The sequence below is a fragment of the Chlorogloeopsis fritschii PCC 6912 genome, assembly GCF_000317285.1.
Classification (GTDB): domain Bacteria; phylum Cyanobacteriota; class Cyanobacteriia; order Cyanobacteriales; family Nostocaceae; genus Chlorogloeopsis; species Chlorogloeopsis fritschii.
In genome coordinates this window covers 1-57,671 of record NZ_AJLN01000017.1, presented here as the reverse complement: position 1 = coordinate 57,671, position 57,671 = coordinate 1, and the positions used below count along the sequence as shown (strand labels likewise).

Annotated in this window: 57 protein-coding genes and 2 pseudogenes (1 of these 59 running past the window's edge); 33 read left to right on the top strand and 26 right to left on the bottom strand. The window is 42.9% G+C overall.

What is annotated here, in order from left to right; genetic code table 11:
* The 6 genes from UYC_RS0101320 to UYC_RS0101295 form a co-directional block, all read left to right on the top strand.
* Positions 1-1,848, top strand: partial view of an efflux RND transporter permease subunit gene (locus UYC_RS0101320; RefSeq protein ID WP_016877592.1) — the 3' portion only. Its footprint begins 1,272 nt before the window's first position; the window shows 1,848 of its 3,120 coding nt (coding positions 1,273-3,120); its start codon lies off the left edge, out of view; it ends in the stop codon at positions 1,846-1,848.
* Positions 1,849-1,883: 35 nt separating this feature from the next.
* The gene (locus UYC_RS0101315) at positions 1,884-2,426 is read left to right on the top strand and encodes a hypothetical protein (RefSeq protein ID WP_016877591.1); all 543 of its coding nucleotides are present in this window, start codon (positions 1,884-1,886) and stop codon (positions 2,424-2,426) included.
* 33 nt (positions 2,427-2,459) lie between these two features.
* Positions 2,460-2,819 carry a DUF190 domain-containing protein gene (locus UYC_RS0101310; RefSeq protein WP_016877590.1) on the top strand — a complete coding sequence of 120 codons (360 nt, stop codon included), beginning with the start codon at positions 2,460-2,462 and terminating at the stop codon, positions 2,817-2,819.
* Between the two features lie 11 nt (positions 2,820-2,830).
* Positions 2,831-3,742: a cation diffusion facilitator family transporter gene (locus UYC_RS0101305; RefSeq protein ID WP_016877589.1), complete on the top strand. Its 912-nt coding sequence runs from the start codon at positions 2,831-2,833 to the stop codon at positions 3,740-3,742.
* A 465-nt stretch (positions 3,743-4,207) separates the two neighbouring features.
* A complete protein-coding gene (locus tag UYC_RS35195) occupies positions 4,208-4,996 on the top strand; it encodes a hypothetical protein (RefSeq protein ID WP_016877588.1) in 789 nt (262 codons plus the stop codon).
* A gap of 133 nt (positions 4,997-5,129) precedes the next feature.
* Positions 5,130-5,624: a DUF2808 domain-containing protein gene (locus UYC_RS0101295; RefSeq protein WP_016879209.1), complete on the top strand. Its 495-nt coding sequence runs from the start codon at positions 5,130-5,132 to the stop codon at positions 5,622-5,624.
* A gap of 136 nt (positions 5,625-5,760) precedes the next feature.
* On the opposite strand, the gene UYC_RS0101290 is transcribed toward UYC_RS0101295, so the two are convergent.
* Positions 5,761-8,178: a heavy metal translocating P-type ATPase gene (locus tag UYC_RS0101290; RefSeq protein ID WP_016879208.1), complete on the bottom strand. Its 2,418-nt coding sequence runs from the start codon at positions 8,176-8,178 to the stop codon at positions 5,761-5,763.
* A 96-nt stretch (positions 8,179-8,274) separates the two neighbouring features.
* Between UYC_RS0101290 and UYC_RS0101285 the strand changes: the two genes are divergently transcribed.
* From UYC_RS0101285 to UYC_RS0101255, 7 genes are all read left to right on the top strand, one after another.
* A complete protein-coding gene (locus UYC_RS0101285; protein WP_016877584.1) occupies positions 8,275-8,676 on the top strand; it encodes an ArsR/SmtB family transcription factor in 402 nt (133 codons plus the stop codon).
* 623 nt (positions 8,677-9,299) lie between these two features.
* On the top strand, positions 9,300-10,286 hold the full coding sequence (locus tag UYC_RS0101280) for an RpoD/SigA family RNA polymerase sigma factor (protein ID WP_016879207.1): 987 nt from the start codon (positions 9,300-9,302) through the stop codon (positions 10,284-10,286).
* A 295-nt stretch (positions 10,287-10,581) separates the two neighbouring features.
* Entirely contained in the window at positions 10,582-11,067 is a 486-nt protein-coding gene (locus tag UYC_RS0101275; protein WP_016877583.1) for a DUF2808 domain-containing protein, read from the top strand.
* A 31-nt stretch (positions 11,068-11,098) separates the two neighbouring features.
* Entirely contained in the window at positions 11,099-11,812 is a 714-nt protein-coding gene (rppA, locus tag UYC_RS0101270) for a two-component system response regulator RppA (protein ID WP_026087664.1), read from the top strand.
* Entirely contained in the window at positions 11,790-13,148 is a 1,359-nt protein-coding gene (rppB, locus tag UYC_RS0101265; protein ID WP_016877581.1) for a two-component system sensor histidine kinase RppB, read from the top strand. Before rppA ends, rppB begins: the two co-directional genes overlap by 23 nt.
* A 136-nt stretch (positions 13,149-13,284) precedes the next feature.
* Positions 13,285-14,676, top strand: coding sequence for an MFS transporter (locus UYC_RS0101260; protein WP_016877580.1), 1,392 nt, complete (start codon positions 13,285-13,287; stop codon positions 14,674-14,676).
* Positions 14,677-14,678: 2 nt separating this feature from the next.
* Positions 14,679-15,305 (top strand): class I SAM-dependent methyltransferase, encoded by a 627-nt coding sequence (locus UYC_RS0101255; protein WP_016877579.1) that lies wholly within the window; start codon positions 14,679-14,681, stop codon positions 15,303-15,305.
* 3 nt (positions 15,306-15,308) lie between these two features.
* Here the strand turns inward: UYC_RS0101255 and UYC_RS0101250 are convergent, their stop codons facing one another.
* Positions 15,309-16,331, bottom strand: a complete 1,023-nt coding sequence (locus tag UYC_RS0101250) for a F510_1955 family glycosylhydrolase (RefSeq protein WP_016877578.1) — start codon at positions 16,329-16,331, stop codon at positions 15,309-15,311.
* A gap of 276 nt (positions 16,332-16,607) precedes the next feature.
* On the opposite strand from UYC_RS0101250, the gene UYC_RS0101245 reads away from it, so the two are divergent.
* Complete coding sequence (locus UYC_RS0101245) at positions 16,608-17,072, top strand: heavy metal-responsive transcriptional regulator (protein ID WP_235083053.1); 465 nt, start codon at positions 16,608-16,610, stop codon at positions 17,070-17,072.
* Positions 17,073-17,132: 60 nt separating this feature from the next.
* Here UYC_RS0101245 and UYC_RS0101240 read toward each other — a convergent pair whose 3' ends face one another.
* Positions 17,133-17,450: a hypothetical protein gene (locus tag UYC_RS0101240; RefSeq protein ID WP_016877576.1), complete on the bottom strand. Its 318-nt coding sequence runs from the start codon at positions 17,448-17,450 to the stop codon at positions 17,133-17,135.
* 202 nt (positions 17,451-17,652) lie between these two features.
* Between UYC_RS0101240 and UYC_RS0101235 the strand changes: the two genes are divergently transcribed.
* On the top strand, positions 17,653-17,898 hold the full coding sequence (locus tag UYC_RS0101235) for a thioredoxin family protein (RefSeq protein ID WP_016879206.1): 246 nt from the start codon (positions 17,653-17,655) through the stop codon (positions 17,896-17,898).
* A gap of 176 nt (positions 17,899-18,074) precedes the next feature.
* Positions 18,075-18,449, top strand: a complete 375-nt coding sequence (locus UYC_RS0101230) for a hypothetical protein (protein WP_016877574.1) — start codon at positions 18,075-18,077, stop codon at positions 18,447-18,449.
* A 291-nt stretch (positions 18,450-18,740) separates the two neighbouring features.
* Here UYC_RS0101230 and UYC_RS0101225 read toward each other — a convergent pair whose 3' ends face one another.
* Both UYC_RS0101225 and UYC_RS36220 read right to left on the bottom strand, forming a co-directional pair.
* Entirely contained in the window at positions 18,741-19,883 is a 1,143-nt protein-coding gene (locus tag UYC_RS0101225; RefSeq protein ID WP_016877573.1) for a hypothetical protein, read from the bottom strand.
* A gap of 84 nt (positions 19,884-19,967) precedes the next feature.
* The gene (locus tag UYC_RS36220) at positions 19,968-20,153 is read right to left on the bottom strand and encodes a CbtB-domain containing protein (RefSeq protein WP_071588477.1); all 186 of its coding nucleotides are present in this window, start codon (positions 20,151-20,153) and stop codon (positions 19,968-19,970) included.
* Between the two features lie 334 nt (positions 20,154-20,487).
* Here UYC_RS36220 and UYC_RS0101220 point away from each other — a divergent pair, with 334 nt between their 5' ends.
* The 10 genes and pseudogenes from UYC_RS0101220 to UYC_RS36215 all read left to right on the top strand — a co-directional run.
* Positions 20,488-20,982, top strand: a complete 495-nt coding sequence (locus UYC_RS0101220; RefSeq protein WP_016877572.1) for a hypothetical protein — start codon at positions 20,488-20,490, stop codon at positions 20,980-20,982.
* 1,210 nt (positions 20,983-22,192) lie between these two features.
* Positions 22,193-22,897 carry a DUF305 domain-containing protein gene (locus UYC_RS0101215; RefSeq protein WP_016877571.1) on the top strand — a complete coding sequence of 235 codons (705 nt, stop codon included), beginning with the start codon at positions 22,193-22,195 and terminating at the stop codon, positions 22,895-22,897.
* Positions 22,898-23,085: 188 nt separating this feature from the next.
* Positions 23,086-23,442, top strand: a complete 357-nt coding sequence (locus tag UYC_RS0101205) for a DsrE family protein (RefSeq protein WP_016877569.1) — start codon at positions 23,086-23,088, stop codon at positions 23,440-23,442.
* A gap of 54 nt (positions 23,443-23,496) precedes the next feature.
* Positions 23,497-23,973: a LysR family transcriptional regulator gene (locus UYC_RS35190; RefSeq protein WP_268744636.1), complete on the top strand. Its 477-nt coding sequence runs from the start codon at positions 23,497-23,499 to the stop codon at positions 23,971-23,973.
* On the top strand, positions 23,961-24,419 hold the full coding sequence (locus tag UYC_RS0101195; RefSeq protein WP_016877568.1) for a M48 family metalloprotease: 459 nt from the start codon (positions 23,961-23,963) through the stop codon (positions 24,417-24,419). Before UYC_RS35190 ends, UYC_RS0101195 begins: the two co-directional genes overlap by 13 nt.
* 18 nt (positions 24,420-24,437) lie before the next feature.
* The gene (locus UYC_RS0101190) at positions 24,438-24,920 is read left to right on the top strand and encodes a hypothetical protein (protein WP_016877567.1); all 483 of its coding nucleotides are present in this window, start codon (positions 24,438-24,440) and stop codon (positions 24,918-24,920) included.
* A 95-nt stretch (positions 24,921-25,015) separates the two neighbouring features.
* Positions 25,016-25,678, top strand: coding sequence for a DUF1326 domain-containing protein (locus UYC_RS0101185; RefSeq protein WP_016877566.1), 663 nt, complete (start codon positions 25,016-25,018; stop codon positions 25,676-25,678).
* Positions 25,679-25,832: 154 nt separating this feature from the next.
* On the top strand, positions 25,833-27,029 hold the full coding sequence (locus UYC_RS0101180) for an ABC exporter membrane fusion protein (RefSeq protein ID WP_016877565.1): 1,197 nt from the start codon (positions 25,833-25,835) through the stop codon (positions 27,027-27,029).
* Positions 27,026-28,180: an ABC transporter permease DevC gene (gene devC, locus UYC_RS0101175; protein WP_016879204.1), complete on the top strand. Its 1,155-nt coding sequence runs from the start codon at positions 27,026-27,028 to the stop codon at positions 28,178-28,180. The genes UYC_RS0101180 and devC overlap by 4 nt, the downstream gene beginning before the upstream one ends.
* 63 nt (positions 28,181-28,243) lie before the next feature.
* Positions 28,244-28,390 (top strand): annotated as a pseudogene (locus tag UYC_RS36215) (ABC transporter ATP-binding protein); the annotation flags it as partial.
* Between the two features lie 52 nt (positions 28,391-28,442).
* Here UYC_RS36215 and UYC_RS0101165 read toward each other — a convergent pair.
* Together UYC_RS0101165 and UYC_RS39295 are read right to left on the bottom strand one after the other, a co-directional pair.
* On the bottom strand, positions 28,443-28,937 hold the full coding sequence (locus UYC_RS0101165; protein ID WP_016877563.1) for a hypothetical protein: 495 nt from the start codon (positions 28,935-28,937) through the stop codon (positions 28,443-28,445).
* 133 nt (positions 28,938-29,070) lie between these two features.
* The gene (locus tag UYC_RS39295; protein WP_235083052.1) at positions 29,071-29,142 is read right to left on the bottom strand and encodes a hypothetical protein; all 72 of its coding nucleotides are present in this window, start codon (positions 29,140-29,142) and stop codon (positions 29,071-29,073) included.
* A gap of 411 nt (positions 29,143-29,553) precedes the next feature.
* On the opposite strand from UYC_RS39295, the pseudogene UYC_RS40505 reads away from it, so the two are divergent.
* The 3 genes and pseudogenes from UYC_RS40505 to UYC_RS0101150 form a co-directional block, all read left to right on the top strand.
* Positions 29,554-30,879, top strand: a pseudogene (locus UYC_RS40505) (Tn3 family transposase); the annotation flags it as partial.
* A gap of 51 nt (positions 30,880-30,930) precedes the next feature.
* Entirely contained in the window at positions 30,931-31,527 is a 597-nt protein-coding gene (locus tag UYC_RS0101155) for an ATP-binding cassette domain-containing protein (protein ID WP_016877561.1), read from the top strand.
* A gap of 33 nt (positions 31,528-31,560) precedes the next feature.
* Positions 31,561-32,088 carry a general stress protein gene (locus UYC_RS0101150; protein WP_016877560.1) on the top strand — a complete coding sequence of 176 codons (528 nt, stop codon included), beginning with the start codon at positions 31,561-31,563 and terminating at the stop codon, positions 32,086-32,088.
* Between the two features lie 11 nt (positions 32,089-32,099).
* Here UYC_RS0101150 and UYC_RS0101145 read toward each other — a convergent pair whose 3' ends face one another.
* Positions 32,100-32,369: an efflux RND transporter permease subunit gene (locus UYC_RS0101145; RefSeq protein WP_235083051.1), complete on the bottom strand. Its 270-nt coding sequence runs from the start codon at positions 32,367-32,369 to the stop codon at positions 32,100-32,102.
* Between the two features lie 127 nt (positions 32,370-32,496).
* On the opposite strand from UYC_RS0101145, the gene UYC_RS0101140 reads away from it, so the two are divergent.
* Positions 32,497-32,946 (top strand): hypothetical protein, encoded by a 450-nt coding sequence (locus UYC_RS0101140; RefSeq protein WP_016877558.1) that lies wholly within the window; start codon positions 32,497-32,499, stop codon positions 32,944-32,946.
* A gap of 101 nt (positions 32,947-33,047) precedes the next feature.
* Here UYC_RS0101140 and UYC_RS0101135 read toward each other — a convergent pair whose 3' ends face one another.
* Complete coding sequence (locus tag UYC_RS0101135; RefSeq protein WP_016879202.1) at positions 33,048-35,141, bottom strand: heavy metal translocating P-type ATPase; 2,094 nt, start codon at positions 35,139-35,141, stop codon at positions 33,048-33,050.
* 438 nt (positions 35,142-35,579) lie between these two features.
* Here UYC_RS0101135 and UYC_RS0101130 point away from each other — a divergent pair, with 438 nt between their 5' ends.
* The gene (locus tag UYC_RS0101130; protein ID WP_026087767.1) at positions 35,580-36,275 is read left to right on the top strand and encodes a TVP38/TMEM64 family protein; all 696 of its coding nucleotides are present in this window, start codon (positions 35,580-35,582) and stop codon (positions 36,273-36,275) included.
* A 45-nt stretch (positions 36,276-36,320) separates the two neighbouring features.
* Here the strand turns inward: UYC_RS0101130 and UYC_RS0101125 are convergent, their stop codons facing one another.
* The 17 genes from UYC_RS0101125 to UYC_RS0101045 form a co-directional block, all read right to left on the bottom strand.
* Positions 36,321-37,121 carry a transporter gene (locus tag UYC_RS0101125; RefSeq protein WP_016877557.1) on the bottom strand — a complete coding sequence of 267 codons (801 nt, stop codon included), beginning with the start codon at positions 37,119-37,121 and terminating at the stop codon, positions 36,321-36,323.
* Between the two features lie 47 nt (positions 37,122-37,168).
* A complete protein-coding gene (locus tag UYC_RS0101120; protein ID WP_016877556.1) occupies positions 37,169-38,401 on the bottom strand; it encodes a hypothetical protein in 1,233 nt (410 codons plus the stop codon).
* 97 nt (positions 38,402-38,498) lie between these two features.
* The gene (locus tag UYC_RS0101115; RefSeq protein ID WP_016877555.1) at positions 38,499-38,921 is read right to left on the bottom strand and encodes a heavy metal-responsive transcriptional regulator; all 423 of its coding nucleotides are present in this window, start codon (positions 38,919-38,921) and stop codon (positions 38,499-38,501) included.
* Positions 38,922-39,316: 395 nt separating this feature from the next.
* A complete protein-coding gene (locus tag UYC_RS0101110; RefSeq protein WP_016877554.1) occupies positions 39,317-42,457 on the bottom strand; it encodes an efflux RND transporter permease subunit in 3,141 nt (1,046 codons plus the stop codon).
* A gap of 28 nt (positions 42,458-42,485) precedes the next feature.
* On the bottom strand, positions 42,486-43,889 hold the full coding sequence (locus UYC_RS0101105) for an efflux RND transporter periplasmic adaptor subunit (protein ID WP_016879200.1): 1,404 nt from the start codon (positions 43,887-43,889) through the stop codon (positions 42,486-42,488).
* 92 nt (positions 43,890-43,981) lie between these two features.
* Positions 43,982-44,533: a flavodoxin FldA gene (gene fldA / locus UYC_RS0101100; protein WP_016877552.1), complete on the bottom strand. Its 552-nt coding sequence runs from the start codon at positions 44,531-44,533 to the stop codon at positions 43,982-43,984.
* A gap of 108 nt (positions 44,534-44,641) precedes the next feature.
* On the bottom strand, positions 44,642-44,839 hold the full coding sequence (locus UYC_RS0101095; protein ID WP_016877551.1) for a heavy-metal-associated domain-containing protein: 198 nt from the start codon (positions 44,837-44,839) through the stop codon (positions 44,642-44,644).
* Between the two features lie 580 nt (positions 44,840-45,419).
* Positions 45,420-45,833: a heavy metal-responsive transcriptional regulator gene (locus tag UYC_RS0101090; RefSeq protein ID WP_016877550.1), complete on the bottom strand. Its 414-nt coding sequence runs from the start codon at positions 45,831-45,833 to the stop codon at positions 45,420-45,422.
* A gap of 163 nt (positions 45,834-45,996) precedes the next feature.
* Positions 45,997-46,947 carry a cupredoxin domain-containing protein gene (locus UYC_RS0101085; protein WP_016877549.1) on the bottom strand — a complete coding sequence of 317 codons (951 nt, stop codon included), beginning with the start codon at positions 46,945-46,947 and terminating at the stop codon, positions 45,997-45,999.
* Between the two features lie 145 nt (positions 46,948-47,092).
* Positions 47,093-49,351, bottom strand: coding sequence for a heavy metal translocating P-type ATPase (locus tag UYC_RS0101080; protein ID WP_016879199.1), 2,259 nt, complete (start codon positions 49,349-49,351; stop codon positions 47,093-47,095).
* 174 nt (positions 49,352-49,525) lie between these two features.
* Positions 49,526-50,188, bottom strand: a complete 663-nt coding sequence (locus tag UYC_RS0101075) for a hypothetical protein (RefSeq protein ID WP_235083048.1) — start codon at positions 50,186-50,188, stop codon at positions 49,526-49,528.
* A gap of 454 nt (positions 50,189-50,642) precedes the next feature.
* The gene (locus UYC_RS0101070; protein ID WP_016877546.1) at positions 50,643-51,002 is read right to left on the bottom strand and encodes a helix-turn-helix domain-containing protein; all 360 of its coding nucleotides are present in this window, start codon (positions 51,000-51,002) and stop codon (positions 50,643-50,645) included.
* A gap of 98 nt (positions 51,003-51,100) precedes the next feature.
* Complete coding sequence (locus UYC_RS0101065; RefSeq protein ID WP_016879198.1) at positions 51,101-52,279, bottom strand: FAD binding domain-containing protein; 1,179 nt, start codon at positions 52,277-52,279, stop codon at positions 51,101-51,103.
* A gap of 58 nt (positions 52,280-52,337) precedes the next feature.
* Positions 52,338-53,621 (bottom strand): FAD-dependent oxidoreductase, encoded by a 1,284-nt coding sequence (locus UYC_RS0101060; protein WP_235083046.1) that lies wholly within the window; start codon positions 53,619-53,621, stop codon positions 52,338-52,340.
* Between the two features lie 5 nt (positions 53,622-53,626).
* On the bottom strand, positions 53,627-54,271 hold the full coding sequence (locus tag UYC_RS0101055) for a DsbA family oxidoreductase (protein WP_016877542.1): 645 nt from the start codon (positions 54,269-54,271) through the stop codon (positions 53,627-53,629).
* Positions 54,268-54,393 carry a hypothetical protein gene (locus UYC_RS39815; RefSeq protein WP_268744017.1) on the bottom strand — a complete coding sequence of 42 codons (126 nt, stop codon included), beginning with the start codon at positions 54,391-54,393 and terminating at the stop codon, positions 54,268-54,270. The genes UYC_RS0101055 and UYC_RS39815 overlap by 4 nt, the downstream gene beginning before the upstream one ends.
* Before the next feature lie 214 nt (positions 54,394-54,607).
* Positions 54,608-55,192: a TetR/AcrR family transcriptional regulator gene (locus UYC_RS0101045; RefSeq protein WP_016877540.1), complete on the bottom strand. Its 585-nt coding sequence runs from the start codon at positions 55,190-55,192 to the stop codon at positions 54,608-54,610.
* Positions 55,193-55,819: 627 nt separating this feature from the next.
* On the opposite strand from UYC_RS0101045, the gene UYC_RS0101040 reads away from it, so the two are divergent.
* Positions 55,820-56,416: a glutathione S-transferase family protein gene (locus UYC_RS0101040; protein ID WP_016877539.1), complete on the top strand. Its 597-nt coding sequence runs from the start codon at positions 55,820-55,822 to the stop codon at positions 56,414-56,416.
* 305 nt (positions 56,417-56,721) lie between these two features.
* Positions 56,722-57,510, top strand: coding sequence for a class I SAM-dependent methyltransferase (locus UYC_RS0101035; protein WP_016877538.1), 789 nt, complete (start codon positions 56,722-56,724; stop codon positions 57,508-57,510).
* Positions 57,511-57,671 lie beyond the last annotated feature (161 nt).

Below are 57,671 nucleotides of genomic sequence, written 5' to 3'. Positions count from 1 at the left end.
GTACCACCACTGCAAGTTGTTTTCAATAGTTCAGTGGAAGTACGGGTGAGCGTCTTGTTTTCCACAATTATTATTGCAGTCGTTTTTGCACCAATCTTTGCCCTTTCTGGGGTAGAAGGTCGGATTTTTACACCAATGGGTATAGCTTATTTGCTGTCAATTGTGGCTTCAACCTCGGTAGCACTGACATTGACTCCGGCATTATGCGCTCTGTTGTTGGTAAATCGGCGTTTACCAAGTACAGAAACTTGGGTTGAACGACTTTCCCATCGCCTGTATCGTCCGCTTTTGAAATTTTCTCTACGTCGCCCCAAAATTATTTTGACAGGTGCGATCGCTAGTTTTGTGGCTTCAACAATGATTCTGCTCTCGTTAGGGCAAGTTTTTTTACCAGAATTTCAAGACCGCGCCTTGGTGATTACCACGATTCTGATGCCTGGTCAATCTCTGGATGCTACCAATCAGGTAGGCTTGGCATTGGAAAATACTCTTAAAAAAGACCCCCGGATTCAAGCAGTTCAGTTCCGTTCTGGACGCGCGCAAGGTGATACGGAAGTAGCTGGTGTTAATGTTGGAGAACTAGATGTTCAACTGAGTGAAGAGGGAGGAAAAGACCGAGATAAGGCAATTGAAATGATTCGGGAGCAATTTGAGAAAATTCCCGGTGTAGTTCCCAATATCGGTGGTTTTATTTCACACCGCATGGATGAAGTACTCTCAGGCGTGCGGAGTGCTATAGCTGTAAAAATTTTCGGCCCCGATTTAGAACAACTCCGCCAGCTTGGTCAACAAGTACAATCAGCTATGGGTGAGGTTTCCGGTTTAGCAGACTTGCAATTAGAACCGCAAGTACCAATGAAACAGGTGCAAATTCAGTTTGACCGTAACGCAGCAGCTCGCTATGGTTTGACTATTGGCGAATTATCAGAGACGGTAGAAACTGCACTCAATGGGCGAGCTGTTTCTCAGATCTTAGAACAGCAACAAACCTTTGACTTGATTGTTTGGTTGCAAGAAAAATACCGCAACAATATCGAAGTCATCCGCGATTTGCTGGTTGATACACCCAACGGACAGAAAATTCCCTTAGCTCAAGTTGCAAAAATTGACTACGGTACAGGCCCTAACACCATTAACCGTGAGAATGTCTCTCGTTATATTGTAGTCTCCAGTAATGTGGCTGGACGCGATTTAGGTTCTGTGATTAAAGATATCCGGGATCAAGTTAAGCAAGAAGTACAATTACCTCCTGGATATTACATTGAATATGGTGGTCAATTTGAAGCGCAAGAGGGAGCCACAAAAACTTTACTTTGGGCTGGTGGATTAGCTTTTGTCGCTATTGCAGTTCTGATTTACTTTGCTGTCAAGTCGATTCCTGCAACCATCATGATTTTGATAAATTTGCCCTTGGCATTAGTGGGTGGAGTCATTTCCATTGCCTTGGCTGGCGGTATTCTATCTGTAGCTTCAATGGTAGGATTTATTACCTTATTCGGCGTTGCTACACGTAATGGACTATTACTGGTTGAGAACTACAATTCTAGGATGGCAGAAGGACAGCCTCTGCGGCAGGCTTTGATGGAAGGGTCGGTAGAAAGGCTGGCTGCTATCTTAATGACAGCGTTAACATCAGCTCTGGGTATGGGACCCTTGGTAATTGGTAGCGGAGCCGGAAAAGAAATCCTCCAGCCACTAGCCGTTGTGGTGTTAGGTGGATTGTTTACCTCTACTGCTTTAACTCTTTTAGTTCTGCCAGCTTTGTATGTCCAGTTTGGTAAGTTTTTAATGCCAAGAAAAACTGAACCAATGATGCAGTCAGAAGTTGCAGGAGAGGTAAGTTTTTAGTTGTTAGTTTACTAAATATTGAGGAGTGTAAATCAATGAAATTGTTGAAGACCAATTTCGTAGTTTTAGGCAGTGTAGGTTTGCTTTTCTTAGGTGCTTGTAGTGGCAGTAATCAAGTTGCAAATTCAGAGAGTGGAACAGCATCAACAACAGAAACGGCTGCCAAGTCTGAAATCACAGCAAAAGATAACCACTCAGAAAGTGATGGTCATTTTCATAATCAAAATAATGCTCAAGGTCATTCCGAAGATGGTAAAGGTGAACATTCACACGGCGGTCAAGTTATTGAGTCTGGGCAGTATCATTTAGAGTTTGTTGCCGAACCAAAAGATGATGGAAATCACTTAGATTTCTATTTAAAGAAAGGAGAAAAGCACGATGTAGTTCCAGATGCAAAGGTAACGGCTCAAGTTCAACTACCTGATGGTAGTCAAAAATCGCTTCCTCTCACTTATGAAGCTAAAGAACAACACTACCATGCTGTACTTTCTGAAAAAGCAGCAGGCGAGTATAAAGTTGCTATTCTTTCTGATATCAATGGCGAAAAAGTGAACGGTCGCTTTACCTTTAAACGATAATTAATAGCAAGTGGTAGCAATGAGATAACAGTTATGGTTCACCAACACGACCACGAACCAACTAAATGGAAGCAACTAACAATCTATATTAGTGAGTCTGATAGTTGGCAACACCAACCCTTTCACCAAGCTCTACTAGGAATAGCTCGCAAACAGGGAATAACAGGGATGTCGGTGATGCGGGCAATTTCCGGATATGGCAAGCACGGTATTTTTCGGACTATGAACGAGTTAGATCCATCTATTGAGTCATCTGTGCTACCACTTGTTATTACGGTTATTGATAGTGAGAGTGCAATAACCGAATTTTTTTCCTTGGTCAAAGATATGCTTAAAGATAAGTTTGTTACTTGTCAAAGCATAGAAGTTGTCTCACCTTTGGTAACACTTTAAGGGCAGCATTCATGTCTCATAGTAACGATCGCAGCCACGGGCCGACTAATTACAACCGTGCCTTCATTATCAGCGTTACCCTCAACACTGGGTTTGTTGTTGTTGAAGTAATTTATGGGTTAGTTGCCAATTCCCTTGCTCTACTAGCCGATGCTGGTCACAATTTGAGTGATGTTCTAGGTTTGTTACTTGCCTGGGGAGCAAGCTTCCTCGGTCGTCGCCAACCAACACCACGTCGCACTTACGGATTACGTCGCTCCTCTATTTTGGCTGCTTTGTTGAACGCTATCCTCGTACTCGTAGCTTCTGGTGCAGTTGCATGGGAAGCTATCCAGCGTTTCCTTAAACCCAGCCCAGTTTCAGGCAGTACAATTATCGGCGTGGCTGCGGTAGGTATTGCCATCAATATGGGAAGTGCCTTAATGTTCTTATCTGGTCGTGAAAGAGACTTGAACATTAGAGGAGCTTTCCTTCACTTAGTCGCTGATGCGGCGGTGTCTTTGGGTGCAGTCCTAGCTGGCATAGCTATTGTTACCACTGGTTGGCTATGGTTTGACCCTGTTGTGAGTTTGATGATTGTTGTCGTGATTGTTATGAGTACTTGGCAATTGTTCCAAGAATCTCTCAACTTGGTGACAGATGCCGTACCAGCAGATATTGAACCACTTGCCGTCCGCACATACTTGGCTGAACTTCCTGGTGTAGCTAGTATCCATGATTTGCACATCTGGGCGATGAGTACCACCGAGACAGCACTCACAGCTCACTTGATAATGCCCACAGGACATCCCGGCGATGCTTTTTTAGAACAGGTAAATCGAGAGCTTCACGACAATTTTAGTATTGAACACACCACTATTCAGATAGAGTTTGGCGACCCAAATTATCCATGTCCTCTTACTCAAGACAATACTGTTGTTTAAACCAATAGCCTTGCTGCTGATGAGACGCAACTAGTCGTTGATTTAAACGATTATCGCGTCTATGTTTACCGCTGACTTAAGAATTTATCAGGAGAAAAGAATCAACCCCAGTGTCATGCAAAATTTGGTTTTTTAATGACACAGAACTTTTAATCAATAGCAAGCAAATTTATTCGTGGCAAAATTAAGAGGCTTTATTAAACAATAAAGATATTTACTCTGTTTATAAGATATTAATAGGCTTAAGATTACAGAATTATAATGGATGGTTTCTAGATGTTTTTTTTACAGTCTTACTTTTCATCCTGATTTCATTTTAATGCCATAAAGTAGAGAGTAGAGACTGAAAATTTGACTTTTATAGCTCTCTAAAAATTTCTAGTTGTGCCACTGAGTACTTGGTAGAACTAGACTTTTGGATATTGATAAAAAATTCAAATGAAATCAAGGTCGTCATCTAAAAAGATGAGTTTTATTCCCCGAACTATCCTGCAAACTATAAGAAAATTTCAGCAGACGTTAAATCCAAATGCCGAGACAAAGGTTATTGAAGAGTTTCGCGCCACTCGCCGTCAAACTATTTCCTCTATCCATTTTTTGTTAATTCTGATTTTAGTTCCACTACTTATAAATCAACTTTCTAGAAATTTTGTAATCACTCCTTTAGTTGAAAAGTTATGGAATTTAAGAGAGTCAGACGTTTTCCTAAACTCTTCTCAAGAAGAAAAAGCCTTAGCTGAATTAAAAAGATTTGAGCAAAATCTTTACTTTGAAGCTCGAATTGGAAAAATTCCAAAGCTTTCTATCGAAGCTGTCCAACAGAAACTAAAGGAAAAGGCTAGCACTATAGCAGAAGAAAGTAAAATTGATAGTATTAATGCAGTGACAAACATCTTTGCAGATATACTAACAGCAGCTACATTTATTGTTTTAATTTTAACAGGGAAGCAACAGCTATCTATTATTAGGTCTTTTGCTGGTGATATAACTTACAGTTTAAGCGACTCCGCTAAAGCTTTTTTAATTATTCTATCTACAGATATATTTGTCGGTTTTCACTCTCCTTATGGTTGGGAAATAATTCTAGGAAGTACTTTAAACCATTACGGGTTACCGGAAAACAAGAGTCTTATTTCTCTGTTTATTGCTACTGTGCCAGTAATAATGGATACCATTTTCAAATATTGGATATTCCGTTACCTCAATCGCAGTTCTCCTTCAGCCGTAGCTACCTATCGAAACATGAATGAATAATTTCTCATGAACTGCAAAAATTTCATCGTAATTTCATAGCAAGCTGTCATCCTTGTTAAAGAAAGAAAGATTCATATACCAAATATGAATCTGTAATAAGTTGACACATTTTCCTACCTGACCAGCCAAAATGATGAATAGAATGCTGATTTATGCTGCTACATTTGCTTTGGCGATGTCTGCGACAAGCTTCGCTAACGCATCTATAATTTCTGTAGGCTATGCAACTGCCAATACAGATGATAAAGTTCCCAATCTTGATAACAGTTTGCAACTTCCTCCTATTCAATGGAGGCTTGTTAAACATTCTTTTCGATTACATATTCCCCGGAATAATAAAGCTCTTTCCCAGCTAATTATTGATGCTCCACCAACTGTTGCTGTAAGTAATGATATTGAAGTATTAGATGAAAATGGTCGAGAGATTAACATTAATATTTCTGTAAATGGTAGAAAAATTATAATACATTTTCCCGAAACAGTTATTAATAATACTCAGCTTAATATTAACCTCAATAAAGTAAAACAACCAATTCAAGGATCAGCTTCTATCTATAAACTTTTAGTTAAAGTTGTTGGTAGTGATATAGAAATTCCTGTAGGTGTAGCTCAGTTCACCACATTTTAGTTTTAAAATAGCTTGAGCATATTTATTATTTTTAGCTCGGATTCAAACCTATTGCTAATGTAAACTTCATTTGGTGTTGTGGAAGCAATTTCATATAGTATAGTGTAGATGCAGAATGCATGTTTTAGAAAAACTCTTACTTAAGCACCCGTGTTGCATTGAGAATTGCTAAAAGTGCAACACCGACATCGGCAAACACGGCTTCCCAAAGCGTTGCAACACCGAATATACCGAGGATGATAAATAATCCTTTAACTACCATTGCTAGCACAATATTCTGCACAACGATCTTGCGGGTTTTTCTAGCAACCTGAATGGCTTGGGCTACTTTGGATGGTGCATCAGTCATAATCACCACGTCAGCCGTTTCAATGGCAGCATCGGAACCTAACCCACCCATTGCCATTCCGATATCAACTCTAGCAATGACAGGAGCATCATTGATGCCATCACCCACAAATACTACCTTACCTTTACCCGACAAGCTCAATAACTTCTCAATTGCCTCGACTTTGCCTTCTGGCAACAATTCAGCTACATATGAATCTAAGCCTAATAGGTTGGCTACACCTTGAGCAACCACCTTGTTATCACCCGTAAGCATCACCGTTTGCTCAACTCCAACACGTTTGAGATCTCGAATGGCTTGAGCCGCATCTTCTTTGATTTCATCGGCAATTAGAATGTAGCCTGCATAGCGTTGATCTACAGCGAGATGAACAACGGTACCTTCTACATTGCAGGTATCATGGTCAATATTTTCTCGATGCAGGAGGCGATCGTTTCCTGCCAGCACCGTTTGATTATTCACTTTAGCCCGGATGCCATGACCCGCAATTTCTTCGTAATCGGTCACATCTGCATCATCGATCAGTTGACTATATGCCTCTCGGATAGATTGTGCGACGGGATGACTAGAATGAGCTTCGACTTTTGCCGCCAAGGTCAGCAATTCTGACTCTGAAAAACCATTTTTAGTTACAATCTGCGTGACTTTGAACACGCCCTTGGTCAGTGTTCCGGTTTTATCAAAAACAACGGTTCTAACGGCGGTAAGGGCATCGAGAAATACTGAACCTTTGACTAGAATGCCTCGTTTAGCAGCTCCACCAACACCTCCAAAGTAACCCAGTGGAATACTGATTACTAACCCACAAGGACAGGAAATGACTAGCAGGATTAAGGCACGGTAAACCCATTCTTCGTGAGTTGCACCGGGAATCAATAAGGGTGGTAAGAGGGCAACCGCCAGCGACAAAATAACGACAACAGGCGTATAGTAGCGGGCAAAACGAGTGATAAACTTTTCCGTTTCCGCTTTCTTGCTAGTAGCATTCTCGACTAGATCAAGAATTTTGGCGATCGACGATTCTCCAAACAGTTTCGTGACTCCAACGGTCAGCACCCCTGTCTGGTTAATCATGCCTGCTAAAACGGTTTCTCCAACCTTTACCGTGCGTGGAACAGATTCTCCTGTCAAGGCTGAGGTATCAACCTGAGAATTGCCTTCCAGAACCTCACCATCTAGAGGAATTTTTTCTCCCGGTTTGACCAGAATGATATCTCCCACCCTAACCGCTTCTGGTGAAACGGCTTTGACTGAACCATTAACTTTTAGATTGGCAGTATCAGGGCGAACTTCTAGTAAGGCTTTGATAGAACGGCGCGATCGCCCGACAGAATATTCCTGAAATAGTTCTCCAACCCGATAGAACAGCATGACGGCAACGGCTTCAGGAAGCTGGTGAATGGCGATCGCCCCTACAGTCGCAATGGTCATCAGAAAGTTTTCGTCAAACACCTGCCCTCTAAGAACATTACGTCCAGCTGCTTTCAATACAGTCCAGCCACTTAGCAGGTAGGCAGGAATGAAAACTGCATATTCACCTAGACTATAAGGCGTGTTATGCAGGGGTTCCTCAAAAATCATTCCTACTGCAAAAAGAGCCACAACTAAAAGCACTGGAAGGAGTTCTGCCCTCAGATTAAACTCGCCTGTACCATGACTATGCCCGCGATTGTGGTCGTGGTCTTCGTCGTCTGTCACCTTTGGAGTGGGAGTGATGACGGTATAGCCTAAAGTGGTGATGTGATCGCGAAGGGTTGCTTCATTCACCTGCTGCGGATCATAGGACACTCGCAACTTGCCAGTACTAAAATTTACGGATGCTTCTGTTACACCTGACAATTTTTTGAGGGATGTCAAAATTTTGTCTACGCAGGAAGGACAATCCATGCCTCCCACCATGACATCCATCGTTAGGTTTGATGCGGCTCGCTCAACTACTACGGTATATCCCAAACTCACCACTCGATTTTTGATTTCTGCCTCAGTTACTTGTTGCGGGTCATAGGAAACCGTCAAGCGTTCAGTTACTGCACTTACAGATACCTCAACCACGCCTGCTAATCTTCCCAGGGCTGCTTCAATCTTTAACGCGCAGCTTGCACAGTCCATGCCACCGACCTGCATCTGCTGAGTTTTGATAGATGGAGTTTGAGTCATAGCCGTTTCAGTAAGTCGCTGAAGAATAACTCCTTTGAAGTTTAACATAGTTATCTCAATATCTGAATATATATTCAGATGTTAGAATGATTATTATTCTGTCTATTTTGAATTCATCCTCTACTCCCAACACTATCTCTACTTATGAAAAAACCAACATTGCCCAAAGCGGAGTCTCTTCAGTCTGAAGACACGCCCAGTTGTGATGCTCATTTGGTTCATCTTGATCGGGTGCGCCAGGTGCAACCAGAAATTATTTCTGTTGAAAAAGCGCAACAGATGGCAGAGTTTTTTAATGCGTTAGCCGATCCAAGTCGTTTGCGATTGATGTCTGCTTTAGTTAATCGAGAATTGTGTGTTTGTGATTTAGCCGCAGCCGTAAAAATGGGTGAGTCTGCGGTATCGCACCAACTGCGAATTTTGCGATCGCAACGGTTGGTTAAATACTATCGTGAAGGTCGGAATATATATTACAGTTTGGCGGACAACCATGTTATGAGCCTTTACCAAGAAGTATCCGAGCATCTGAAAGAAGCGAATACTTAATCTGTAGGTGGAGGATGCCTCGTCTAATAGTGGAGATGAGAAGGAAAAAAGGGCTGGCGGGGTAAATTGCTCCTGAACTTTATATCTTAAGAAGGTTGCTCAACTTTTCTACCTCTTTAGGTTTGGGCTAATTCTTTATGTAATTCGGCAAGGTGGGTGTGAATGAGTTCTTAACTGTTCTGGAATTTGCAGCATTACCTGCATTGGGAAATTTTGCGGATGGGATACTAGCAGAGTTTATTGTTACGTCTGATCGCACATAGTTGAAATTTCATCCTAATTTCATCTTTATCTGTCAATATAAGATACTAGCTAGTCACTCAATATATCCTTGCAAGTTACTAAACTAATCAATTTCAGTAAGAAATTACAGAGATTGTTTTTCCCTCATACTACTTTTTAATGCAAGGTTTATATTGAGTTTTTTTGTAATCATTAGAAAACCAAATATCTGTATTAGTCAAATATGTAATTTTTTTTATAAAATACTTATAAATTTATATTTAAAATTAAAATAAATCAATATCATAGTAAATGTTTAAATATATAAAATCTTACAAAAAATATTTAACGATAACCTACATCCAAATTTTTAAATTTTTTGGTCAATAAATACTAAAACCATGTCAGCTTCCGACACCAAGACAACAACTTCAAATACTAAATTCACCACAGATATAGTTCGGAGTTATCTGCGAGATATAGTTCGTGTACCATTGCTGACTCATGAGGAAGAGATTTTGTATAGCAAACAGGTACAGCAGATGATTGCATTACAGGAGAAAAAGGAAACTTTGAAGAAACAACTCAACCACGAACCAACCCAAAAAGAATTAGCTGAATATGTACAGCTTAGTGAAAAGGAAGTGAAGGAAATTTTTCAGCAAGGCGCACAGGCAAAGCAAAAGATGATGGCAGCAAATCTGCGTTTAGTGGTTTCTATCGCCAAAAAATATCAGAAACGAAATTTAGAGTTTATGGATTTGATTCAGGAAGGTTCAATAGGTTTAGAACGTGGTGTAGAGAAATTTGACCCCACACGTGGCTATAAATTTTCTACCTATGCCTATTGGTGGATTAGTCAGGCAATTACACGAGCAATATCTCAGCAAGGACGAACTATTAGACTGCCAATTCATATTACCGAAAAGTTGAATAAACTTAAAAAAGTACAAAGAGAACTATCTCAGAAATTGAGGCGCAGTCCTAGTATCCCTGAAATTGCAGAAAAGATGAAATTAAACCCTGCCCAAATCCGCGAACTTCTGATGATATGTCGTCAACCTGTCTCGCTAGATAAACAAGTGGGCGATAACGAGGACACAGAATTGCAAGAAATTTTAACAGAATCTCCAGAAGCCTCCCCTGAAAACTACGCAACTCAATATTTTATGCATCACGATATCCATATCTCGCTGACAAAATTAACTCTACAGCAGCAACAAGTCCTAATTCTGCGTTATGGCTTGGAAGATGGTTGCGAACTCACATTAGCGCAGGTGGCTAAACGGTTGAATATTAGCCAGAGGAGAGTTCGTTACATAGAACAACAAGCACTCAGTTACCTCCGTCGTTGCCAAACAAATCTACGAGAGTATATTGTTATTTAAATGTATCAAATAATACTAGTACAACTAATTTGCTTCTTTGAGTGTTTACCAATATCGTTGTCATCTGAAATGAAGATAGAAAGAGCTTTGAATGTAGAGCCAGACTATAAAGAGGTATGGGTTTATGGCTCTATCAAATACTACTTATTGTTTTTATTTTTGAAAAAATTTCTTTAACTGGCTAAAATCTCATCCAAATTTCATCTCACTTTGTCAAGCTATTAAGAGGTAACTTCAATTTACCAAAAATGATTCTGATGAATGATTGGCATAGTGAAGTAGTTACGGGAATGAAATGGATAAAACACTAATATATACTGCTGTTTTCACCTTAACTATGGCAGTTTCAGTTCCAGGTACTTATGCAAATCCCTCACTACAATCTGATAAGTCTCCTCATGTTATTGGCTTTATAGAATTTCCTCAAGGTATTCGCCATTGGAGAATTCTCAGGCATACTTTAAAAATAGAAGTTCCCCAACAAAGTAAAGCTGTTTCCCAGCTAATTATCCAAGCTCCAAGTAACATAATTCTTAGAGATGATATTGATGTATCTGACCAGTCAGGTAAAAAAGTTGATACTAAGGTTTCTATTAATGGTCAAAAAGCTACATTAGTGTTTATTGAACAAGTTGAACCAGGAACTACTTTGACCATAGATATGAATAAGGTCAAAAAAACAACACCAACAAATGGTGACAAAATGTACAAAGTTTCAGCTATTCTCGTTGGTGTTAATGCAGAATTACCAGTTGGTATAGCTCAACTGCGTGTACGTTAATGAACAAATTTTTGAGGTGCATTGGCTTGTTATGAAAGTTCTGCTAGTTGAGGATGAACCAGACCTTGGTGCGTCAATTCAGCGAAAATTGAATCAGGAAAGATATATTGTTGACTGGATTTTGGATGGTGATGAAGCTTGGACTTGTCTAGAATCTCATTGGACTGAATATACGCTGGCAATCTTTGATTGGTTGCTACCAGGAATATCGGGTTTAGAACTATGCAAGCGGTTACGAGTTCGCGGCAACTGTTTACCTGTGCTGATGCTAACAGCAAAAGATAGTATGAAAGATAAGGTAGCCGGACTAGATGCAGGAGCAGATGACTATCTGGTAAAGCCATTTGGCATGGCAGAACTGTTGGCACGGTTGCGGGCTTTGCAGAGACGTTCTCCTCATTTTCAGTCTCCACAATTGCAAGTTGGTAATCTAATCCTAGACTACAGTAATTTTACATTTGCTTGTGAGTACCCCAATGGAGACAAAAGGGTAATTTCTTTAACAAAGAAGGAATTTCACCTACTAGAATACTTCATGAAACGTCCCAACACACTTGTTACCCGCGATCAACTTCTGAATCATTTGTATACATTTAGTGCAGAACGTGTTAGTAATGTAGTAGCTGCTCAAATTAGACTTTTACGACGCAAATTGTCGGAATCTGGTTGTGATAGTCTAATCGAAACTGTCCCTAGTATGGGTTATCGTTTTAATCCTAGCAATGCAGATTCGACTGTTTCATAAGACTCGCTGGCGACTCGCTGCCTTATATGCGGGTATTATGGGTCTAATTTTGAGCCTATGCGGTTTTGCTGTGTATGAAGTAATCATTGATGCTTACTTAGTTTCCATTAGCCGGGAACTAGAATCTATAACAAGTACGCTGCATGATGTTATTGAACCAACACTAAAACAACCCGGCCGCATAGAGCCAGTTTTTCAACAGGTTTTACCCAATCTTTGTCAAATAAACTCTACCTGCCCTGCTCAAAAAATCTTTGAACACAGCCAAGGCACCCTTGCTGAACACGGCATATTTAGTCCTGTCTATAAAGATAAGCAATATTACATTCGTTTTATTGATGCTTCAGGAAGATTAATTGCTGTAGCGGGTTTTCAGCCCAACGAATTACCACCAATTGTGCGAACAGATGTGTGGCAAGCAATCAAAGATGCACAAGGCAATCGTTACCATCAAAAGTCCCTACCACTACATACTAAAGATGGGGTATGGGGCTATATACAAGTAGGGCGCTCTCTCAAAGAACTAGATAATCGTCTCGCTGCTTTGAAATTAGTTTTGGCGTTAGGATTGCCAATTACGCTACTGCTAGTTAGTGGTTCTAGTTGGTGGCTGGCAGGGTTGGCAATGCGACCAATTGACAGGTCGTATAAGCAAATGCAACAGTTCACCTCTGATGCTTCCCATGAGTTGCGTACTCCCCTAGCAGCAATTAATGCTACGGTGGAAACTATACTCGATAAGTCACACCTGTCTGAACAAGAGGCGCGAGATGTTCTGGCATCAATTAAACGCCAGAGCCATCGACTTGTGGAACTAGTTCAAGATTTGCTGCTACTTTCTCGATTGGAACAGCACACTCTGTCGATAGAACGGCTACCTTGCTGTCTCAACGTTTTAATTGATGATTTGATAGAAGAATTCTCAGCGTTAGCGAGTGCGGCTTCTTTGCAATTAACATCCTCTGTTTTGTGCCATCAGTCCCTGTATGTGATGGGAGACGAAGACCAACTTTTACGTTTGCTCTCTAATTTAATTGCAAATGCTATTCAATACACGCCTGCTGGTGGTTATGTAATCGTCATCCTAAAACGCAACAATGGTGATGCTGTAATTGAAGTTCAAGATACAGGTATTGGCATTGCACCACAGGAGCAAGAAGCGATTTTTGACCGTTTCTATAGAGTCAATAGCGATCGCTCGCGTCGTACTGGTGGATCTGGATTGGGATTGGCGATCGCCCAAGCAATTGCTCAGACGCACGAGGGCAGCATCCAGGTACAAAGCCAATTTGGTAAAGGTAGCACTTTTATCGTTCGCTTGCCCTTGACAAAATAGTGGAAACAACTAACTTGTGTATCAACAGATGATAATTAAATACCCCCCTATGGGATACAGTCAAATATATTATTATATAGATAATACATAAATATCCCCCTTGAAAAACAGTTAGAAAAAGCTAGTTTTAAGGAACATGAACGGGAGATTTCATCTCTTTGGCAGCCTGAGAAATTCTATTTTCGCGCGGCTCTATGCGGCTCAAACCACCAATTTGTTGGGAGATGCCCTCACCTGGGTAGGTTTAGCCTTACTCGCCTTTGAGTTAGCTGGAGATAATAGTGCAGTTGTACTCGCCTTTGCGTTGACATTGCGAATTACTGCGTTTATCTTACTATCTCCCTTAGCAGGTGCTTTAGCAGACCGTTTTGACCGCAAGCTGATACTGGTTACAACCCACTGTATACGCATGTTTCTCGTTAGCCTGTTGCCTTTTGTGACACAGGTTTGGCAAGTTTATGCACTTATATTTGCCCTCAACGTCTTTAATGCCTTCTTCACGCCAACTTATCAAGCCACAATCCCTCTAGTTACTGGTCAGAATGATTACCCGCAAGCGATCGCTCTTTCCAACGCCACTTACCAGTTACTAGGGGTGCTTGGCCCTGGTATTGCTGGCAGCGTGGCGGCACTAATTGGAGCAAGACAAATTTTCTTTCTAGATGCTTTGAGTTTTTTGATTGCGGCAGTATTTATTTTTACGCTACCTGGTCAATTAAGAGTCGAACAAAGCCAACAACCGTCAACTACCAGAGGTAGAACATGGCGAGACGTTAGAGACGGTACAACTCGTCTATTCACTGATACATATATCCGCTATGCATTATTCATGCAGTTGGTAGCATCTATTGCCGGAGCGCAGATTTTAGTGAATAGTGTCGGTTACGTCAAGGGAACGCTCAAACTGGGAAATGTGGAGTATGGCTGGGTAATGGCTGCTTTTGGTATCGGTGCAACGCTTTCAGCAGTGGCTTTTGGTGCAATAAGTCAACGCTTTAGACGGACAACCTTTGTGCTGTTCGGTGCGATTTTGATATCCTTATCCCTCCTGCCAGCAAACTATGCCTCTGTTAGTATATTAATGGTTTTGTGGCTAATAGCTGGTGTAGGACAAAACTGGGTTAACTTACCTACCCAAACTTTGATTGCAGACCGTATTCCTACTGTTATTCAAGGGCGAGTTTACGGCGCACACTTTGCTTGGAGTCACTTGTGGTGGGGGATTTCCTATCCCCTGGCTGGATGGCTGGGAAGTAACTTTGCAGAAGGCGAATTTCTCTACGGCAGCTTAATCGGTTTAATGTTGCTAGGAGTGGTACAACTCATCCTTTCACCTCCTGTGGATGAAAATGAACACGTTCATGCAAACTTTTGGCATGAACACGAACACATCCACGATGAACATCATCAGCACAATCATCACCCAGGAATACCATCAGGAGAACCTCACACCCATCCTCATGAACACAAACGTATCCGCCACTCACACCCTTATTGTATTGATATCCACCATCCCGCAAATGAATAGCTATGAGTGAGACAGTAATTCGCGAACAATATGACCAGATGGCAGATGTGTATGATCAGCGCTGGAACAATTACATTGTCAAGACATTATCTTTTATAAAAACTTGGGCACAGATTTCACCAGAAGCGGCAGTACTTGATATTGGCTGTGGAACAGGAGAGTTTGAGCGATTATTACTAACTGAAAATCCACAGCAGGTGATAACCGGAGTAGACATTTCAGAAGAAATGCTCCTCGTGGCTAAACAAAAATGTCGTACTTATCCCAATGTTTCATTGCAGAATGCAAGTGTGTCAGCTTTACCATTTGCAAATAATAGTTTTGATGTCATTGTATCTGCCAGTGCATTTCATTATTTTGACGACCCAGATATTGCATTAAAAGAAATGAGACGTGTCCTCAAGCCAGACGGCAAAGTAGTTATTTTAGATTGGTGCAAAGATTATTTATTGTGTCAAATTTGCGATTTTGTATTGAAGTTTGTCGATCCTGCTTACAAGCAGTGTTACACCCAAAAAGAATTTCATAGTTTACTAACATCTGCACAGTTTGATATAAAGCGTGCAACTAAATTTCGTTTTGGTGTTGTGTGGGGAATAATGATTGCTACCGCTACACTAAAAACTTAATAGTTAAGTTAACTCTTTCCAAGTTTTGCCCCCATCCTGTGATTGAAAGACAGCATTGTTTTCGTTGACAGCGTAAAGTATCTGTGGGTTTTTAGGAGCGATCGCTAGTTTCACTACCACCCCACCAGTTTCAGTCCAAAGCTTCTCCCAAGTCTTGCCACCATCATTACTGCGGTAGACACCAGGCGCTGATTTGAGATAACGATACCCATACATGACAGTACTGTTGCCATCTTTAAGTAAAGCTAGACTAACAAAAGGAGCTTCCTGTGTATTTGGCACTAGCGTCCAGTCATTACCACCATTCATACTTTCGTACATACCCGCACGGGTAGCTGCAAACACATGGTCAGGGTTTTGTGGGCCAACTACAAACTCAAAAGGAACACCACCTAACCCATTCATGGGAGGTTTAGTCCAAGTTTTTCCACCATCAGTAGAAGTATGCAGCCCTTGCGCTCCTGAAGCGGGCCATCCATAGAAAACATTGGAATTGCTGGGAGATATTGCCAAAGCGTGAAAGTCCACCCCAGGCATAGAAATTTGTTTCCAATCTTGCCCTTGATTCTCACTTTTGATGAATCCTAAATTACCTCCCGTATGAGGGTGTCCACTAGCGTAAAAGCGATTGCTGTTAATAGGGTCAGCCGTGAAACCCATGTAATCTGCACGTTGTTTCCCTATCCAGAACCACTCCCCAGTTTCAGAACGTTGCAGCAGCCCATTGTGAGTGGCAACATAGATAACTGTGGGATTGTCTCGATTTATTGCTAAACCATGAACATGATTGTTGGTTTGCCAATTGACCGCTTTTTCTAGAGAGACATTCACAGCCGTTGGTTGAGACTGAAGTTGAGGTGTAGATTGACTGCTTGACTGATTGCTGGGAGGCTGCTGGTTAGAACGACTAAACAAAAATGCCAAGCCTCCACTTAGAAATAAGGAAACTGCTAAGGGGATAGCGCAGACTACCATAGCAATTCCTATCCATTTCATAGATTGTTTATTAGTATCTGGCTGACTCATAGGTAAGATTTCTCTAAAAGTTTTTGGAAATAGTTATGTATACATTTTTGACTGTATAGTCTGCTATAGAGTCAAGAACATTTGCATAGAAATAAAACTTTTATACTCAAAGTAAAAGGGGATGGGGAACATGCTCGTACAGTCAAACTTTTTCTTGAAGAAGAAATGCCTATGATGGACGGGGTGATGAGATAGGCAACAGAAAGTCTTGACTCTACAGTAGACTTTAGAGTTTAAGCTGTAGTTGGTAGACAGCAAAAATTTATGGTGACTACCATGAAAAATACTTGTGAACCATCATCCCACAATAAACTTCTAAAAATCGGAGAGTTGGCACAAAAAACTGATGTTGCTGTGGGAACGATTCGTTATTACGAAACATTAGGGTTGCTAGAACCCGTCCACAGAAGTGAAAGTGGCTACCGCTATTATAATACTGATGCTATCAAGCGGGTGAAGTTTATCAAAAAAGCTCAATCCTTACAGTTTTCTCTTTCTGAAATTCAGCAAGTGCTTGGTGTGCGCGATCGCGGTAATCCCGCTTGCCCACTTGTGCGAGATTTACTAAATCAGAAAATCGCTCATCTTGAGAACCAAATCTATCAGATGCAGACGCTTAAAGCTGAACTAGAAACCTATCGAGAGCAGTGGGAAGATAAACCTCTTGATGACCCCTATAGTCAGAAACTTTGTAGCCTAATTGAACAAGTTGCTGATAAGGATATATCTGTTGAAAAATGATATTTTCTCATTTAAACAAAACTCTCACCGTTAATAGTAACGGTGAGAATATATCCCTTCTTATCTAGACGGGTTGTTTTGATTATTCATTATCTTCTGCATATTGCTGTGATTCATTTGCTGCATATTGTTCATCATAGATTTGCAGCAGGCACATCCCTTCTCATTTGTCGGCTGTGGTGTTGGTGATGTTTGTGCTATTGTTTGATTTATCTGCTCTTTAGATAAGTTTGTTCTGGTTGTAGAGGTATTTGCTTTGGTAACTTCTACAGTCTGGTTAGCGGTGTTTGCGAATGCGGGATGACCTGCGAATGTTAGCAATGCCGTTGCAGTTACAATTCCGCCTAATAAGGTTTTTGTGGGTGTAGATATGCTCATTTCTGCTTCTTGATTATCTAGTTGGTCAAACAGTTCCTTAACAGTTAAAGCAATACTAAACTCTTTAGTTAACTAGAGAGTCAAGTCATTAGCTAAAAAACCTTACTTAACATCTAATTAAAATTTTTACTCAGGTGGGGTTGACTCTATAGCAAACTATAGGGTTGAGAATATAAGTGAAGTAAAATTATTAATGAGCAAAATGTCAAAACGTCAAATAGAGATTTTTACGGCTGACTGTCCTCTGTGCAGTGAAACAGTGCAAATGGTGCAAGAACTCGCTTGTTCAAGTTGTGAAATATTGGTCTATAACTTAGGACAAGAGCGGCAAAAAGCCCAGCAGTATGGAATAAATGCAGTTCCTGCGATCGCCATCAATGGAACACTTGTCCTGACTGGTAAACCGAGTCGGGAGCAACTTCAAGCTGTTGGCGTTGGTCAACCTTGAGTTAAAAGATGTAGCAGTGAGATAGCTAAGTAAACCAGGTTAATTCATAAATTGAGCAAGACGAAACTTTCTTGTAGCGGGAAGTGTCAAAGGGGCTATTCTGGGTACAACTTCACTTGACCTTTAACGGTGAATCGAATACCCTAAGCGGTCAGGCATCTTTTTTCAGGAAGGCTATGAACAAAAAATTTCTACTGGCTTTGCTTTCTAGCCCCGTCGTTTTTACATCTTTGGTGTCTACGCTGGGAGTGGCTAATCCTGCCCACGCTACCCAACCAGTAATTCGTATGAAAGATGGTGAAGCGTGCATAAAACATCCACATGGTGGTTACACTTTTGTATGTACACGAGTTTCACAGAAGGATTTAGCGTCTCGTCGTTCTACACCTACATCGACAGTTAGCTCGGCACAGTCATCTAGTGAAAAAATTGCAATGCTAGACTTTACTGAAGAAGAAAGCAATGCAGCTATTCAGCTATTTGGTTGCGACTGCCCATATTGTATGAATTCTCTACGTGCGCTACGTGGTCAAGCACCAATGGTTTATTAGAAAAGGGTATTATTTCCTAATAACCTTTAACTTCACTAAAGTATATTCTGCTTTTCTTTTCAATAGAATTGTTGCTAATAAAAATTTTAATTCTAACTCCTAATCAATCAATGTCTGAGTTTAATAATTGATTCTTAAGCGACAAGTTTAGTGCTAGCTGAATAAAAGCAAAAGCCACCCTTTCATTTTTTAATCGGGTGGCATTTACATTCATATAGATTTGCGTTTTGATCACTAAACTATTTTTATTTATAGTTTAGTAACCCTGTAAATACACGCCGAAACCTACTTTTAAATATTTTGATATTCAGGCTCATTCCGACGACGGCGTAATACCAGTCCTCCTGCTAGTCCCAAAACAAAAATTCCGGTGAAATAACCTAAGCTAATAAACCGTCTAGAAAGGGGAGGCGAAATTCCTTCAACTTCCACGAATTGTGCTACTTTAAATGGTTGAAATTGCCGTGCAGCGCTTGCTTGTGGTGAAACTTCCACAACTACTTGGTGCGGCGCACCATCAAAAAACTGTTCTTGCCAAGTAAACTTACCCTGCTCATTGGGAGTAGTTTTGTAGGCAAACATCAGTTCATTGTCTTCCAGGGCGATCGCCTGAATATTCAGCGTCACATCATTAACTGGCTTTCCATTTGCAGTATCGGTTACTTGCACTGTCTGGGTTGCAGTTTGTCCAACAGTTGCATTAGTATCACCAGATAAGCGAACTTCCAAACCTCCAGACTTCTGGATAGCTGGCGTGGTGGCGTGGCTATGTGCGGAGTGAGCGTGAGTTGATGCTCTTTCTGCACTAATATTGACTATCAATAGGGCTGCAATAGCAACAATTGTGGCTCCGCTTAACAGCAAGCGCACTCGTTGTGGGGCAATTTCACCTGGTTCTACATTTTGTCTGCCACCGATAACCCAACCACCACCAAATCCTGCTAGTAGCAAAATAGCAGCTAGAATCGCTAAATTTCGATATTTCACAGGTTTTTCTGGGACAGAAAATGTGAGGGTTTGCTCAAATGGCTTAAAATCACCCACAACTTTTGGCGTCACCTTGGCTTGCAATTGATAGGTGCCACGAATAGGCATTACTTTCTCAAATTGCAACTTGCCAGAAGGGGCAGTGGCATTGAACTCCAGTAACTTTGTTGCTTCCACAATTGGGAAATCAGAACTCAGCCAAGGAGTCGGTGCAGGTGTTAATAATCGTAATTGTAAGTTGGCATTGGACAATAGTTGTCCTTGAGCATCAACTACTTTAAGAGTCAGTTTGACAGGCTCAGATGATGGTAAAACTTTATCTAGTGATGGTTCTGTTTTTAGTTGTACTGTAGGCGAGGATGCAACTGACGGTGATGGCAAAAACCAGTTCGTCAAACTGACTACACTAGTAGCAGCGAAAAGTAAGCCTGTATTCCGTTTTTTCATTAAATTCTTTGATTACGGAGTTTATTGCACCAGGGAATAGGGTGAGTATCGCCCACCACTATAGTATTTATGCGATCGCTATCTTTAGTGACACGCTACTGATTCAGTGCCATGGCGCAATTTATGGAATGTGTCATGTACAGGGGGATAGGGGCTAAAATAGACTGTCCAAAGAATGAGCATAACTAGGCCAGTCAGTAGGCTTGCTTGTCCAGGTACTGACAGAGTTACTTGTTTTGCCCGTTGCCCAACGATAGAGATGGTATTCATAGTTACTCCCTAACTAGCAGATTAAATGCTTACTGAATATAAGTGAGTAGCCAGGCTGAGAGTAGCTTTGTGTGCTTTACATTTTTAAACAGCGGAATTACACACCATATTTCCCCTTACCTTTAGTTGCTGCCTTCACTAAAACCCAATCCAAAACTTTTTATCACAATATCTTAGTTTTTACCAGGTGGTAGTTATATATATTTGCCAACTAAATTACTAAACAAATCTTAGCTAGGTGATACATTTCATCCTAATTTCATATTCTCTTGGCACACTAGATAGTATCCCTGACCGCAAACATCACTATATTATCCTTAAAATCTAGCAGCTAATGAAATCATTTAAATCGAGTTTGATTGTTTTAGGAAGTGTAGGATTGCTTTTTTTGGGGGCTTGTAGTAACAGCAATCAAACGGCTGATACAGAAAACAGTTCTGCTGCTTCTACCTCAATTACTGAGTCTCCAGTAACTTCAGCTTCAACTACTGCCAAAACTAAAAACGAACATGGTGTATCTAAAGGTGGTCAAGTTGTGGAGACAGGAGCTTACCACTTGGAGTTTGTGCCTGAGAAAGAGGCTAATGGAACTCACATGGATTTATATTTGCAAAAAGGTGACAATCATGAAGCAGTTCCCAATGCTAAAGTGACGGCTGAAGTTCAACTGCCCGATGGACAACAGAAAACAATCCCTCTAACTTATGATGCCAGTGGTAAACACTACACGGCTGCACTTCCTGAAAAAGCTACTGGTCAGTATCAAGTGAAAGTTACTGCGGATGTTGGAGGTGAAAAGGTCAACGGTCGGTTTAGTTTTAATCAGTAACTGCTTCCTGTTAAAGAATGCCCTAAGAAGCTTTTAAGCGTTGCTGATTTTGGGTATGAAATAGTAGCTGGAAGCTCGAAATCTCGTTAGAAATTGGGTTTCATGAAAGTTACTCAAATCTGCTAGAACGTGCGGTTTAGCGGGTTTGATTCGTTTACAATAAGGGTTTTTTGTATAAATACCCATGCCCGCCGCAAGCCAAAATCAGTGTTAAAGCGTGAGTAGATTTGAGTAAGGCACTTGCTGATTTGAGCAGGTTTTTCCCAAGGGCAAAATCATATCACTATCATGCAACGCAGGCTTTTACATAGAGAATAAGAGCTACCAATCGTTGAGAATAAGAGCTACCAATCGTTTACCTAACCCCGGAGGTTCTTGGCAATGAAACACTACAGCAGTCACAACCATAACAAATCATGAGGGACAACACACCTCCTCAAATGCCATAACCTTGCGCCGAGTGCGGCTGGCTTAGATTTGATGAGCACGGATGTTCTGCTGGTGGTTTAGCGGGTCATGACATTGTAAACAAATTTAGATCCAGAACGATATTTCATCTTGATTTCATTTCTAGATGAAAAGCTAAAAGAATAGGTTGTTGTTAAAGGAGTAACCAAAATAGGTCAATGATGATAAGTAAAGTTTTGTTGCTGTTCCTTGACTCTCCATCTAAGTAGATAGTTGAGAATTGAAGTTAAGAAGGAGTTGATTAATAACCAGAAAAAGGTAAAACAAAACAAAAAGTAAACTTCAGCATTGAAGAGAATAATTAGTTAGACAAATGATGCTGATTCCGGCTAATTTGAAACATTACTTTCTGGCAGGTCTAGAAGGTAATAAACTCATGTAAAGACTAAAATTTTGACAAATAGTAATGGTATTAGTAAACTTTTTAAGGATTAGCTAATACTTATGAATACTGGTTCTCCCAGTTCATCACATCTAAGCAAAAAGATGTGAATAATTCTTTAATGAAAAATTTCTAGATTGGTTTGGTAACCAGTATACAACATCATTTTTCTACTATTTCCAGCTATTTTGTGTAGAAATACTTCAGTAGTAACAAATGGGAATAATTAAGAAAAAAATTAAGAAAAAATAGTTTGTGTTTAGAGATAAATAAAGATTTTTACCCTCACAACTTCCTCACATTTTACAGTTAACTTCAATTATATAAACAAAAAAATCAGTCTATAAAAAAGGTGATATTATGAAACATAGAACTCTAATTTATGGTCTTACAGGCTTATTGACCAGTAGTGTTCTTGCAGGACTATTAATTACAAATAACACGCAAGCTCAGTCTCCAAATTCACAACATAATACTCATCACCCATCTACTCAAGCTAATCCTTCCCAACGAGGAATGATGACTCAAGTGGATCGGCATTTCATCGAAATGATGGTTCCCCACCATGAAGAAACTGTGAAAATGGCGGATCTGGCTTTAACCCGTACTAAACGCCCTGAAATTAAAAAACTGGCTGAAACAATTAAAAAAGACCGAAGCCGCGAAGTTCAACGAATGCGAACTTGGTATAAGGCATGGTACGGCACAGAAGTACCTGCTAATGCAATGGCTGGCATGGGAATGATGAGAACGCAGCAGGGTATGGATCAAGGTATGAACCAGGGAATGATGAGAATGTCCGGGAAGCATAACATGATGGGCATGGAAATGCATTTGGAAGACCTGAAGAATGCCTCTGACTTCGACCGTGAATTTATTCGTCAAATGATTCACCATAACCAAATGGGAATGATGATGTCGCAGATGGCTGGTAACAGCGCTACCAAACCAGAAATTCGCAACTTAGCTCAATCCATCATTAAGACTCAAACTGCTGAAATCGCACAGATGCAGCAATGGTATCAGGTTTGGTATCAGCCTACTCCTACACAAAGTCAACAATGAGTTTGAAAAGGTTGATGTTAATTTTATTGGCTGTAAGTCTTGGGATGATTGCTGGATTGCTTATTGTGAATAGTATACAACCTCAGCCTTTGCGGCCATCAAAACATCAAGACCCCTACCTCCATCCTCTTGGAAGAACAGCAGAATAATAATGCTGCATTAATAAATGGCAGCAAGGTAAGGTTGCAATGAAAGTAGTTGTTTCTGTAAGTTCTGGTACAAATGATCCAACCCTTGCCACTCTAGGGATGTTGGCAGCAAAAGTTGCAGTCGATGAAGGTCATGAAGTAGTAGTGTGGCTCCAGGGTGAAGGTGTAACTATAGCCAATAAAAATGTTTACGACAAAATTCAGGGGCTAAATATGCCACCGATGAAAGCTGTAGTAGAAGCGCTGTTATCTGCAAATGTGCCTGTCTGGGTTTGTGAGGCTTGTGCTAAGGGTCGCAACATTACGCCAGAAAACTGGATATCAACCGCCAGTTACAAGAATATGAGCGATTATGTCAGCACAGCATTGAATATGGATAAAAATTTGAACTTCTGATATAGAGCAAAACAGGGTGTACTCACAAGCTCTAGAACATTGGGAGTCACAATTGTGAACATCGAGCTTCGACACTTGCATTACTTTATAGCTGTGGCGGAAGAGCTGAACTTTGGGCGGGCAGCTGAACGACTCCACATTGCTCAACCTCCGCTGACTCGGCAAATTCGTCATCTAGAAGAGGAGTTGGGAGTAAAACTCTTTCATCGCACCACGCGCCGGATTCAGTTAACAGAGCCAGGTCGAGTCTATTTAGCGGAAGCCCGTCGAGTGTTGGTGCAGATTCAAGAAGGGATTGTTCTGGCACGGCTTGCCAGTCGCGGTGAGGTGGGCCGGCTTGCGATCGGATTTGAGGGTTCCTCTGCCTATGACATCGTGCCGTTGTCGGTAAAGGTCTTCAAAGAACGGTTTCCTAAAGTAAACCTAATTGTATACGAGATGACCACAGGCGATCAGGTGCAAGCTCTACATAATGCTCACATTGAAATTGGCTTCGTTGTACCGCCACTCTCTAATGCTTGCACGAACTAGCACACGTCAAGCATTATGACATCCTCACAAGTACTATTGCTGCAACCATTGCTGGAGCAATTATCTATCTGGCTCAGTTAGCTTACTGGCTACCATTTGGACGTAGTGACAGTCGCAATGGCAATCCGTTTGTAGGATTGTTGTTACTGATTACGGCTCCTATCGCCGCCATGCTCATTCAGATGGCAATTTCGCGATCGCGTGAATTTGAAGCCGATGCGGGTGGAGCCAAAATATCCGGTAATCCACAAGCGCTAGCAAATGCCCTCCGCAAACTTGAAGCAGGCGCACGGGCAATACCAATGGATAATGCCACTCCCGCAACTGCACACCTTTTTCAAATCAGTCCTTTTAGCGGCAGAAATGGAATGAGCAATCTTTTTTCTACCCATCCCTCGACTGAGGAACGCATTCGCCGACTAGAGGCAATGGCAGGAAATTTCTAACAGGATGAAGCAGTAATTATGAAAAACAAGTCTGTCTCTAAGTGGGTGGTTCGCATTTTGGCTGCACCAGAAACAAATTTATTTCTGTTCGCTTTTCTCCTTAATTTTGTTTACGAAGTTTGGCAAGCTCCTTACTACGAGTTCTATGGGATGCCCTCTTTATCAGACAAAATTAATGACCTCACTCATTGTACTTTCGGTGATGGTGTTATTACCCTTATCAGTGGTTGGGTTGTGAGCGCTTTGGCTCGTTCTCGTTACTGGATACTTAACCCTGGCTGGCAGTTAGCTTTGAGTTTTACTTGCATAGGCTGGTTTATTACTTTAGTTACAGAAACTTATCGAGTTAATATTGCCAAAACCTATGGCGTTCCAGTATTAGCTCTACCCGTTCTTGGTATAAGCTGGCTAGCTGTATTTCAGTGGATAATTTTGCCACCGTTGGTGCTTTATTTAGCTCGCCGTCATCTGCTGGGTTGGGGAATGGATGGGAGAGGATGAGCTAGATTGTCGTTAATTTGTATGGTGTATTCCTTGACACAGTTATCATCTCATTTTGAAGAAGTTACCGCTCAATTGCTTAATGGAGGTTATTTATGACTATGGCAACGCAAGCAATGACTGATCTCCAGTGGCATCTCAAAGGTGAATGGTTCGATGTCTGTAGCTGCAAACTGCCATGTCCCTGCACGTTTGCCCAAGAACCGACCTATGGTGACTGCTTGTTCACGCTTGTATGGCAAGTACATGAAGGACATTATAACGATGTCAAACTCAACGGTCTGAGTGTCATTGCGCTGGGAGAGGTTGAGGGTAATCAGTGGACGGAGGATGTCAAAGCATCGATGAAACTGATGTTTTACATCGACGAGCGTGCTGATGAACACCAGCGATACGCCCTTGAGCAAATCTTCACAGGCAAAGCAGGGGGTTGGCCGAGGGAATTTAGCAAGCTATTCAGTGAAATCCGGGGGATCGAGTACGCACCTATCGAGGTTGAAATTGCAGAGGACTTGAGGTATTGGCGGGCTGAGATCCCTGAGAAAGTTATAGCAGTAGTTGAGGCACTGACCGGGCCGACGGCAGATCCAAACCGTCGTGTTCAGTTGTACAATCCACCAGGTTCTGAAACAGGCCCCGGACAGATAGCTACTTGGGGCGTTGTGAAGAACACTTACGCCATCGGCTTCGATTATTCTCAACCCTTTGAGGGACAATCAAGCAAGCATATCCCGTTTGATTGGAAGGTGCCCTCATAGACAGATGTAGAAAAGACTTCCCGGTTGCCCGTTCCTTTCATGTGGGGACAATTGGGGTGACTCTTAACACCGTACTCCTTCAGGCTATCGAGATGAACGATAAAAATTGCTTGGTACGAATTCATCAAGACTTGTCATATAGGAAATTTTATTTATGGACGTACCGTCAAAAACTCCGCAAATCAAACGTTCTAAACGATGGGTGCTTCTGTTAGCAATTACTGTTGGAATTGCTACTGTTTTTACCGCAGTTTACACAATCTCACGGTATCGACGACTGTCCTCCACGTCTGCACCAACTCCCTCACCAACTGTTGCAATAGCTAGGAAGGTAACAGCCCTGGGACGTTTAGAACCCAAAGGCGAAGCTGTTCACGCAGCTACAACTGGTTCTCTGGAAGGAACTCGGATTCTCCAAATTTTGGTAAAAGAAGGAGACAAAGTTCGGGCTGGGCAAATTCTCGCCATCCTGGATACACGCGATCGCCGTTTAGCTGCTTTGAAAGAAGCGACCGAACAAGTAAAAGTTGCTCAAGCTCGTTTGGCACAGGTAAAAGCCGGAGCCAAAGCCGGGGAAATTAATGCTCAAAAGGCAACAATTGTGCGAATGGAAGCTGAGTTACAGGGTAATGTGAAAGCTCAGTCAGCAACGGTAGAACGTTTGGAGGCAGAGTTACGCAATGCTGAAACCGAGTATAAACGCTACCAGCAGCTCTATCAAGAGGGTGCAGTTTCAGCATCTACCCGTGACAGCAAGCGTTTAGCAACAGAAACCGCTCATAAAAAGCTAGAGGAAGGTAGAGCCACGCTCAAGCGGATTCAGGAGTCAGTGCAAGCACAACTGAACGAAGCTAAAGCCACGCTTTCTCGCATCGCTGAAGTCCGTCCCACTGATGTGCAAGCGGCGCAAGCAGAAGTAGATAAGGCGGTTGCTGCCGTTGAACAAGCAAAAGCAAACTTGGAACTATCATACGTGCGATCGCCAAGAGACGGTCGAATTTTGAAAATCCATACCCGCCCTGGGGAGGTGGTAAGCAATCAGGGAGAGGGGATTCTCAAACTAGGTCAAACCGACCAAATGTATGCAGTGGCTGAGGTGTATGAAACTGACATTAGTAAAGTTCGCCTTGGACAACGTGCCATTGTTACTAGTGATGCATTTCCTGAAAAATTACAGGGCACGGTAGACCAAATTGGCTGGGAAGTTGGTAAAAAAGACGTTCTCAGCACCGATCCCGCAGCTGCCACAGATGTCAGAGTTGTTGAAGTAAAAATCGGTCTAGACCCTGCTTCTAGTCAGCGAGTTGCTAGCTTAACCAACCTGCAAGTAACTGTGGAGATTGAGCCATGAACCGCAAACTTTTTCTGGCTTGGCTGCAACTCACCAGGGAAAAAGCTAGGCTGTTGGTTGCTCTGGCGGGGATTGCCTTTGCAGTTATTCTCATGTTTATGCAGCTAGGCTTTCAGGCGGCGTTGTTTGAAAGTGCAACCCGCGTGCATCAAAGTATTAATGCAGATGTGGTACTAATTAATCCCCGCTCCCGTGCGTTGATCAGCATGAACAACTTCTCCAGACGACGTTTGTATCAGGCTCTGGGTTTTGACGGCGTAGAGTCTATAAACTCCGTATATGTAGGTTTGGGAACTTGGAAAAGTTCTCAAACCCAACGCGATCGCGCCATCTTAGTTCTGGGAATTGATCCAACAAGGACAACCCTGCACATCCCGGAAATCAATCAAAACCTCGATAAGCTAAAACTTGACGATGTTGCCATCCTCGACCGAGTTTCTCGACCGGAATTTCAACCGTTCATTGCAGAAGTTGCTCAAGGTAAAGTCATCACCCCTGAAATCAATGGTAGAAAAATTAAAGTCGTAGGCTTGTTTACAGTTGGTTCGTCTTTTGGTTCTGATGCTTTGCTAATTACCAGTGAAGTTAATTTTTTGCGTATTTTCAAAACCCGTGAAGCCGGAGAAATTAATATTGGTTTAATCAAGCTTAAGCCTAATACAAATATTGAGAGAATTACTCAGGCAATCAAAACTAATTTACCACAAGATATCCAGGTGCTAACTCACGATGAATTTGTGGAATTTGAGAAAACATACTGGCAAAAGAACACAGCCATTGGTTTCGTTTTTACACTAGGAACAATCATGGGATTTATTGTAGGAAGTGTGATTGTCTATCAAGTTCTTTATACCAATGTCTCTGACCATTTGGCTGAGTATGCAACGCTAAAAGCAATGGGGTATAAGGATACCTACCTGTTATTAATGGTGTTTCAAGAAGCTTTGATTCTGGGATTTTTAGGTTATATACCTGGATTTGCAATCACATTAGGTCTATACGACCTAACCAAAAAAGCCACCAGTTTACCGATGGCAATAGATATTGGACGAAGTTTAATGGTTTTAATATTGACAATTTTTATGTGCTTTATTTCTGGTGTAATTGCAGTTCGGAAATTACAAGCTGCTGATCCTGCTGATATTTTTTAGTCATGAGTTATGACTTACGAATTATAACTCTAAACACAAACCTAAAAAATATTTATTCAACCTATGTATCAACAAGCTGTTGTAAAAGTCTGTCATCTCAATCACTATTTTGGTCAAGATGAATTAAAAAAACAGGTTTTATTTGACATTAACCTGGAAATATATGCTGGAGAAATTGTCATCATGATGGGACCATCTGGGTCAGGTAGGGGGGAAAGTAGCGAAGCTGTCACCAGCCGCCATACAATGGCTGAAACCTTTATCAAACAAGAACTTCAAAAAAATTTCTTCTAGTTAATTTCCAAGCAGGACACCATCCAGCCTGATAAGCATCATCTGTGACATCATCAATAACTATCAACCCATCTAATCCGATGTAATAAGGTAAAGGACTACCAGTAATCCAGCCATATGCTATTGCTTCAGAGTCTCGTTCTTCAACGGTAAAAACGTCTAAACCTTCTTCTAAAACGTAGTATGGCAAATAACAACAAGGATACTCTCTAGTGGTGGTTCGTTCTACAGAATATTTTTCCCACTTAAATTCAAATCCCTGTACTTGTCGATAATTATTCTCTAGCCAGTCATAAAATCTTTTGCCGAGTTCAAAAGCTTGAGATTCGCTGATACAGGCTAGCTTTGGAGTGAACATCTCACCATTAAAATGAACTGTAATGTCCCAAAGTTCTTCCTCTTCAGTAAAATCTATATCCTCATCAATCTCAATAATTCCAGCTTTATATAATTCAGCAGGCACGACTATTTTCTCCTATAACGCTATCCTTGTTTCTAGAATTCTTTCACGCCGATAATAGTTTGGTGCTTGTTCAACATCTGACTAATTGCCAAAAAGCTACTGCTGCTCAAAGGTTTTTCAAATTTCATGAAATTCATGAATTTGGTTGTGAAACAGATGTGTTCCGATGTCGTTTGACAATATCATTAACAGTTGTCTTTGAGATATGAAGCGAGGTGGCAATTTTGCGGTAGGAGTAACCTTTGCTGATGGGGAAGAGCTAACTGCTTGGTTGTGTGACAAAGTATTGCCATATGAGCGTAATGCATCATCTCTAGAAAGTGCTGTTTATGAACGCTTGCGCTCTCTAAAGCTAGAACCACCAACTTCTTTGAGAATTGAAAGACTAATTCGGTCTGCGGTCAAAACAACCGAGAAGAAATTTTGTGCAGACATATTCGAGCAACTTTCTGTGTTTTCATTATCGAAGATGGATGCGCTCCTCAATACCAAAGATGGTCTCAAGGACAACGAAAGCCATTTTCGTCAGTCAGTATTTAATTTTCTCAAAACTGACCCTGGTCGAACCAGTCTCAAAAGCATTCTCAAGGAAATATCCAAACTTCAATGCTTGAGGGAATTGGAACTTCCAGCCAAGTTATTTACCAACATTCCACCCAAAGTTGTCACCCACTACAGAAGGCGAGCTTCTGCGGAAACACCCAGGGAACTGCGCCGTCACCCCGCTCCCATCCGCTATACCCTGGTGGCTGCATTTTGTTGGCAACGTAGTCAAGAAATTACTGATAGTTTAGTAGAATTATTGGTACAAATCATACATCGAATCCATGTTAATGCAGAACGCCGGGTAGATAAGCAGCTTCTAATTGAGTTTAAGCGGGTAGATAACAAACCCCGCTTACTATATGAGATTGCTAACGCTTCCTTGGAGCATCCAGAAGAATTGGTTAAGGATGTGGTTTATCCGGTAGTTAGTCCCAAAACCCTACAAGCGGTGGTCAAAGAGTACAAATCCAACTCTCCCACTTACACAGAACGGGTGTATACGGTAATGCGGTCTTCATACTTACATCATTACCGTCGTATGGTTCCCCAATTACTATCGACATTGGAGTTTTGCTCGAATAACGATGTTCATCGTCCAGTAATCTTAGCTTTAGAACTACTCAAACGATACTCAACTTCTAATCAAAGATACTATGCTTTAGGGGAAGATTTATTTGTTGATGGTGTTCTTAAAAACGATTGGAAGGATTTGATTGTCGAAGTCGAGTCTGACGGACAAGAACGAATTAACCGGGTGAACTACGAAATCTGCGTCTTGCAAGCATTGCGGGACAAGTTGCGGAGTAAGGAGATTTGGGTCGTTGGTGCCAAACGCTACTGCAACCCAGAAGAGGATTTACCCCAGGATTTTGAAATGCATCGGGAGACATACTATCAAGCAATTGGGAAACCATTAGATGTGTCCGTGTTCATCAGTTCACTCCAGCAGCAAATGACTGATGCTCTAACGATGCTGAATAAAGGGATTAAAAACAATTCCAAAGTCAAAATTCTCAAGAAAGATAATGGCTGGATTAGTGTCACACCCGGCGAACCCCAAGCAGCACCTGTTAATTTAGACCAACTAAAACTTGAAAATGTGGTGGAGCAATGGAATGGTGCTAATAGTTTTATTTTTTACGGCAAGAACAGTGAAATTGCGACTAACCGCTTGGATGAGCAGGAATTGTCGGTGTTATGCCTACATTTGTTGCAGATGTGTTTGGTATATATAAATACTTTGATGATTCAGAAGGTTTTAGCGGAGCCTAGGTGGAACAAGAAGATGACTAAGGAGGATTTGCGAGGGCTAACACCGTTATTTTGGACACACGTTAATCCTTATGGGACTTTCCGGTTGGACATGAATGAGCGGTTAGAACTTGATGCTGCGTAAAATCGAAATTTTTTGATAAAACTCAGTCTGGATGAAGGTTTCAGCCGTCGCGTGGCGGCTGGTGACAGCTTCGCTACTTTCCCCCCAGGTAAAACAACTTTACTGACTTTAATTGGTGGTTTACGGTCTGTCCAAGAGGGAAGCCTTAAAGTGTTTGGTCGCGAGCTATATGGAGCCAACAAAGACCAACTCTTTGAAATTAGGCGTAACATCGGTTATATCTTCCAAGCTCATAATTTGCTCAAATTCTTAACAGCTTGGCAGAATGTGCAAACATCCCTTGAACTGCACGCAGATATTCCAGCTGAAGAACTCCGTCCCAGAGCAGAAGCCATGCTTAAAGCAGTAGGGTTAGAACATCGGGTGAACTATTACCCAGAAAATCTCTCTGGCGGGCAAAAACAAAAGGTAGCGATCGCCCGCGCCCTAGTTAGTCATCCCAAGCTGATTTTAGCCGACGAACCAACTGCTGCTTTAGATAGTAAATCAGGACGAGACGTAGTAGAACTGATGCAACAACTAGCACAAGAGCAGGGATGCCCTATTTTAGTAGTGACACATGACAATCGCATTCTAGATATAGCTGACCGTATTGTTCGCATGGAAGATGGTCGGCTAGCTGTGGATACTACTGTTCCTACAAGTTAATTTATTTGTTACCTACTTTCACGGTGGTCAAAAATGTCTGAACAGAGCGCTATTGCTGTCTACGACAGTATGTCAAAAGCAGAGGAAGCAGTGTCAGTACTAGAACGGGATGGCTTTTCAATTGATCGGGTTTCTATCATTACCCAGAACCAAGAGAGTGAAAAGGAAGTGCATCGCCACACAGGTAAAGTTGCTAATGCAACTATGTTTGGCGCTACTACTGGTATTTGGGCAGGTTGGCTATTTGGTGTGCTTGCTGGTGCAGCTTTTATTTGGGTTCCTGGTGTTGGACCAACGTTAATAATTGGACACTTAGCCAGCACAGCATTATTAGGTGGTATTGAAGGTGCTGTAGCTGGTGCAGTTGGAGGAGGAGTGCTAGGCACTTTAACAGGCTGGGGAATTTCTGCACAGCACGTCCTCAAGTATGAAGATAAGCTCAAAGATGGTAAGTATTTAGTAATAGTTCACGGCAGTGCAGAGGAAGTAAAACTTGCCCAAAATATTTTGGCGAATACTGACGCAGAGGAACTAAGTGCCTATGCAGCAAATGATACGTAGCTTTAAGTTAATTATATACGCGGTATGTTGGCCATCTGAAAGCGAGTGACAGTGCCGAGAATCCGTTGATAGCCTCTGTGCATCCAGTCTAAAAGGTCATTTACCCTTGCAAAAAACCAACCGAGCCAGCCGCGTTGTTGTCCTCGACGTAACAGTATGGCGGATACGGCAGGAGTAAATGTAATGGCATTAAAGGTGGAAGGCGTAATCAAAAATGCGATCGCATAATCGGCATTCATCCTTCTTCTACGGAAGAGTTTATCACCCTGTGCTGAACTCAAATCCAATCGGATACTGGTTGCAGCGATCGCGTTTTACTCAGGAAACATAAAAAATGATACAAGATTCTACCGTTTGAAAGGCCAGTATCTCCTTTAGCCAAAGAATTGTTTACCCTAAACTAACCCCATGAATCAAACCCAATCTTCCAAAACCTTTCTACTCCTAATCTTTGTAGTTGCTTTCGTGATTAACTTTGTCTGGGAGATGGGGCAGATGTTCGCTTACGAGCAATTTGCTACATCTGCTGCTCAAACATGGCTAATTTGCGGTTTAGCGTCAATCGGGGATGCTGTCTACATCAGTGTGCTGTACTGGCTTGGTCACCGTATCACCCACGATCGAGATTGGATTGCTCATCTCAATGGCTTAAGAATTCTAACGCTCGCAGGTGCTGGTCTAACCAGTGCAACACTAATCGAGTGGATTGCCTTAGTAATGGGCATCTGGAGCTACAGTGAAGCCATGATCCGACTTCCCCTTCTAGAGGTCGGGATTCTGCCTGTGCTTCAGTTGATGATTCTACCCGTTCTAACCTTTTGGATTGTGGGACAAATTACCCAAAGAAGCCGGATTTAGACTGTTTTGTGTGCGTCATTTTGCGCTTCATTGATGCCAGGCGAATACACCACCGAGGCGCGATCGCGATGGCCAAACAAGCCGAACAGAAATCTAAAGATTTAGCCTCTGAGCCTCAGCCGACGTAATAACATGGCATTAATCGAAACAACAACGGTCGAAACGCTCATCAAGATAGCGCCTACTGCCGGAGACAATAGAATTCCAAAGGAATAAGCGATCCCTGCGGCTAAAGGAATGGCAATAACGTTGTAACCTGTTGCCCAAAATAGATTTTGCAGCATTTTATTGTAGGTCGCTTTTGCCAACTTCAACGCATAGGTGGCATCTAGCGGACTACTATTGATCAACACCAAATCTGCGGATTCGATCGCGACATTGGTTCCAGCCCCGATCGCCAGTCCTAAATCTGCCTCGGTTAGAGCAGGTGCATCATTAATGCCATCTCCCACAAACGCAGTTGGTTTTTCGGCTTTGAGTCTGCGGATAATTGAGGCTTTATCCTGCGGTAGCACACGGGCATAGTAGCGATCAATATTCAAATCCTCGGCAACGGTTTTGGCAACCGCTTCGGCATCGCCCGTAATCATCACCACTTGCACACCCATTTCCTGCAATCTCGCGACAGCTTCTCTTGCAGGTTCCCGCACTTGATCGGCTAATCCAAAAACAGCCAGTACTTGCTGATCATCCATAAGAACGATCGCGCTTTCTCCCCGCGACTCACTTTCCTTTAATCCTGCTTGTAAGGCTGCTGGAAATGTCAGCTTTAACTCGCGTACCCATTCGGGTCTACCGACTCGATAACGTTGATTGTTCACTGTGCCTTCCACACCACTACCCGGAATTGCTTGAAAATCCTCGCCTTTTGTAAATTGAATTTGGCGACGATCGGCTTCCTGCACAATCGCTTGAGCCAGAGGATGTTCAGAGAGCGATTCTAGCGTTGCCGCAATTCTTAATGCTTTGAGTTCATCAATTTGATCTGTGTAAATTCGTTGAACTCCAAATCGTCCTTCTGTTAATGTCCCAGTTTTATCGAACGCGATCGTTTGAATGTTTCTTGCTCGCTCAAAGGCTTCTCGACTGCGAACTAAAATTCCATGTTTCGCAGACATCGCTGTTGCATTAACAATTACGAGTGGAATCGCCAAACCTAATGCGTGTGGACAAGCAATGACTAACACTGTGACAGCACGATTAATCGCAAAAGTACTATCAGGAGCGAATGCCAGCCAAACAATGAAGGTCAGTGTTGCAACTGTGATCGCAATCAGCGTCAACCAATACGCTAATTGATCCGCTAAGGCTTGATAGCGGCTTTTAGAACTTTGCGCTTCCTCAACGAGGCGCATGATTTGGCTGAGGGTGGTTTGTTCACCTGTGCGAGTGACTTTCACAGTCAATGCGCCATCTCCATTTACAGATCCGGCAACCACTTCATCATTGATATGCTTGGTGACTGGGCGGGATTCCCCAGTCAGAAAAGCTTCATTCACACTCGAAGCACCTTCTGTGACTTCGCCATCGATCGGAATTTGTTCACCGGGACGAACCAGAATTAGGTCATCGTGTTGTAGCGTATTGACCTGAACATCCTCAACTCGTCCATTTACCAAACGATGTGCCACGGTAGGCACGAGTTCTGCTAAATTCTCTAAGGCTCGACTTGCTCCCTGAACCGATGCCATTTCGATCCAGTGCCCTAGCAGCATGATGTCAACGAGTGTCACCAATTCCCAGTAAAACGGTTCGCCTCTGAGTCCAAACGAAACAGCAAGACTATAAATAAAAGCAACAGTGATGGCGAGTGCAATCAGCGTCATCATGCCAATCTTGCTGTGTAATTCCCGCCATGCCCCGCGCAGAAAAACCCAACCTCCATAAAAGTAGATGATTGTGCCCAGAATTGGGGCGACCCACTCTGAACCAGGAAACGCGATCGCGCGATACCCAAACCACATTTGCAACATGGGCGCGTAGTACAGCACAGGCAAACTTAGCACTAGGCAGATAAAGAATCGTCGTTTAAAGATTTCTGGACGATGACCTGCGTGCTTATCGTGGTGGGAATGTTGCTGTCGAGCTTGATGCAAATCCTGACGGACATCAGCAAGCTGCTTTTGATGTTCATCATGTCCAACGTATTCTTGCTGGGGTTGCTGATGCCCGTGATGCTCATGATGGCGTTGCATAAGTCTCTCTATATAAAAGTGCAACAGAAATGTAGATAGTTCAAGACTCTTAAAACAATGTACAAGAATCATCCATCTCAAGCTAGAAACAATTAATTGAAGGATAAAAGTAACTAGAGTTTAGTAGGTCATGAACTAGAAGTTTCAGCACCACCGATGAAAATCTTTATTCCTTCTACCCTCTGCTATCTGCCTTATTTTCAGAGTAGGCTACATCCCAGTGCAATGCCAACAATGCCCTACATCTAATTGGCCTGGTGCTGATGGCCGAAGCTGATAGGGATTTATTTGCATTTAACATACCAGAAGGAACATGATACACTCTCCAAATTTGACGAAGAGTACAAGCGCTATGCTGAGAACACACCTGCCTTTTTCCTCGTCTTGGTCGTAAGGCTAAGGGCAGTAATACCTAAAACAAAACTTAGGAGGACTGGGGTGAAAAGACGAAAAAGGATAAAAATCCTGTTTAATCGTCAAAACGCCTTTGCAATGGCACTTTTGCTGCTATGCTTATCAATCTGCTATTGGCAGCTGAATTCTGAGGTTAAGCTGTTGACACCAGAGGGGTTTAAGCAAGGAGTTAAAAATTTAGGAGTCCTTGGTCCATTAGTTTATATCAGCATATTGACTTTATCTGTAGTTGTTAGCCCTATTCCCAGTGCGCCGCTAGCAGTCGTCGCTGGTGCTATGTGGGGATCGATTCTAGCAGGGATTTACAGTGTGATCGGGGGCTTTCTAGGTAGTTTAATTGCTTACTTTTTGGGGCGCACTTTAGGGCGTTCGGCAATCAAAGCTTTGACTGGGAAAATCATCTATTTCTCGAAGCAAAGAGGAGAAACCTATCTTAGCTGGTTAATTTTTATTACGCGCTTGCTGCCAATCTTTTCTTTTGACCTAATTAGCTACGCTGCGGGAATTGCTGGTCTTTCTCTTCCTAAATATGCTATTGCTACTTTTTTGGGCATGATTCCCTCGACGTTTTTACTAACTTATATGGGAGGAGTTTTTGAGCTAGGGATGCCTTTGGGAATCGCTATTTCTATTGTTTTTCCGATCATCCTCATTGGTTTGCCTTGGTTAATTCGGCGCTATAACTGGCTAGGCATGAAAGATGTTTTTCGCGTGGAGTAAAGGATAAACCTTGTCTATGCCTTTGGCATAGACAAGGTTTATCCTTCAAAAAGCCGTTGAATAGCCTGCAACGAGGCGCACTTGACTATGCTCACTATCATCGCTGGCGATGTCACCTTGCAGACCAATATCAAGCACACTCTGATACCCTACCTGCTGGCGTAACCCTACCCCAGCGGACACTATGGCCCCATCTCCTGTTTCCTCACCAGCACGCACCCCTACTTCCGCTAGAATCGTGCGATCAAAACGGCGAGGGTAACCTAGCGGCCTGGAGTAGCCAAGAATTACACCAGGGGTCACAGAGCGATCATCACTATCAGGGACTGTGTTTACGTTCAAATCGACGTTGAGATGCAGACGATCGTATTGCCCTACCGTCTTGCTAGCAATACCGCGCAAGCGAAAGTCTACACCTCGTGAATCCCGTCCTGTCGGGAAGTAAGTATCAGCTCGGACAGCAAAAGCAGGCGTATTGTTGTATTCGCGGTTGAAATTATGGAACACACCTACAGATACATCACCGATGTCGAAGTCGGTGTCCTCAGAATCAGTTCGACCACCAATGCTGGGGTGAATACCGACATTGAGGTGGGTGTTAGGTGCAAAGCCATAGAGATACTCGATCTCAAACTCACCACCTACCGAGCGTCCCTGTGGCAAGGTTATCACGCCACCCAATTCTATTGCCTGCTCGCGATAGCCGATAGATTCGGCGTCGTCAAAAGATAACGGACGGTTGGCATCGATGTTGTTGTGGTCAACGGCGCGTGTCGAAGTAGCTGCTATCGCTACAAATGTCGTTGCAAATAAGGTGGCAATCGCATGTTTCGTTAGTTTTTTCATAGAATTCTTACTTTTGTATTCGTTTTCTAATAGCAAGGGGAACTAAATTAGTGACCGATATGGCTTCCCGCCGGAGTCTTGCCTGTATTAGGTACTGTCATGTCTTGCTGCGTAGTGCTTGAGTTATGGTTTCTGGAACCGTGATTCATGTTGCCATGATTCATCAACCCTTCTGGCATCATGCCCATCCCTGGCATACCTTCCATAAAGCGATGGTCGTGCAAACCATCACCACCATAGTTCTCACCCGGTTTCATACCCTTATGATTAGCTGCCATCACCATCCAAATTGCACGCTTAATCTGTCCTTCCTTCTGTTGTTCGCTCATCCAGTCAGAAGCGAGAATGTCATTTACCATGTCGTGCAACATATGCAGGTTGTCAAAGACGTTTGAAATGTGTGGAAAACGGGCTGCAAATTTCGGACTGACTTCAGCAAACATTGGCATGAACGGGCGATCGGTACGATACAATTCCACCTCGTGGTATTGTTTACCTGCTGTGGTGTAGGCTGCACGCTGCTGTTCGAGTGTCTTGCCGTAAAGCAAGTCATACATTGAACCTTGCAGCCAGTGGTAGCCCCAGAATAACCCATTCACTTTTGGATACTTACGACGGAATGCCTTGGAATAGGGCTGGGAATCCAAGTAGCCCATGTTCATCGGCAGGCTAGTAATGGCATAGGGTACGTTATCGACATAAAACTTATACAGGCGCTCAATCTCTGCTTCTTTTTGGGCGTCTGTCAACTTGGTGCTTGCTAGCACGTCTACGGTTTGGGCGTGAAGAATGTGTGCCCAGTCAAAAACCTGTTCCAACACTCCATATTTGCGCCCGAAAGTCGGTGAGATGTTGGCTTCATCAGGCATAAAGCGCGGAGGGTTTTTCAGCACCCAGTTGATCCGCTCAAAGGTTTTAGTTTCCAAGTCTTTAGCTTTGCCCGTTACCAAGTCTTCGTAAGCAAAGGCGTGTCCCACAGCGACTGCATTTAAATCCAAAGCTAGCGGTCTAATGTTGTAGATGGCATCGTTGTAGACACCGCGCTTGCGATAGATATGGTTTCTGTCCTTATTGTCCATCCAGCCTGGCAGGTTAGTTGGCACGGGTGGTAGTTTCTGGGCGTTAGCTGTTGGAGCTTTCATGTCATTCATATCATGTCCTTGATGCCCCTGATGTTCCTGGTTTTGCTGCTGGGCAGTTGCTGGATGCAATCCTATGCTTGTGAGTAATGCAGCAGCGATCGCCATAGCTGTCGTTTGTTTGATAAGTTTGTGTCGCATCGTCTAATACTCCTTATGGAAATACCTTGTAGCATGAGGGAAACCGAGTTTTGCCTATCTACAAAAGTCGCTGCGCGTCTAGTGCTTTCTCATCAGCTTAATTGTTTAAGTTTTTTTCAATAACAGGACAAATTGTTTGCTCTGGAGTTTCAGGTATAATTTCCCAACCTGAAAGCAGTCCTTCTAACTCTTGCCTCAGAATGAGTAATTGCTGAATTTGTTCATCAATGGCTATCAGCTTATCTTTTAACTTAGTTTTTATATGTTCGCAGGGTAAGTCGCCCCCATCATGAACATCTAAGAATTCCTTAATTTCTAATAAAGATAACCCAAGGCTTTGGGCACGTTTGATAAAGTTCAAGCGAGCCAAAACATCAGAGTGAAATAATCTAAATCCACCCTCGGTTCGACCTGATGCTTTGAGTAGACCTAACTCTTCATAGTAGCGAATTGTTTTAATCGGTATGCCGCTAGACTTAGCAACTGAACCAATAAGTTTTACCTCTTCTTGGATTAACATATTTAGCTGCCTTTTAACTAAATACAACTACCAGTTTTATGGTAGACTCTCTAGTTAGCTGGAGAGTCAAGTAGAAACAGTATCATCTCGCTAATTATTTGCTATATGTGACTCAAACTTTACTTGCCTGGTTGATGCCAAGTTTTCGGTACGTCCGCGAACCACAAACAAATCTTAACTACTCGCGATATACGGAATAGGCACCACGAATAAACTCAGGAAGTAGAGACAAGCATCCCGCTATCGATAGCTGTACCAAAAGATTTTCTGCTAACTGCCCCTGCTAATTTCACATTTATCGATTGGTTTTTAACACTTATTACATTGATGAATCGAATCCGAGGCGCTATTCCAAACTCCTTAGAATTCGGGCATTTATTATTTTCCTCTGCTGCTTAGTGATGTAATAGCGAATTGCGCGATCGCACCAGCTGTTGGCGAATCTTAATAATAATGATGTAGAGTATTGGCACTACAAACAAGCTCAAGAACGTAGAAACGAACATCCCACCAAAAACTGCTGTCCCCAATGACAGTCGGCTGGCAGATCCAGCTCCTGTTGCAACAAGCAATGGATAGCTGCCGATCAAAGTTGAAACCGTTGTCATGAGGATAGGACGCAATCGTGCTTGTGCAGCTTGCACTACTGCCTTAGTAATTGAAAGTCCCTGCTCTCGTAGCTGGTTGGCAAATTCTACAATCAAAATCGAATTCTTGCTGGCTAAACCAATCAGCATGACTAAACCAACTTGACAGTAAACATCGTTGTACAAACCCCGTAGAGATTGAGCTGATAAAGCTCCCAAGACTGCCAAGGGAACTGCCAGCATAATGATTAAAGGATCGACAAAATTGTTGTATTGCGCTGCCAGTACAAGGAAAACAAAAAAGACCCCCAAACTGAAAATAATTGGAGCTTGACCGCCAGATTCTACTTCTTCTAAGGAGATACCTGACCATTCAAAACCGAAATTTGCGGGTAAAACCTCAGCCGCTAGCTTTTCCATTGTCTCAATTGCTTGCCCAGAACTAAACCCAGGAGCAGCTGCTCCGTTGATTTCTATGGAGCGGTAAAGGTTGTAGTGATTAATTGTTTGTGCCCCAGTTGTTGATTTCATCGTTACAACGTTACTAAGGGGTATCATGTTGCCAACTCTTGAGCGCACATACAAGCGACCAACATCCTTTGGGTTAGAGCGAAATTGCGAGTCTGCTTGAACATAAACGCGGTATGTTCGACCGAATTCGTTGAAGTCATTCACATAGCGCGAACCGATAAATGTTTGTAGCGTACTGAAAATTTCATCAATCGGAATCTGTAGAGCTTCTGCTTTGCTTCGATCTACTTCAATCATCAACTGGGGCGCGTTGGCAGTATAGGTACTAAAGACTCCTTGCAATCCTGGAGTTTGATTGGCGCGGCTAATTAGCTCGTTTTTGACTCGATCCAGTGCATTAATATCTCGATTGCTTTGATCGCCTCGGTCTTGGAGTTGAAACACAAAACCACCTACACTACCGAGACTCTGGATAGTTGGAGGATTGACGGCTAGAACAGGTGCTTCTGGAATTCCCATCAAGGGTGCGCGTACCCGATTGAGAATTGCTGATACCGATTGCTCTGGTCTTTGCCGCTCTGACCACGATTTGAGGGGAGCCATAATCAATCCGCGATTGGGAGTGTTGCCGCTAAAACTAACACCACCCATTGCAAATACGCCTTCAATCTCAGGGACGTTGAGTAATTCTTTTTCGGCTTTCATAACGACTGAGCGAGTGTAATTTAACGAAACCCCATCCGGCCCCTGAATCAGGTTGACAAAATAGCCTTGGTCTTCCTCTGGCAGAAATGCTTGAGGAACACGCAGATACAACCAGCCTGTAAGTACCAAAGATACAGTAAATAACAGCAACACAACCATCTTAAAGTGAGTGACAGTGCCAAGAATCCGTTGATAGCCTCTACGCATCCAGTCTAAAAGGTCATTTACCCTTGCAAAAAACCAGCCGAGCCAGCCGCGTGGTTGTTGTCCTCGACGTAGCAACATGGCGGACACGGCAGGAGTAAATGTAATGGCATTAAAGGTGGAAAGCGTAGTTGAAAATGCGATCGTCAGTGCAAATTGTTTGTATAGTTGTCCTGTTGTTCCCGGAAAGAAGCCAACTGGAACAAAAACCGCCATGAGAACTAGCGAAGTGGCAATTACGGCTCCAAACAGTTCGTGCATTGCTTGAGAAGCCGCCTGACGCGGACTGATACTTTTTTCCTCAAGCAAACGAACCACATCTTCAACAATAATGATTGCATCATCGACAACCATTCCGGTCGCCAAGGTTAAACCAAATAAAGTCAGACTATTAAGTGAAAAATTAAACACTTTGACAAATGCAAAGGTGCCAATTAAGGAAACCGGAATCACGATCGCTGGAACAATGGTAGTCCGCCAATCTTGCAAGAAAATGAAAATCACTCCCACAACTAGTACAATCGATTCAATTAGCGTTTTGACCACTTCCCAGAAGGATGCTTCAACAAATCGAGAGGAATCATAGGGGATTTCATAGGTTAATTCTGGTGGAAAATTCTTTGCTAGTCGTGCCATTTCTGCCTTAGCCGCCTTAGCAATTTCTAAGGCGTTACTACCAGGAATCTGGATGATTTGATAGCCTACAGAGATGTGACCGTTATAGCGAGCAAATGTGCTGTAACTTTCTGCCCCCAGTTCCGCCCGCCCAACATCTTTCAGTTTGATTAGCGTCCCGTCATTTCCTGCTTTGAGGATAATATTCTCAAACTCCTCGGCTTCTCGCAGTCGTCCAACGGCTTGCAAATCGATCTGAAACTTTTGCCCATCGGGGGCGGGTGGTTGTCCGATCGCACCGATGCCTAACTGCAAATTTTGTTGATTGAGGGCATTTACCACATCTTGAGCCGTCAGATTACGACCAGCAAGGCGATTGGGATCGAGCCAAATTCGCATGGCATAGCGACGTTCTCCAAAGGATAGGACATTTCCCACACCATTGATACGTCTGAGTGGGTCTAACACATACAAATCTGCATAGTTACTAATAAACGTATCATCGTAGCGATCGTCCTCGCTGTATAATGCCATCGCTAAAACAATCCCACTTGATTGTTTTGTAACCGCAACTCCTGTCTTTTGTACCACTTCTGGTAATTTGGGTTGTGCCAGCAAGACACGATTCTGTACATCAGAGGCTGCAACATTGATATCATAGCCCTGCTCAAAAGTAATGGTAATTGTGCTATTACCATCATTGCTGCTGGTCGAATTCATATATCTCATGCCTTCGACCCCATTAATCTGTCGCTCTAAAACCGATGTCACGGTTTCTTCGACAATTTGGGCACTGGCTCCAACATAGTTAGCTGTGACGCTAATTTGAACGGGGCTAATGTCTGGATACTGCTCTACGGGCAACGTAGGAATGCTGATTAGCCCCAATACCAAAACTATCAGGGAGCAGACGATCGCAAAGACGGGTCGCTTGATGAAGAAATCTGCGAACATAAGTCAGTAGCAGAATAAACATTGCTAATCAATTGCTTTTCTTGGATTCAGGAACAATTGGCGCACCATCCCTTAAACCAAGCAAACTAGAGATGATGATTCGTTCTCCGGGCTGCAATCCTTTCAAAACCTGGTATTGATTGTCTTCAATACTGCCTAGTTCAACAGGTTTTTGCCGAGCCACAAACTGAGATTGGGCAGATTGCGTTCGCGATTCGGAAACTACAAACACAAACGTCTCTTTGGCTAAACGAGTTACAGCGGTTGTGGGAATGCGGACTCCAGGACGCCGATCCAAAATCACCCGCGCTCGAACAAATTGGTCGGTTCGCACTCTAGCTTGAGAATTATCCAACAGCGCCTTGACGAGTACCGATTGTGTCTGATTCGCCGTATTGGGTGCAATGAAAAATACGCGACTGATACCGACCTTTCGCCCAGAACCGTCTACCAACTCTACTAAACTTCCTAACCGCAATTGAGCTACCTGTTCTGCTGGAACCGAAATGTTAACCTCTAATAAACCATTTTCAGAAACGGTGATTAACTGGGTAGACGTATCGACAAAATCACCCACTTTAACGGGAATATCACCCACAATACCTGCAAACGGCGCGGTAATTGTATAAAACTGAAGCTCTGCTGCTTGCTCCTTTACATTTGCCTGAGCTTGGTTGACTAACCTCTGGTTCTTAATAATTGTTGCCTTTGCCTTAGCGATCGCTGCCTGTGCTCTAGTAATCATGGCTTCTTGGGCTGCAATATCAGCATCCGTCTGAGCAAGCTTGGCTTTGGCTGCTTCTAAGCTGTTTCGCCTTTGCTCTAGGATTTGCAAACTGGCAGCTCCTTCTCGATATAGTCGGTTGAAGCGCTCGTACTCGCGCTGATTGAGTTTTAGATCGGACTGTTCGGAAACTCGCCGAGCTTGTAACGCTTTGAGTGTCGCTGTTGCATTTTTTGCTTCGGCTTGAGCACTTGCTACTTCTGCTTGGGCTGTTTGTAAATCAGCCTGAGTGGACTCATAAGCTGCAATTCTACTGTCAACAGAAGCCTGTTGCTGCTTTGCATCAACCTTCAAAATTGGAGTACCTTTTTTAACCCGATCCCCTGCCCGAACAAGTATCTGAGAGACCTGACCCTGAATTCTCGGTCGTAGAGTGACAGAACGACGAGACTGAAGACTCGCAACAAATTCAGCACTTTCCTCTATAGTGGCACTTTGCACCGTCGCAACTTGTACCTTTGTTGCTGGGGGTTGGCTAGCTGCCGTTGGAGGTGATTCCTTGTCCGGAGCGAGAAACTGCCAAAATCCAACGCCGCCGCCAACTAGGAGCAAGGCTAACATTGCCCAGAAGCCCGGTGTTAACTTTGGTGCGAACTGACGTTTACTATTTGAAGGTTGAGACTCAAAAGATTCCATAGTTTCTTTCATTCTTTACTTATGGCGAAAAAGCCGCTAGTTAGAGGCTCATATCTTGCATCTGTGCTCTTGTCCGCTAAGAAATAAATTTCTTGGCTACCAAGCTAAAGTTCGATAAAGCTATCTTCATGAAACTTGGCTCCAGAGCGTGTAAATTCCTGTTTCAACTGAGCAACCCAAGTTTTGATCCGTTCCTGCGTTAACTCAGATTGGTTATCTTCATCTAGCGCTAAACCAACAAACTTACCGTCACGCACTGCTTTTGACTCCGTAAAGTCGTACCCCCCAGTTGACCAATAGCCGACGGTTTCACCCCCAAGTTCTGAAATCTTTTCTTCTAAGATGCCCATTGCGTCTTGAAAAGAGTCGGGGTAGCCGTTCTGGTCACCAACCCCAAAGTAAGCAACTTTCTTGCCGTTAAAATCGATATTGTCTAGCTCGTCAAAGAAATTATTCCAGTCGTATTGCAATTCACCTATATTCCAGGTAGGACATCCGATGATGATGTAGTTGTAGTTCTCGAAATCGCTCGATTCTACTTTAGAAATGTCGTAGATATCGACAACGCTGTCGCCACCAAACTCTTTCTGAATAAGTTCGGCTTCCGTTTGGGTATTCCCAGTTTGAGTTCCGTAAAATAAGCCAATTTTAGCCATTTTTCCTCCTTGCCGATCGGCGTAAAAATGTTTGAAAGTTTTTCGGAAGTTCAGCTATCAGCTTGTGCTCTGCTGATAGCTGATGGTGGAATAATAGAGGAATGTAAATTAAGCAGCTGGTGGATAGCCTGCTGACGCGATCGCTGTCTCAATAGCTGTTCTGGATGCTTGAGTTTCTACGTTGATTAATTTCGTTTTTGGATCGGTCTGAACAGTAGCGTTAGCATCAACCTTTTGAATTGCTTCAGTGATAGTTTTGGCGCAAGCAGAGCAAACCAGTTTATGAACTTTAAATTGTAATGTCATAGCTGTCAATAACCTTTTTTTGGATAATTTGTTGTGGAGTTATATGTGTAATTGAAGAACTCCAACTCATCTAAAATCACTTTAAATCCTCCATTTAACTGGAGAGTCAAGGGGGTATGCAAAAAAATTTATTGAGTGTTTAGTGAAATCTTTTTAAGATAAGAGTGTTTTCCGATATATCCCAGTTTTTTATTTAATTTTCTTTTAATAAGGGTAAAGTTTCTTTAAAAAACAAAACTAGGATACTTCCAATTACCTAGTGCTTAATCATGGGAGCGCGAGGAGCAAAAACTGAATTTACCAAGGAGTAAAAACCAAACTTGTGAGTAAACTAATAGCTGACAAAAGTTGAATAAGCTTCCTATGCCATCGCTAAAATTGATGCTAATATAGGTAGTTATTAGACCCTTTAGCAGCAAAACAAGAAAGAACAGAAACATATATACTCATTACCTCCAAGTTAATCAGCGCTATAGCCACCTTATAACTTAGAGTAGATTAAGCTCTCTATTTAACTAGAGAATCAAGTTATTTGAGAATCAAAAATTGCAGATTATTCTGCTCATTACAGAATTGATTTTTAAGTCGGCTCGATAATTGGACAAATTGTATTTTCAGATATTTCAGAAACAGGTTTCCAGTCCGAAAGTAGCCTTTCTAACTCTAACTTCAATACTTGTAGCTGTTCGATTTGGTATTCGATTTCTGCAATTTTATCATTCAGTTTTACTTTAATATGGTCGCAGGGCAAGTCCCCTTGGTCATGCACATCCAAAAACTCTTTAATCTCTAACAAGCTCAATCCAAGGCTCTGGGTACGCTTGATAAAGCTTAGGCGGGCAAAAACACTGGAGTTAAATAATCGAAATCCACCCTCAGTCCTGCCCGAAGCTTTGAGCAAGCCCAGGTCTTCATAGTAACGAATCGTTTTGATAGGAATGCCGCTTTCCTTAGCAACTAAACCAATTTGCTTCTGGGTTTCTTGGGCTAACATCATTCACTCCTAATTATTAACAACACGTGTAATCAAGGAAACCGTATAGTTAACTTTGTATCTCATCCATATTAGGTATTTGTCTAAAGAACTGTGCCCAGCGTTTGGGAAAGTGTTGCTTGCTAGTTACCAAGCTCACGCTGGGCACAGATGCTCCCGGTTTTCATGCTGAAATCTGCGTAGAAAACTGCTGTGTGCGAAGAGCATTGGATGGCTCTACTTCTATCACACCACGAAACATATTCATGCCACAGGTAAAGGCGTATTCTCCAGCTTTTTCAGGTGTGAACTCGATTGTAGTTGTTTCATTTAAGGGTAGATCGGCAGCAATGCCAAAATCAGGAATCAGTACTTGAGCAAGGCAACCACTGGGATCTTGACGCAGAAAGTTAAGTTGAACTCTTTGCCCTGCTTTAACTACAATATGGTTGGGTGTGTAGCCTTTATCAACCTGAACAGTGATTCTCTGGACTCCCTGTTCTACAATGGCGTGTACAGCGTCTGTTCCATTCTTGTTCTGGTTTGCAGGTGTTGTCATTATTGGTTGAATATCTGCCATAATTTCATCCTCTTTTGGAGATTGAACTTGCCCAGCTTCGACTTTAACTTCGCCTCGAAACATATTCATGCCGCAGGTAAAGGTGTAAGTTCCTGGCTCGTTAGGAGTGAACTCAATTGGAGTAACTTGGTTTAGGGGTAGCTCTTGGGCAATATGGAAATCAGGAAATCGGATTTCTTCAAGGCAGCTGCTAGGGTCTTTACGGTAGAAATTGAGCCGCACTCTTTGAAGAGCATTAACTACCACTTGGCTTGGTTCATATCCACCATCAACGGTAATTGTTATCTCCTGAATGCCCTGCTTTGATTGTGCTTTTTGCGATTTTGGCTTACTCAGCAAAAACCACCATAACTCCAGTCCTATCAATCCTAATCCGCCAGCTGTAACAGCTGCTTTTGCCCATAAGGGTTGTTCGATGCGATGGAACTGACTTGTTTGTTTCGTTTGAGATGGTTGCATTTGTTCGTGGGACATCTGTGCAACTGCTTTGTTAGAAGCAATTCCAAACACCAATCCCAAACTTGCAACACTACCAATGATTGCTATTTTGTTCATTATTTAAACGTCTCCGTTGGCGAATATAACTACATTGCAAGCTATGCTAATGCGCCGGAAATAGCTCCAAGTAAAAATCCAAATCCTGCTAAGGTTGCGAAAAATGTTACTTTCTTAAGCATTGTTATTACTCCCTGTGATTTATTTAACTAATTGTTTTAGGTTGAAACTTACGCAAACGCAGGGCATTCGTCACTACCGAAACAGAACTAAACGCCATTGCTGCGCCTGCAATAATGGGACTAAGCAACCAACCGAAGAAGGGAAAGAGAATTCCGGCTGCAATTGGAATACCAGCGACGTTATAGATAAAGGCGAAGAAGAGATTCTGACGAATGTTACGAATCGTGGCACGAGAAAGTTGAATGGCGGTAACAATCCCCTGTAAATCCCCAGAGATCAGGGTAATGTCACTAGCCGCGATCGCTACATCTGTTCCTGTTCCAATTGCCATCCCGACATCGGCTTGAGCCAGCGCCGGTGCATCATTGATGCCATCCCCCACCATTGCCACAATTTTGCCTTCCGACTGAATTTTCTCGACGGTCTCGGCTTTCTGATCCGGGCGGACTTCAGCAAAGACTCGCTTGATGCCCACTTCACGAGCAATCACTTCGGCAGTGCGGCGATTGTCTCCGGTTAACATTACTACTTCCAATCCCATTTTCTGCAATGTGCGAATCGCGTTTACAGAAGACGGTTTCACCGCATCAGCAATGCCCATAATCCCTTGGACTTTGCTATTGACTGCAATCCAGATCACCGTTTTACCAAGATATTCCAGGCGATCCCAATCTTCCTGCAATGCACTTGTATTAATGCCTAACTCTCTCATCCAACGGTGGGTGCCAATTTGTACCCATTGATTTGACACAGACCCTTGCACACCGCTACCAGCGATCGCTTCAAACTCCTGTGTATCCCTCAAGTCCACACCTTGAGATTGAGCATAATTCACAACTGCCTCCGCTAGTGGATGTTCTGAATTGCGTTCGACAGATGCTGCAAGGCGCAGAAGGTTTAGCTCATTGCCGTTGGCTGTACCGTTGACAGTTACAAAATCGGTGACAGTCGGCTTACCTTGCGTAATTGTACCTGTTTTATCGAGAACGACAGTCTTGAGCTTGTACGCGAGTTCTAGACTTTCTGCCCCTTTGATGAGAATACCATTTTCTGCACCCTTGCCTGTTCCCACCATGATAGAAGTTGGCGTTGCTAAACCAAGAGCACAGGGACAAGCAATAATTAACACACCGACAGTGGTAATTAGTGCCATCGTCACATTGCCCATAATGTTATACCAGAGGATGAAAGTGAGAATGGCGATCGCAATCACAGCAGGCACAAACCATCCGGTTACTTGGTCGGCTAGCTTTTGAATCGGTGCTTTTGAACCTTGCGCTTGCTGCACTAACTTGACAATCTGCGCCAAAAATGTATCTTTACCGACTCGTGTTGCACGGAATTTGAAACTACCAGTTTTGTTGATCGTGGCTCCAATCACTTCATCACCCGGTTGCTTCTTCACAGGCACACTTTCACCTGTTACCATCGCCTCATCAATAGTTGAGGAACCATCAATAATCTCGCCATCTACTGGAATCTTTTCACCTGGACGTACTAGGATGACATCCCCCACCACCACTTCCGCGATCGGAATATCAACTTCTTGACCATTGCGAATCACTCGTGCGGTTCTCGCCTGCAACCCCATGAGCTTACGAATTGCCTCCGAGGTTTGTCCCTTCGCTCGGTTCTGTAACAATCCTCCCAACAGAATCAACGCAATAATAACGGCTGCCGCCTCAAAGTATACGTCCGGGTTGAATCCTTTGTTAATGAACCACTGCGGAAAGAATGTCGGAAATAAGGAGTAAAGGTAGGCTGTCCCAGTGCCAATCGCCACCAGCGTATCCATTGTTGCTGTATGGCGCTTTAAGGCTTTCCAGGCATTGACAAAGAATTCACTCCCTGCCCAAAACAGTACGGGAGTTGTGAGGACGAGCTGGAGCCAGGGATTGTGTAACCACATGGGGATGAAGGGAATGTGCAACCCAGTCATGGCGGGCAGTGACCCAATCACCAGCACAGCACTGACAATGCCACTGAGCCAAAGCTTGCGGGTTAACTTGCGGTTCTCAGCTTGTCGTTCTCGCCGTTCCGTATCATCTTCGGGAGCAAGGACATCATCTTGTATGGGTTGAGCCAAATATCCAGCCGCATCAACCGCTTCCTGAATTGCAGTTATGTCTGTTTTACCAGAATCGTAGGTGACAGTAACTTGCTCAGCCCCGAAGTTCACACTACACGCTTCTACTCCTGGTACTGAGCGAATAGCGTCTTCAATGGTATTGGCACATGAAGCGCAACTCATGCCCCGTAGTTTTAAGTTTGCTGTATCCATTTATTACCCTCATCTCTCCAAAAGATAGGATGAATGATTAGACCTTGATGGCGATCCAACCAGTGACCATGAACGCTTTGAACTATCTTTAGTTTGCACTCTCCAGTTGACTGGAGAGTCAAGGGAGAGCGCAAGCGAATTTTGAAAATCTGTCAAAAGAAAGAACCTCTTAGTTTAAAGGGTTTCACGATCGGCAACCCGCACAACAAAGGGTACAGTAATCACAAGTCCGTGGCGCTGGAACTGTGCCCATATTTTGTAAAGTCCAGCGTGGGGAAAGGTGGTGTGTGCGCTAATCAGCGTGGCGCTGGAGTGGAATGTGTGTAGCTTGTTAGATTGTGTTTGTTGATGATGGGCAGATGATATGACTGCATGACTAGCACTATGTGCTGTCGATACTTCGTGTGGTTCCATAGGATGGACATGCAGAAATTCAGCACCGTTTTCACTAATAATGACGAAGTGGGCAAGGGCACCAAGATAAGGTTGAAGATCGGTGACTGGCTCGTTTGTCTGCTCATCTTCAACTGCAAAGTCGAGCATTACTGCTTCACCTGCACGTAATGGTTGATTTGACTTCATGGTGACTCGCAAGCCATCTACAGTCTTGGTTGTGCTTTCGTCTTCAAAGAGGGCGATCGCCTCACGCGCTTCTCCACGAATTTGCAGGCTGAGTTGATCAACAACTTGGTGAGTGTCCGGTGTGTAATCGACGTAGAGCCAATAATTACCAGTTCGTGGAAAGAGATGCGTGACGCGAAAACTGCCATCCGCTTCTTGTTTTGGATGTAAATGATAGAACTCACTAAGATCATCAGATATGATTAGCAGGTGCATTGCCTGTTCATGGACGATTTGGAGATTACAGACAACCTCCCCTTCCGCATTCCGTATTGTGAAAACAAGTGCTACTGTCTCGCCCGCATTAACTTCGGCAGGCTCTGATTTGAATTCAGTGCGATAAACACGTGCAGTTGTAGTTGCAAGCGTATTTTCGGCTAAAGTCATGATTTCAATCCTCTGCAATAAACTACTTTCATCTTGAAGTCTCTAGTACGCTGGAAAGTCAAGAGCTACGAGAAAAGATTTTTGTAAAATCCACAAAGCGAAGCTGAAGCAGCTTGGATACTTGGTCTTCCAGACCTCTCTAGTTGGCAACAGTATGGTCTATGTGCCAAAATCTACAGCATACTGGAATTAACTATAAAAATTTGCTTAAATTGTAGTCTTTAGATTTCTTGCGAAAGTTTGGAATTCTTGCTGTTTTTTCAAGTGTTGTCTCTTGGTGATATCAGAGCTGTTGTTGATAGGTTCTGGGAGACATTCCTACAGCTTTCCGGAAAGCCGTTGCGAACGTACTTTGCTCTGAGTAACCGCATTGAAAAGCAATGTCTGCAATGGTTATTTTCTTCTGCTTTAGCAGCTGCTTTGCCCGCTCTATCCGCTGCTGTATCAAATACTTGTGAGGAGATATCCCCATTAATTGCTTGAACAAGCGGCAGAAATAGTATTTGCTCATGCCAAATTCAATAGCAATCGCTTCTAGCGATAAATCCTCACCTAAATGTTCATTTATATAAGCGCTCGCTTGATTCAGCTTGTGTTTCGGTAATCCCCTACATTCAAAGCTTGGCTCTCGCTCCACATTCATAATTGTTTTCTCCTCAAAACACCTACTAGCGTCGTTTAGTTGAACCCGAAATCCAATGGTGGTGGCTTTGTGCGGTTAATAAGCTCTATCATGACAAGTCAGACATGCCGCAGAGCCGTTGTAGCCCCATCAAAGCGCTTTGTGCCATAGACGAATTGAGAGTTTTCTCCCAGCGATTGACCGTGTTTCATCAAATGCAACCCATAGGCAAGTTGCTCTGGTTCCCAGATATCTAAAGCTTGAGGAACATGGTGGTTCTGTTCAAGTAGAGCATCTGCAAGGGCGATCGCATTAGCAGCAGCTTTCGAGGTGCTGGCAGCCGTGTGAGGACGAGGAATGAAGGCAGCATCCCCAACTAAGGCGACTCGTCCAAAGATCATTTGCGGTACTCCTAGATCTAAAATTGCTTGCACAAACGGTTCTTTTGTAGCAGCAACCAGCTTTTGAAAGGGTGGAGCCAGTACCGCAGCAGCATAGGATCGCATCTGTTGCTCAACAGTGAGAGCTAAAAATCCTGGAGGAACTGAATAATCTCGCCGTCTTCCCTCTTTGTCAGTCAGAATTTGGGGTAGTTCTGTCGTTTCATCGTAGTTGACATACCAAACCCAGTTAAAGCGGCGTTCTCCGGGCACAAGCGATTCATTCTCACCGGGAACCACATATTGCAGAATGTGGGAATTGGGAAACTGGAAGAAGACGAATCGTTCTGTAAAGAGAGCGGCTGTCGCTGGATCAAGATCTGCTTCATCCACTAATCCTCGATAACCGACGTATCCTGCATAGTGATAGTGATAAGTGGGCAAAAGCAGTTGACGCACCGTTGAACCAGGACCATCTGCACCCACCAGTAATGCAGCAGTGACGGAGGTGCCATCTGCGAATATTGCGGTAACATCTTCATTGGTTTGCTGAATATCCGTCAGTCGCTTTCCAGTATGGTAGTGTTCGACTGGAAAATGCCGCCGCATGGAGCCATAGAGCAGGTTCCAGGATGTTAAGGTTTGACGCATGGGCATTCGCATTTTAATGCTGCCATCTCGGTTGAGGTAATAGCGTTCCTGTGCAATGACACCCAGCGAATCAACTGGAATGCTTGCCCGTTGAAAAGCTTCGATGACATCGGTTTGCAGGACAATGCCACCACCGCGACTGTCAAGGGTATGGGTCGATCGCTCATAAATATCTACATTCCACCCGATTGATCGCAGCATGATTCCAGTAAATAAACCACCCAACGATCCACCAATGACAATGGCATATTTTTCTGTAGAGTTCATTGTTCAACTCCGATTCACTTTCTAGTTCAATCAACGTTTTTCTAAATAACCAATAAATCTAGGATTCGGCTAGAAACTTGTGGACAAACGTAACCGCCATTGCACCTTCTCCGACTGCCGAAGCAACTCGCTTAGTCGATCCATGCCGTACGTCACCCGCAGCAAACGATCCCGGAACACTGGTTTCAAGAAAATAAGGATCGCGATCGAGCGACCAGCAAGCAGGTAACTGACCATTCTTAAGCAAATCCGATCCGGTAATCAGATAACCTGCCTCATCCCTCACAATATTTGTGTCTTTTGCCCACTCCGTGTTAGGCACACCACCAATACAGATAAAGAGATATTGAGTATTAATGGTTCGCACCGAATTCTCACTATAGTCTGTAATTTCAACTTGCTGTAGGCTGCCTTCACCGACTAGTCCCGTGACTTGAGCATTAAAAAGCACCTCAACATTGGCGGTATTCAGGATGCGATCGATCAAATATTTTGACAGTGTAGCTGCCAGAGTGCTGCCACGAACAATCATCGTCACCTGCTTGGCATACTGTGAGAAGTGCATGACTGCTTGACCTGCTGAATTACCGCCACCAACCACGAGAACCTGCTGATTCCGGCACATTGACGCTTCACTCACACCCGCGCCATAAAATAGCCCCCGGTTCAGAAAGCGATCTTCATTGGGCAAATTTAACCGTCGATATTCTACGCCTGTCGCACAAATGTTGGTACGGGCAATCATTTTGCTGCCGTCTGCCATATCTACATAAATGCGATTGTTTCTAAATTCTGCCTTAATTCCTTCACGCAATAGCAAGAGTTCAACGCCAAATTTGACTGCCTGCTGACGCGCTCGTTCCGCTAATTCTGCACCCCGAATTCCTTCAGGAAATCCCATATAATTTTCAATTAGCGAACTGGTTCCAGCTTGACCCCCAACTGCCTGTCGCTCAATTAGGACAGTTCGCAATCCCTCAGAAGCCGCATAAACTGCTGCACTCAACCCCGCTGGCCCTGCTCCATAGATCGAAAGATCGTATTCTTTGAATCTAGGCTGTGCTACCCACCCCAACCTTTGAGCAATGTCGCGAACGGTTGGTGCAAACAGTCGAGTACCATCTGGAAATTCAACAACTGGTAAACGCAGATCGTTCAGGGCGGCAAATCCCAATTCTCGATGGCAGTCCTCATCGCTTGTGAGTTCAACCCAATCAAATTCAACAACACTTCGATTGAGAAAATCGCGGATTTCGTAAGCTTCTGCTAGATTGGGTTGACCATACAGCCGCACTTGGCTTTGATGTTTCGCTGAATTTGGGTAGTTTAGTTTAGTCATCATCGCACTTAAACCTTCTCTGATTCTGTTGCAGCAGAGCGCAGCGCAGCGAGAAAAATCTCGGTAGGCTGCCCACCCACTAACACTTCATTGCCAATGCGGATTGTGGGAACACTACGAATTCCTTGGGCGATCGCTCGACGTTTCAACGCTTCAACATCTTGAATCCCTGCTTGTGAAAGAAGAAATGTCTTGACTTGCGCTGAATCTAAACCAATCTCAGCAGCGAGATTTACTAGCGTGTCAACATCACCAATATCTTGACCCTCTGTGAAATAGGCTCTAAAAATACGTTCTGCCATGTCCGTTGCTTTACCCGCTTTACCTGCGAACCAGGTCAATCGGTGTGCTTTGAGTGTATTGGGAGTAACTTTCATCAAGTCGTAGCGAAATTCAATGCCGTTGGCTTGCCCTGCCTGCACCGTTTTGGCATCCAGTTGTTGTGAATATTCCCAACTGCCAAATTTATTGGTGCGGTAAGTTTTGCGATCCATACCCGCTTCTGGCATATCTGGGTTTAGCTCAAACGGATACCAGATGCGCTGAATTGCAACCGGAATATCCAGTTGTGCGATCGCTTTCTGCAAGTTGGTGTCTGCTACTAAACACCAGGGACAAATAAAATCTGAAGTCATTTCGATTGTTAAGGTCATGGCTGTTTTCCCTTTAAACGTATTGTCATTTCTGCATTTTTATCTCCAGTACAGAGTGAATTTTGGCTCAGTAGATCCGCGATCGCCTCAAGTAGTGCTTCTGGTGCAATGGGCTTAATCAAATGTCGGTGACCTTAGGATTCTCAATTTCAAGACGCTCTCCCAATCGTCGCTCCGAATTCACCTTTGGTCGCAAATGCAGGATTACCGAGAGCTTTAGCATTTCTTTTACTAATTGCTTTCATCTTTTCAATCCACTGTAGAAGATACTTCCGTGACTGTTACAGGTTTAACTAAATAAACCAGTCTGTCCAAAATGCCTAAAATAAAAATGCTTTATGTCAGTATCCGCTGAACTGCTTCTCGTGAACTTTGAATTGCCCAGATTGAACTGTAGACCTGACTCGTAATAATCGATCCCTCAAACAGAACATAAATTGTGTCAGCTAACGAAGCTACTTCAACCTTCTGAGGTGAGGCGGTTTTATCTACGAAAGATTGCACCAACTCCTTGATATACTCCCGCAACTCAGCTTTATGTACCACAATCATTCGCCGAATAACGCTATCCGGTATTGGAAACTCTGATGTCAAATTTAGAAAAGCGCAACCTCTGAACTTGCTGGTTGTAAGCCATTGCTCCAAAAAGGCAAAAAGACTCAGAATACGCTCTCGTGGTTCTACATGGGAGTCAACCTCTTGCTTCAACCAAGAAAACCAATCCCTGTGTCGTTTTTGCAAAAACGCAATACACAAATCCTTTTTAGAAGGAAAGTGATGATAAAAGCTCGCTTTCGCGACGCCTGCTTCCGCAATAATTTGGTTGATGCCAGTAGCATGATAACCCTGTTCATAGAATAAACGATAGGCGGTTTCCAGAATCCTAGTGCGCGAATCGCTAGATGTAACTGTTTTAGTCATATTGTCAAAATAAACTAGACAGACTTGTCTGTCAAGAGAATTGTATTCTGGTGCACGTACCCAAAGCTTCAAATCACTTTTTGTGCCTTATGCTGTAGTAGTGCGAAATAACTAAGGTGTAGCCTTCGCAGATACTTCTTTCAATTAGAATTGTGTCATTGAGCCATGTGTATACCACCTCATCTTGAATTTGTGGCTTGAAACTCTCAGGAGTTATACTCACAGAATTGGAGAATATGTGGTGGTACTTCTTGACTTTTTCTTGCTATCTATGTTTTCCTAAACCCTTACTTATTGAACAACTAATATTTATATTAAAAATTTAAAAAATCTTGTCTACTGAAGATAAGGAAGTTAAGGACAACCAATTTAGTCGATGTTAAGTTAATGCTTTTAAAGCATACTTTTATTGATAGCCAATAATTGAGAAAACTATTCCTGCTTAAGAAATTCAACAATCTTTCATGAACTGGATAGCAACGTTTTTTCTAGTTTGACAAATTTAAGAATAGAAAAAACTTAAGTTCATTATTAACTGCCCAATCTTCGCTACCCAAGGTCTGTCGTTTTTGAAAAACTGTAATTCAGTAGATGGAAACGTAACTTTGATAGAAACAGGAGGAATTAATGATCAAACTCTTCAACCATGAGTTATCAGGGAATAGCTATAAGGTACGACTAATGCTGTCGCTGCTTGGGCTGGAATACGAGGTTGTAGATATCGATCTTAAAGCTGGTGAAGCAAAATCTCCATGGCTTCTGAAAATGAACCCACTTGGCCAAATACCGATTCTCATGGACGGCGATTTAGTCATTTCTGATTCCCATGCAATTTTGGTATACCTTGCGCGTCGCTACGGAAATGAAGATTGGCTGCCAGTAGAAGCCGTGTCAATGAGTAAAGTAATTGAGTGGTTATCTATTTCTGCTAACGAGATTCAAAATGGTCCTTGTACTGCCAGACTGTACTTTGTTTTCAACGCAAAAATAGATCTGGATTTAGCGCAACAGAGAGCACATGAAGTCCTCAAAGTTATAGACAAATACTTGCAACAGCAGGACTGGCTTGTACTTAATCGTCCGACCATAGCAGATATTGCTTGTTACCCGTACATTGGGTTAGCACCAGAGGGAGGTATTTCTTTAGAAGCCTACCCAAATGTAGTTGCATGGATTAACAGAATTAAAGGACTTACAGGCTACATTGGTATGCCAGGCTTATAAGTTTTCTCATCCATCCACGACCTTGTGTTCAAATTTTTAGGAAGATTTTACAAAAATCATGCATCCACTACCTCTTACCTCTTAAGTCTTGTCATTGCCTACATCTTTTGAAATTTTTATCTACCAATTGTTTGAAGTGATAATTTATTTGTCAATGATCAAACTTGGTCAATATTGCGTAACAAAAGATATGAAGGTTTCAGAACCTCTGCTTGTGTCAAACAATCAGCCCTTTTAGAACGCAATGATAAGCAGAGAAGAGCTTCTCTAGACTACACAAGACAATCAAAATAAAGGTGCGTTACATGATTGAAGTAAATGAAATAAACCAGCGTGTACACGATGTTTGGAATGCAAATGCAGCTTGGTGGGACGCTGAAGTGGGAGAAACAGACTTCTCCCATGAGTACGTTATTAACCCTGCAATGGAGACACTCCTTGCTATTAAACCTGGTGAACGAGTGCTTGACGTTGCATGTGGCAACGGTACCTTCGCACGCCGTCTTGCTCGGTTAGGAGGATCGGTTCTGGCCTTCGATTTTTCAGAAGAACTCTTGAAGTGTGCCAAAGCTCGAACTATCAGCTCACCGGGAAGTATTGAGTACAGACTTATCGATGCGACTGATGCAGCTCAACTTGCTTCTTTGGGAGAGCGCTGCTTTGATGCTGCAGTGGTGTCAATGGCACTCATGGATATGGCAAACATCGAGCCTTTAATGCATGCTCTTAGTCGGTTGCTTGTCTCTAAGGGACGGTTAGTATTCTCAATTACTCATCCTTGCTTTAACTCGTTAGGAGGAACTCACACCCAATGGCTTGGTACAGAAGGCGTTTTGGTGAAGGATTATATACAGCCAGCGACAGGCAATGAAATAGCAAAGCCAGGTCAACCCATACGTCATCCTTTTTTTCACCGACCGTTGTGGCATCTGTTTGGGATCTGCTTTCAGGTAGGTTTTGTTCTTGATGGTCTTCTTGAGCCAGTTCCTCCAGAGTGGCTACAAACTGCTCAACCAGAAAAATGGAAGCGTTATGCTCGAATTCCGCATATTATGGTGACGCGCTGGCGTCTGTTGGGGCAATTTTCAGGATGAACGTAGTTTCCTAAGAGCGCCTCACGCAGCGATCGCACATCCATTATGGATGAAAGAAACACTACTCACTTTACACCCATGACACAAAAATCATCATGGAAAAAAGAGCGTTCTTGAGACAGCGTTTCTTGAGATAGCAGTAAATTTTTGTACTTCTTTTG

Excerpts from the sequence above, each read along its gene's own strand:
- UYC_RS0101255 (WP_016877579.1), top strand. The coding sequence starts at position 14,679 with ATGAGTGAGACAGTAATTCGCGAACAATATGACCAGATGGCAGATGTG.
- UYC_RS0101245 (WP_235083053.1), top strand. The coding sequence starts at position 16,608 with ATGAAAAATACTTGTGAACCATCATCCCACAATAAACTTCTAAAAATC.
- rppA (WP_026087664.1), top strand. The coding sequence starts at position 11,099 with ATGAAAGTTCTGCTAGTTGAGGATGAACCAGACCTTGGTGCGTCAATT.
- UYC_RS0101120 (WP_016877556.1), bottom strand. The coding sequence starts at position 38,401 with ATGCGACACAAACTTATCAAACAAACGACAGCTATGGCGATCGCTGCT.
- fldA (WP_016877552.1), bottom strand. The coding sequence starts at position 44,533 with ATGGCTAAAATTGGCTTATTTTACGGAACTCAAACTGGGAATACCCAA.
- UYC_RS0101060 (WP_235083046.1), bottom strand. The coding sequence starts at position 53,621 with ATGATGACTAAACTAAACTACCCAAATTCAGCGAAACATCAAAGCCAA.
- UYC_RS0101225 (WP_016877573.1), bottom strand. The coding sequence starts at position 19,883 with ATGAAAAAACGGAATACAGGCTTACTTTTCGCTGCTACTAGTGTAGTC.
- UYC_RS0101190 (WP_016877567.1), top strand. The coding sequence starts at position 24,438 with ATGAAAAACAAGTCTGTCTCTAAGTGGGTGGTTCGCATTTTGGCTGCA.
- UYC_RS0101215 (WP_016877571.1), top strand. The coding sequence starts at position 22,193 with ATGAAACATAGAACTCTAATTTATGGTCTTACAGGCTTATTGACCAGT.
- UYC_RS0101250 (WP_016877578.1), bottom strand. The coding sequence starts at position 16,331 with ATGAGTCAGCCAGATACTAATAAACAATCTATGAAATGGATAGGAATT.
- UYC_RS0101220 (WP_016877572.1), top strand. The coding sequence starts at position 20,488 with ATGAAATCATTTAAATCGAGTTTGATTGTTTTAGGAAGTGTAGGATTG.
- UYC_RS0101315 (WP_016877591.1), top strand. The coding sequence starts at position 1,884 with ATGAAATTGTTGAAGACCAATTTCGTAGTTTTAGGCAGTGTAGGTTTG.
- UYC_RS0101235 (WP_016879206.1), top strand. The coding sequence starts at position 17,653 with ATGTCAAAACGTCAAATAGAGATTTTTACGGCTGACTGTCCTCTGTGC.
- UYC_RS0101110 (WP_016877554.1), bottom strand. The coding sequence starts at position 42,457 with ATGTTCGCAGATTTCTTCATCAAGCGACCCGTCTTTGCGATCGTCTGC.
- UYC_RS0101070 (WP_016877546.1), bottom strand. The coding sequence starts at position 51,002 with ATGAATGTGGAGCGAGAGCCAAGCTTTGAATGTAGGGGATTACCGAAA.
- UYC_RS0101105 (WP_016879200.1), bottom strand. The coding sequence starts at position 43,889 with ATGAAAGAAACTATGGAATCTTTTGAGTCTCAACCTTCAAATAGTAAA.
- UYC_RS0101285 (WP_016877584.1), top strand. The coding sequence starts at position 8,275 with ATGAAAAAACCAACATTGCCCAAAGCGGAGTCTCTTCAGTCTGAAGAC.
- UYC_RS35195 (WP_016877588.1), top strand. The coding sequence starts at position 4,208 with ATGAGTTTTATTCCCCGAACTATCCTGCAAACTATAAGAAAATTTCAG.
- UYC_RS0101230 (WP_016877574.1), top strand. The coding sequence starts at position 18,075 with ATGAACAAAAAATTTCTACTGGCTTTGCTTTCTAGCCCCGTCGTTTTT.
- UYC_RS0101295 (WP_016879209.1), top strand. The coding sequence starts at position 5,130 with ATGAATAGAATGCTGATTTATGCTGCTACATTTGCTTTGGCGATGTCT.
- UYC_RS0101150 (WP_016877560.1), top strand. The coding sequence starts at position 31,561 with ATGTCTGAACAGAGCGCTATTGCTGTCTACGACAGTATGTCAAAAGCA.
- UYC_RS0101185 (WP_016877566.1), top strand. The coding sequence starts at position 25,016 with ATGACTATGGCAACGCAAGCAATGACTGATCTCCAGTGGCATCTCAAA.
- rppB (WP_016877581.1), top strand. The coding sequence starts at position 11,790 with ATGCAGATTCGACTGTTTCATAAGACTCGCTGGCGACTCGCTGCCTTA.
- devC (WP_016879204.1), top strand. The coding sequence starts at position 27,026 with ATGAACCGCAAACTTTTTCTGGCTTGGCTGCAACTCACCAGGGAAAAA.
- UYC_RS0101205 (WP_016877569.1), top strand. The coding sequence starts at position 23,086 with ATGAAAGTAGTTGTTTCTGTAAGTTCTGGTACAAATGATCCAACCCTT.
- UYC_RS0101055 (WP_016877542.1), bottom strand. The coding sequence starts at position 54,271 with ATGACCTTAACAATCGAAATGACTTCAGATTTTATTTGTCCCTGGTGT.
- UYC_RS0101280 (WP_016879207.1), top strand. The coding sequence starts at position 9,300 with ATGTCAGCTTCCGACACCAAGACAACAACTTCAAATACTAAATTCACC.
- UYC_RS0101080 (WP_016879199.1), bottom strand. The coding sequence starts at position 49,351 with ATGGATACAGCAAACTTAAAACTACGGGGCATGAGTTGCGCTTCATGT.
- UYC_RS0101085 (WP_016877549.1), bottom strand. The coding sequence starts at position 46,947 with ATGAACAAAATAGCAATCATTGGTAGTGTTGCAAGTTTGGGATTGGTG.
- UYC_RS0101310 (WP_016877590.1), top strand. The coding sequence starts at position 2,460 with ATGGTTCACCAACACGACCACGAACCAACTAAATGGAAGCAACTAACA.
- UYC_RS36220 (WP_071588477.1), bottom strand. The coding sequence starts at position 20,153 with ATGAATACCATCTCTATCGTTGGGCAACGGGCAAAACAAGTAACTCTG.
- UYC_RS0101260 (WP_016877580.1), top strand. The coding sequence starts at position 13,285 with ATGAACGGGAGATTTCATCTCTTTGGCAGCCTGAGAAATTCTATTTTC.
- UYC_RS0101305 (WP_016877589.1), top strand. The coding sequence starts at position 2,831 with ATGTCTCATAGTAACGATCGCAGCCACGGGCCGACTAATTACAACCGT.
- UYC_RS0101140 (WP_016877558.1), top strand. The coding sequence starts at position 32,497 with ATGAATCAAACCCAATCTTCCAAAACCTTTCTACTCCTAATCTTTGTA.
- UYC_RS0101040 (WP_016877539.1), top strand. The coding sequence starts at position 55,820 with ATGATCAAACTCTTCAACCATGAGTTATCAGGGAATAGCTATAAGGTA.
- UYC_RS0101115 (WP_016877555.1), bottom strand. The coding sequence starts at position 38,921 with ATGTTAATCCAAGAAGAGGTAAAACTTATTGGTTCAGTTGCTAAGTCT.
- UYC_RS0101275 (WP_016877583.1), top strand. The coding sequence starts at position 10,582 with ATGGATAAAACACTAATATATACTGCTGTTTTCACCTTAACTATGGCA.
- UYC_RS0101035 (WP_016877538.1), top strand. The coding sequence starts at position 56,722 with ATGATTGAAGTAAATGAAATAAACCAGCGTGTACACGATGTTTGGAAT.
- UYC_RS0101045 (WP_016877540.1), bottom strand. The coding sequence starts at position 55,192 with ATGACTAAAACAGTTACATCTAGCGATTCGCGCACTAGGATTCTGGAA.
- UYC_RS0101125 (WP_016877557.1), bottom strand. The coding sequence starts at position 37,121 with ATGAAAAAACTAACGAAACATGCGATTGCCACCTTATTTGCAACGACA.
- UYC_RS0101135 (WP_016879202.1), bottom strand. The coding sequence starts at position 35,141 with ATGCAACGCCATCATGAGCATCACGGGCATCAGCAACCCCAGCAAGAA.
- UYC_RS0101180 (WP_016877565.1), top strand. The coding sequence starts at position 25,833 with ATGGACGTACCGTCAAAAACTCCGCAAATCAAACGTTCTAAACGATGG.
- UYC_RS0101290 (WP_016879208.1), bottom strand. The coding sequence starts at position 8,178 with ATGTTAAACTTCAAAGGAGTTATTCTTCAGCGACTTACTGAAACGGCT.
- UYC_RS0101240 (WP_016877576.1), bottom strand. The coding sequence starts at position 17,450 with ATGAGCATATCTACACCCACAAAAACCTTATTAGGCGGAATTGTAACT.
- UYC_RS0101095 (WP_016877551.1), bottom strand. The coding sequence starts at position 44,839 with ATGACATTACAATTTAAAGTTCATAAACTGGTTTGCTCTGCTTGCGCC.
- UYC_RS0101075 (WP_235083048.1), bottom strand. The coding sequence starts at position 50,188 with ATGCACCTGCTAATCATATCTGATGATCTTAGTGAGTTCTATCATTTA.
- UYC_RS0101065 (WP_016879198.1), bottom strand. The coding sequence starts at position 52,279 with ATGAACTCTACAGAAAAATATGCCATTGTCATTGGTGGATCGTTGGGT.
- UYC_RS0101090 (WP_016877550.1), bottom strand. The coding sequence starts at position 45,833 with ATGTTAGCCCAAGAAACCCAGAAGCAAATTGGTTTAGTTGCTAAGGAA.